The following is a 56,390-nucleotide window of genomic DNA, read 5'->3' on the forward strand; positions in this document are numbered from 1 at the left end:
ATTTTATCAGTGATTCCATAATAATATAAAGCATCCCCCCTAGTTCCGCTTTCTGCTGCGCCGCCCGATGTTCGTGACGGTCTTGCCCGCCTTTTTGCTGCGCGGCTTCGACTTCGTGCGCTTGGGCAGCGCTCGGCGTTTTGCATCGCGCGGCGGATGTGCTTTTTTCTGTGCGTCCCCCTCCCCTGCGGGCGGTGCGGGACGCTTTTTTTTCTTGACTACGTCACGGCGCAGGCATGCCTTCAGCGCTGCCTCCATCTTGCGGAGTTTTTCGTGCTGATGCGGCGCAACGAGTGTGATCGCCTTGCCCTGTGTCCCTGCGCGCCCCGTGCGGCCGATGCGGTGGATGTAGTCGGTCACCGTCGGCGGCAGGTCGTAGTTATAGACGTGGGTCACGCCCTCGATGTCGAGTCCGCGCGCCGCAATGTCCGTCGCGCAGAGGATCTGCAGTTTTGCACTGCGGAACTGGCGCAGGACGAAACTGCGCTGCGTCTGCGTGAGGTCGCCGCTGAGCGCATCGACGAGATAGCCACGCTGTGCGAGCTCCATCATGAGCGCACGGGTGCGCTCCTTCGTGGCGCAGAACACCATGGCAAGATACGGTGCCTCCTCGTTGATGGAGGCACAGAGGCGGTCGAGCTTGTCCCCTGCACTGACGGGTATGACGACCTGTTCGATGGCGGCGAGTGTCACGGTCTCGCCCGCGAGACGAATGTGCGCGGGGTTAGTCATGAACCGCTTGGTCAGGCGCACAATGCGCTCGGGCATCGTTGCCGAGAAGAGTGCGAGCTGATAGTCCTGTGCCGCAGCACCGAGCAGGGTCTCCACATCCTCGATGAAGCCCATCTTCAGCATCTCGTCCGCCTCGTCGAGGACGACCTTGTTCACACTGCCGAGCGCAAGCGTTCCGCGCCGTACGTGATCGAGCAGACGTCCCGGCGTACCGATGACGAGCTGCGGACTGCGGCGCAGCTTTTCCTTCTGCCGCTCGATATCCGCCCCGCCATAGATCACGACGGTGCCAATACCAAGGGGCTGGGCGAGCGGTTCGGCGACGCGCTCGATCTGGATGGCGAGCTCACGCGTCGGTGCGATGACGAGTGCCTGTGCCGCCGCGCCCTGCGGCTTGATGCGCGCAAGGAGCGGCAGGAGATAGGCGAGTGTCTTGCCCGTCCCCGTCTGCGCCTGTGCGATCACGTCACGCCCCGCGCGCATGGGCGGGATCGCCTGCTCCTGCACGGGGGTCGGCTGCGTGATGCCCTGTTTTTGGAGGAGTGCGGTCAGCGTCTCCGAGATGCCGAGCTGATCGAAATGCGTCATGATGAAAGTACCTCTGCGCCTGTCTCTGTGATGAGAATGGTCTTTTCCCACTGCGCAGAGAGCGTCCCGTCCTTCGTCCGCACCGTCCATCCGTCCGTGCGGTCAACGGTGACATCGTAGTCGCCCGCATTGATCATCGGCTCGACCGTGAACACCATGCCCGGCACCATGAGCATCCCCGTGCCCGGCTCGCCCTCATGTGGGACGTACGGCTCCATGTGAAAGTCCTTGCCGACGCCATGACCGCCGAGTGCCGTGACGACCGAGTACCCGTTGGCATGCGCCCAGTCGCCGCACGCCGCACTCACGTCGCCGAGAAAATGCCACGGGCGCGCCGCCGCAATGCCGCGCTCCATGCACTCCTTCGTCACCTTGACGAGCCGCTCCGCTGCCGCCGGTACCTTGCCGATGAGATACATCCGCGAGGCATCCGCATAGTAGCCGTCAACGATGACGGTCGAGTCAACGTTGATGATGTCGCCCTCTTTGAGCACATCCTTGGTCGACGGAATTCCGTGGCAGACCACGTTGTTAATCGACGTGCAGATGCTCTTGGGGAAGCCCTCAAAACCGAGGCAGGCGGGAATGCCGCCGTGTGAGACAATGTACTCATGCGCCGCACGATCCAGCGTCTCCGTGTCAACGCCCGGTGCGACGAGCGTCCCCATGAGGTCGAGCACCGCATCGTTGATGACGGCGGCACGGCGGATGCCCGTGATGTCCGCCTCGTTATTGATGATCTTGCGCGGCGGGCGCACCTGCCCCTTGATCACATCGTAGCGAATGGAGGCGATGCGCTCGTCAAAGTCCTCATGACATTTTTTATATTTCTTGCCGCTGCCGCACCAGCATAGGTCGTTTCGATTCATTCCTGTACTCCTTATCATCTTGGGGAATCCCAGCTATTTCTCTCCCTGCATTATAGCCCGCCCCATTGGTGGATGTAAAGGGACGATCGCCAATAGATTTTTTGACAAATCTCTGTTGCCCCTGTATAATCAATTTATTAAAATTTTATGATTCTTTTGTGGATAGGAAAGCATCCAGTATGAAACAGCGGCTGTCGAAAAAGGAATATCTCTTTGTCGCATCTCTCCTTTTCGGTCTGGTCTTCGGTGCGGGCAATCTGATCTTTCCCGCGTCGATGGGACAGCGGGCGGGGATGGAGATGCTGCCCGCCCTTGTCGGGTTCTGTATCACAGGCGTGGGGCTGCCCCTGCTCGGCATTGCGGCGATCAGCATCACGGCGAGCGACAGTCTCTCCGCGATCGGGAACAGGGTGGGGCGGCATTTTTCCCTGCTCTTTACCTGCGCGCTCTATCTCTGCATCGGGCCGCTCTTCGCCATCCCGCGCACGGCGACCGTCTCCTTTCAGGTTGGCGTTCTGCCATTTGTCGCCCCTCCCCTGCACGATGTTCTGCTCCTCGTCTTTACCGCGCTCTTTTTCGCCGTGGTGCTCTTTTTCTCCCTGCGCCCGTCGGGGATTCTGATCTGGATCGGCAAGGTGCTGAATCCGCTCTTTCTCTTTTTCCTCGCTGTCATGATCGTCGCTGCACTAAGAGAGCCAATGGCCAGCGTGTGGACGATGCCGGCCACAGGAGCGTACGCGGAGAATGCTTTTTTCACAGGGCTGCTCGAGGGCTATAATACGATGGATGTGCTCGCTGCTCTCGCCTATGGCAGCATCCTCGTCGACTCCATCCGTCGCCTTGGCCTCTCCTCGCCTGCTGATCTCTCCTACAGCACGATCATCTCGGGCAGTCTCAGCACGCTGCTCATGGCGCTCATCTATCTCGCGCTCACCTACGTCGGTGCACAGAGCCGCGCCGTCTACGGCATCGATGCCAACGGCGGCGATGTGCTCGCCCATATTGCAGCGTATTACTTTGGCGCGTACGGCGGCATTCTGGTTGGCATCACGATCACCTGTGCATGTCTCAAGACCGCCATCGGACTCGTCACAGCGTGTGCGTCCACGTTTGCCGCGCTCTTTCCGCGCAGCTTTTCCTATGCAAAATACACGGTGATCTTCGCCGCGTTCTCATTCGCCATATCGAATGTCGGCCTCAGCCGCATCATCGCGTATTCCCTCCCCGTGCTCTACTTTCTTTATCCCGTCGCTATCGTCCTCATCGCTCTCTGTCTCATCGAGGGGCTGATCGGCTACCGCCGCCCACTCTATGTGTGGAGCATTGTCGGCACGAGTGCGGCCGCCTTCTTCGACTTTCTCCGTGCACTGCCGTCCGCTCTGTGTACGGCAGGAGAGGCGCTTCCCCTCGCGTCCCTCGGGATGGGGTGGGTTGTGCCCGCGCTGATTGGTTTTTGTGTCGGTGCGCTCATCTGTGCATGGCAAAAAACGCGCAGCTATTGACGCGGCGACGCCTTTTTGATAGAATGCAAAAGTATTGTATTCCATACAGTGTATGGAGAGGTGTCCGAGTGGTTTAAGGAGCCGGTCTTGAAAACCGGTGATGCGGCAACGCACCGTGGGTTCGAATCCCACCCTCTCCGCCATAATGAAATGGTAAAGGGTTGTTATTACGAGGTCTCTGTCTTCGTAATAACAACCCTTTTTTGTCAAATGGGAAGGCGGTCTATCCGCCGCGTTCAGACGCGCTCGCGTATGACGACCCTTTCCTCCGTATCGGTGTCGTGAAGCTGCACCGATACGTCCTCGGCAGATGCCGTCGGTACGTTCTTGCCAACATAGTCGGCGCGGATCGGGAGCTCGCGATGTCCGCGGTCGATGAGGACGGCGAGCTGGATCATGCGCGGCCGCCCAAGGTCGAGCAGGGCGTTCATCGCCGCCCGTATCGTGCGCCCTGTGTAGAGCACATCATCGACGAGGATGACGGTCTTGTCCGTGATGTCAAGGGGAATCTCCGTCGTGTGCACGATGGGCTGATAGGCGAGCTCGTTGAGGTCGTCGCGATAGAGCGTGATGTCGAGCACGCCGCGCGGCAGTTCCCGGCCCTCGATCTGCGCGATCTCTGCGCCGAGCCGCGCCGCAATCGGTACGCCGCGCTTGCGGATGCCGACGAGCACCAGATGCTCTGTCCCATGATTTTTCTCTACAATCTCGTGCGCGATGCGCATGAGGGCGCGGCGGATGCCGTCCTCATCCATCAGCACGGCCTTTTCTCTAAACTCAGTCATGCGATCAGCTCCTTCGGAGTGTGTGCAGTATCTCATCCATGTCCGCCGACAGGGGCGCGGTGAACGTCATTTCTGCCTGCGTACGCGGATGTGTCAGCGTGAGTGTCAGCGAGTGTAGTGCCTGCCCCGCAATGGCAAAGGGGTTCTTCTTCGCCGTATACTTCGTATCGCCGACCAGCGGATGTCCGATGCTCGTCATGTGAACGCGAATCTGATGTGTCCGCCCCGTCTCCAGACGACAGGCGACAAAGGTGTAGTCACCGAACCGCTCAAGCACCTCAAAATGGGTCGTCGCGGGCTTGCCGTTCTCACGGACGATCGCCATTTTCTTGCGATCCGTCGGATGCCGTCCGATGTCCCCCGTAATGACGCCCGCGCGCTCGACGATGTTCCCGTATACGATGGCGCGGTACTCACGCCGTGCCTCCTTGTCCCGAATCTGGCGGGCGAGGAAATGATGTGCCATGTCGTTTTTCGCGGCAACCATCACGCCCGAGGTATCCTTATCGAGGCGATGAACGATGCCGGGACGCAGGTCTCCGTTGATCCCCGAGAGATCGCTGCAGTGATGGAGCAGTGCGTTGACGAGCGTCCCCGTATATACGCCCGCGGCAGGGTGCACGACCATGCCGCGCGGCTTGTTGATGACGATAATGTCCGCATCCTCATAGAGGACATTCAGCGGGATGTTCTCTGCACGGATCTCAACCGCCTCTGCAGGCGGGATGGTACACGCTACGCTCTCGCCGCCACTCAGCTTAAAATTCGCCTTGCGCCGCTCTCCGTCCACCGTTACGTGTCCCTCTGCGACGAGGCGCTGTGCGTAGCTGCGCGAGAGGGTCGGCAGCTGCCGCACGAGGAATACATCCAGCCGTTCCCCTGCCTGATCGGAAATAAATGTGCTCACGGAAGAAACTCCTTCTTCTGCACGAAGAGCGCCCAGAGAACGCAGATCGTTCCCACCACGATGGTGATGTCCGCGATATTAAATACCGGCCATATGCGGAAATCGATGAAGTCGATGACGTGTGCGAAGCGAATCCGATCCGCCATGTTGCTGAGCGCTCCTGCCGCAAAGGCAACGCTGCCGTAGTGAATGAGTACGCTGCCGCGCGCAAGACGCGGATAGAGAAAGAGGAATACGAGGAAGAACAGCACGGCAGTGAGCAAAAAGAGCCACTGCTGACGCTCGAAGATCCCGAACGCAGCCCCCGCGTTCAGCACGTAGGTCAGATGGAGGTATGACGGAATGACGGGGATGCTCTCCCCCGGCAGCATGGTCGAGGCCACGTACGCTTTCACCGCTTGATCCAAAATTACTGTCCCGCCAAAGAGCAGTGCGGCCTTTCCGCACCTGATCATCGTCTTCAATCGTCCTCCTGTTCCTTCACGGCATCGTCCTTCGGTTTTATCGGCGGTGCAGGAGGTGCGGACGGTACCTTCTTCTCATGTACCATATCCGGCATCTCTGCAATGGCATCCTCGATGAGGGCCAGCTCTGCCTGCACATTGGATTTCATGCGGCGCAGGAACTGATGCTTTTCGCGGACGAGCCGCTCGTACTCCGCCACGATGGCGCGTACCTTGTCCGCAGCCTCGTCCAGCTGTGCCTTTGCCTGCAGTGTCGCCTCGCGGCGCATGTTCTGCGCCTCTTTCGCCGTCGTCTCAAGCAGGCGGTCGGCGCCCTGCTTGGCGTTCGTGCTCATCTCCTCCGCCGTTTTCTGCGCGACGACGAGCGTCTCGCGCATGCTCTGCTCGATGCGGCGGAACTCTCCGTTCGCCGAGCGTTCGCGCTCCAGCTCGCCCCGCAGGCGCTCATTTTCATCCAGTACCGCCGTGTACGCCTTCATGATCTCATTGAGAAAATCGTTGACCTCGTCCTCGTTAAATCCGCGAAAACTCCGACCAAACTCCTTGGCATGAATATCCATCGGTGTCAGCATCGCGCTCCCGCCTTTCTTCAAAAGAATCGATGCAGTACAACAACCGTGCGGCCCTTCTTCGTCTGACCGCGCACCTCAGTCACCTCGACGCGGCCGCGCCCACGCATGGAGAGGACATCTCCCTCCTTGACCGTCTTGGAGGCACTCGCCGCACTCTGCCAGTTATGCTTCACCTTATCGGCGGTGATATCGTCCGCCGCACGGCTGCGCGAGATGCCAAACCCTGCCGCGACGATGGAGTCGAGCCGCAGCGACGCCACCGTCGCGCGGATCTCCTTCGTCCGCTCCTCGCGCGGTGCAATCTCCGTCAGCTCCGCAGGCACGGTCTTCACGCCGACCGCGCCGATCATCGTCAGGTTCTCAATCAGGAACGGGGCGATCTTGGCATCACAGAGGATTTTCGCCGCATCGGAGGCAGGCAGGATGTCGCCGATCATCTCGCGCTCAATCCCCAGTCCCATCACTGCGCCGAGGACATCACGATGCGTGAGCCGGGCAAACTGCCCGTTCCACGTGGCCTCTACGCAGACGATACCGAAATCCTCCGTCCGCCCCGCAAAGTCCCGATGGCGCAGCATCGCACGCGCACGCTCCGCCCCCTGATAGCCGCCGTCAAAGTCCAGCTGCAGATCATCATAGCTCGCGCGGATCGTCTCGGCGATTTCCTGCCCGTAAGGGTCGAGAAAGGGACTGATGCGAAATTTACGCGTCTTGACGACGGTCTCTGCGAGGTCGAGCAGGCGCACTGCCGTCTCCTCCCCTTCGCTGCCGCGATAAAAGCGGAGAATCCGCTCCTTCTGTTCTGATGCCATAGTCCCCTCCTTTGGGAAATCGTCCTGCGAACTGTTACTCTTTGCCGAGTTCTTTCGACCGCTCCGCCGCGGCAAGAACCGCCTCGATGAGCGCGGAGCGTACGCCGGCGCGCTCCATTACGCGCAGCCCCGCCGCTGTCGTCCCTGCAGGGCTGGTCACGGCAGCGCGCAGTGCGGCGGGCGCAGTCCCATCGAGCACCATCTGTGCCGCGCCAAGCAGCGTCTGTGCAGCAAGCAAAGACGCCGTCTCGTGGCGCAGCCCGGCCGCAACGCCGCCGTCGGTCAACGCCTCGATCATGAGGAACGCATAGGCGGGACCACTGCCCGAGAGTCCCGTCACCGCATCAAGGTCATGCTCCTTTACCTCGACGACGCGTCCCGCCGTGCCGAGCACGACATTCACAGCCTCGCGTGCGGACGCATCTGCATCGTCGCTGCACGCATAAGCGGACATCCCCGCGCCGACGGCCAGCGGAGTGTTCGGCATCGCGCGGACAATCGGATGCCCCGGATATTCTGCCGCAATCTGCGCCATCGTCAGCCCGGCCACAATGGAGATCACGAGCGCATCGCTGCGCAGCAGCGGCGCCGTCTCCCGCATTGCCGCGCGCGCAGCAGAGGGCTTTACCGCCAGAACAAGAACGTCAATACGGGGCAGAAAATCATCTGCCCCGACCTGTGCATTTACGTGATACTGCTCATGCAGTGTACAGCACCGTGCTGCCTTGTGATCTGATACATAGATCTGCGGCGATGGCACGTCCCTCTCCGCCGTCATGCCCGCAATCATCGCCTCTGCCATTGCGCCGCCGCCGATGATGCCGATCTTCCATGCGCCTTTCATGTGCGCCTACCGATCCATGAAGGGCATATTGTCCCCCAGTCGGTGTTCATCCTCGGAGTAGCTGACGTTGACGTTGCTCGGCGCACAGAGGATGACATTGTTGCTGATCTTCTTGATGTCGCCGTTGAGTGCGTATGTCGTTCCGCTGATGAAGTCGATGATGCGGTTCGCGACGCTCTTTTCCGTCTTTTCAAAATTCAGTACGACGGGTTTTTTCTTCTGGAGATTGACCGCCACCTGCTGCGCATCGTCGAACGACTGCGGCTCGATCACCACGACGTTCATGCGGTAGGTCGCGACGACATTGTCGATCGGCGTAGCCCCTGCCGCTGCGCCTGCCGGCGGGGTAAAATCGGGAAAGCCCGAGAGATTTGCCCCTGTCTCAACGCGCTGCCGTCCCGTGCGCGAGCCGATCTCGGTCACGGGCGCAGGCTTTTTTTCTTCCCGCTCTTCGAGCTCCTCATCCTCCTCGGACGAGATGCCGAACAAATTCTTGAAAATCTTCACAATCCCTCACACTCCTAGGGTATAATTGCGTGCACCAAAAATCGCCGTGCCGACACGCACGAGATTCGCGCCCTCCTCGACGGCAATGCGATAGTCGTGTGTCATGCCCATCGAAAGGTAGCGGATGTCTGCCTTGTGCGGCTCTGCCGCCTTGATCGTGCCGTACAGCTCGTACATCGCACGAAAGAGCGGACGGCACTGCTCTACATCCTCATAATTCGGCGCAATACACATAAAACCCTGCAAGCGAACCGAATCCATTCCATCAATTGCCGCGAGGAGCTCGTCGAGATCCTCACGGTAGACGCCGGACTTGCTCTCCTCACGCGCCAGATTAACCTGCACAAGGATATTCTGCACCTTGCCGAACTTCTCCGCCGCGCGGTTCACCGCCTGTGCAAGATGCACGGAATCAACCGAATGAATGAGGTCGAACTGGCGCACGGCGTATTTCGCCTTATTGGTCTGCAGGTGCCCAATCAGATGCCATTTTACCTCGCGCTCAAGCGTCTCCGCTTTGTCCAGCGCCTCTTGGATGCGGTTCTCTCCGATGTTCATGATGCCCGCATCAATGGCCTCCTGCATCGCCGCGACGGGATGGTTTTTCGTCACGGCAATCAGCTCCACAGGCGCGTCCTTCGAGACGTGCGTCCGCCGCGCCCGCGCGGCCATGATCTCGGCACGTACCTTTTGAATCTGCTCCCCGATCATCGTTCCTTCACTCATTTCAACTCCATTACTGCCGCCAGACGTCCCGTCCTGCCGCCTGCGGCACGATAGGAGTAAAACCATGTATGATCGCACGACGTGCATGTCTGTGCGCTGTCGATCTGCCGCGGTGGGACGCCCGTCTCCTCCAGTGCAAGGCGGTTCGCCGCCCATAGGTCCAGATGGTATTTCCCATCCCGCTCCGCGACGATCCGCTCCGCATCATGCGAAAATGCGCGACGGAACTGCGCGGCGACCTCCTCACCGACCGCATAACAGTCGGCGCAGATGGAGGGCCCGATCCCCGCAATGGCATCCGTGGGTCTTGTCCCGAACTCCTCCGCCATACGCGCGAGCGTCTTTGCCCCGATCCGCTCCACCGTCCCACGCCAACCGGCGTGAACGAGCGCGATGGCATGATGCACAGGATCGTAGAGGAGGACGGGCACGCAGTCCGCATAGCAGAGGAGGAGCGTGACATCGTTGTCATTCGTGATCAGTGCATCCGCATCAGCGATACAGTCCGCATAGTCCCGCGCACCGCGGCCCGCATCGCGGCGAAAAACGCGTACGATCTCCGTCCCATGCACCTGTCGCGGCGTGCAGATCCGCTCTGCCGAGAGCCCCAGCGCCGCGCAGTACCGCCTGCGGTTCTCCCACACAGCCGCGGGATCATCCTCCACGTGCAGTGCCATGTTCAGCGTATCATACGGGGGAGCACTGACGCCGCCCTGCCGTGCCGAGAACCCATGCACGAGTGCATCGCCCGGAAAGAGATCGAGCCGCCCGCTCCACAGATTGTTGCCGAGATGCCGCAGTACAAAGCTCATACCGTCATCCTTTCCGCAGGCTTACAGACGCCGCACCGCAGACAGCCGTCGAAACAGCTCGGTGTCGGCAGGAGCGCCTTTGCCCGCTCATATTCCTGCCACAGATAGTGTTTGGAAAAGCCCATGTCGAGATGATCCCAAGGCAGATATGTCTTTTCCGTCCACGCAGGAGCCAGATAGTCCTCCGCGGAGAGGCCCTCCGCACGCATCTCTGTCGCTAGATCCTTTGCCCCGCGCCCCATCGCCGCACGCATGAGAGGTGCGCCAAGGCGGCGGTCACCGCGCGCGAGAATGGACTGGACACGCGCCTCCTTCGGCGACTCAAAGTGCACGACAATCTTTTTGTGTCGGCTGAGGGCCTGCGTCAGCTGCTTCATCACCGCATCCATGCGCTTTTTCTCCGCTGCCGCCATCCACTGAAACGGCGTAAACGGCTTGGGAACGAAGGGATTCACGCTGAGTGTCAGTGTGCCGTGGCAGCCCTTCTCGTCCATGTAGGAACGCAGGCGCTGCGTGAGGTCGATGATCGCGTCGATGTCCTCATCCATCTCGAAGGGCAGGCCAACCATAATATATAGCTTAAAATTCAGGATATGAGCTGCCGCGCCGAGATCAACTGATGTGAAGAGATGATGTTCCTCGATGCCCTTGTTGATGACCGCGCGCATCCGCGCACTGCCCGCCTCGGGGGCGATGGTTAGTGTCTTCAGGCCGCTCGCCGCGAGCGACTCCACGAGTTCCTTCGTCACGGAGTCCGCGCGGAAGGACGCGACCGACATCGAGAGCCCCTCCCCGAGGATGGAGCGGCAGAGGGCATCGATCTCGGGGTAGTCCGAGATCGCCGCGCCCATGAGTCCAATCTTTTTGCCGTAGGCGAGTGCGTCGCGCACCTCACCCTCGATGACGGAGAGAGAGCGGTTGCGTGGCCGGCGGAAGCAGTACCCCGCCATGCAGAAGCGACAGTGACGCCCACACCCGCGCGCCGTCTCGATGAGGTAAAAGCTGAACTCCGTATCGTCCGTAATGACAACCGTATGGGCGGGATGCGCGTCGAGATCCTCCACCCACTGCCGCGCCACATGGGACGGCGCCCCCGCGCGTGGCAGGAGTGCCGTCAGATGCCCCTCCGCATCGTATGTGGGCGTATAGAGTGCCGGGACATAGACCCCGGGGACATGGGAAAGCCGCTGCAGAAGTGCCGTGCGGTCGTCGCCCGCACGCAGCCCTGCATGATAGGCGTCCATCATCGCCGGAAGGATCGCCTCTCCCTCACCGATGACAAAGGCATCGATCAGCGCAGCGAGTGGCTCAGGGTTGAACGTGGCACACGGCCCCCCCGCGATCACGAGAGGGTCATGTGCCGTGCGGTCCGCGGCAAGCGCCGTGATGTGACTGCGTGCGAGCATCTCCGCAACATGAAAATAATCCATCTCAAACGAAATGGCAAAGCCGACGATGGCGAAGTCCGCGAGCGGGGTCTGCGTCTCCACGCTCATCATCGGCGTATTCGTGCGCACATAGCGCGGCATCTCATCGCGATCGGGCAGAAAGACGCGCTCACACGCCGTGTCACTGCGCTCATTCAGCAACGCATAGACAATGTGCAGCCCGAGGTTCGACATGCCGACAAAGTAAGTATTGGGATAGACGAGAGCAAATCGCGTGCGCGCGCCCGCAGGATAGCGATAATATCCGCGCTCCTGCGCCAGACGTGCCCGCAGGCGTTCCCGCAGCCGATGATCCAATCCCCACTCTACCTTTCATTCTTTCTCACGATGTGCACGCAGCGTCTCCAGCTCCTCGATAAAATTCGTAATATCATCGAACTTCCGATAGACCGAGGCGAAGCGGATGTAAGCGACCTCGTCAAAGTCCTTCAAATGCTCCATGACGATCTCACCGACCTTCTCGGAGGGCACCTCGGGCTCCGTGCGGTTGCGGATCTCATGCTCGATCTCCGCGACGAAATTTGTGATCTGCTCCATCGAGATGTCGCGCTTATCACAGGAGCGTATGATCCCCGTCAGCAGCTTGTCGCGGCTGAACGGCTCACGGCGGCCATCACGCTTGACGACCATGAGTGGCAGGCGCTCCACCACCTCGTACGTCGTAAACCGTCGCCCGCACTTTCCGCACTCGCGGCGGCGGCGGATGGTCATCCCCTCCTCTGCCGCACGGGAATCAATGACACGGCTGTCCGGTTCTTTGCAAAAAGGGCATCGCATTGCCCTCACCCTCTCTCACGCATCACGTTACTGACTGCGGCTCTGTGTACGCTTCGCCGTGCTCTTTTTCGGCTGCTCGCCGTCCGCATCACCGCTGGGGGCAGCGGCATCCTCCAGTGACTTCGTCGTCCGCGTAAAGGTGCGCTCAACGACAGCGCCCTCATCGCCGAACGTGCCGAGCTTCTTCCCGTTCACTGTCACCTCAAGTGCTCCGGCGTTGCCCGCACGCAGAACGATGGACTCCTTGCCCTGCCAGTTCTCGGTCTTGCCCTCTTCGAGCAGCCCCTCAAAGACGGTCTTTCCGTCAACCGTCACCTCCGTCCAGCAGCGTTCGGTGAGGTGCACGCTCACGCGCACATCCTTCGCCGGCGAGGCCGCACGCGCCTCATCCACGGCGTTCGCCTCTGCTGCCGGCGTCTGCGTCGGCTGGCTCTCCGCACGCGCAGGTGCCGCAGGTGCGGTCGTCTCGCGCGCAGGAGAATTGATGAACGAGACGAGTGCCGCACCGCCGCCGACCAGTGCAGTGAGCACCACGATACCAGCAACCAGCTTGCCGAGCATGCCCGCAGAGGAAGATTTCCTGCCGCCGATGGAGATCTCAGAGAGCGACGCATCACCGATGTTGTTGAGTGAGATGCGCCGCGGCTTCTCCTCTGTGGTCGGTGCCGCCGGAGCGGCTGCCGTGCCGTTCTCCGCTGCGAACTGCTGCACCAGTTCCTCTGCATCCAGATGCAGGAAGCCCGCATAATTACGGACGAATCCCTTGGCATAGACCATGCCGGGCAGATTGTCGATATTGCTCTGCTCGATGCTTTCGATGTAGAGAGCACGGATGCTTGTCCCTTTTTCTATATCTGCAATTGTCAGTCCCTGCTTGACACGAGCGCTGCGCAGGATGTCTCCGACCATGAAGTTCCCTCCTGATCTATACCAATCTAGAATATCACGTCTGCAATATCACGCAATGAACCCGTGATTTTCAAAACATTTCTTTTGATTATACACAAAGTGCACGGCAAAGACAAATTTTTTCAGGCTTTTCTACTCTTTTGCGATAGCACGAACCGTATCGGCGAACGCCGTCACATCGTCCTCACGCGTAAAGCGTCCGAGGCTCACACGGATCGCCGTGCGCGCCTCCTCCGGCGGGCAGCCCATCGCACACAGGACGTGGGATGGGTGCGCTGCCCCCGCACTGCACGCACTGCCGCCCGATACGGCAAAGCCCGCGAGATCCAGACGGATGAGCAGCGTATCCTGTGGGATGTCCCGTATGCCAAAGCTCAGGATGCCCGCCAGCCGCTCCTCTCTGTGCCCGTAAAATCGAATGCCGTCGATGTCCGAAAGTGCGGTGCGCAGCGACTCAGCCGCAGCGCGCAGGCGCACATCCTCTGCGCCCATCTCCGCACAAGCAATCGCCGCCGCACAGCCGCAGCCGACGATCCCCGCGACATTCTCCGTGCCCGCGCGCATATCGCGTTCCTGTGCGCCGCCATATAGAAGCGGAGCCATCCGCAATGTGCGGCGCACGTAGAGCACGCCGACACCCTTCGGACCGCAGAATTTATGCGCCGAAAGCGAGAGCGCATCGACGTACAGTTCCTCCACATCGAGTGGAATATGTCCCGCCGCCTGCACGGCATCCGTATGAAACGGAATCCCGCGCGCCCGAAGGAGCGCGCCGATTTCCGCAATCGGCTGAATCGTACCGACCTCGTTGTTCGCCGTCATGATCGTGACCAACGCCGTATCCTCACGCAGGGCCGCCGCCACATCGGACAGAGCAACGCGCCCCGTGGCATCGACGGGCACCTCCGTCAGTGCATACCCGTGTGCCGCCAGATCGCGGCAGGTCTCGCGCACGGCGGGATGCTCAACGGCGGAGGTCACGATATGCCGGCAGCCTGCCTTTCGCCGCTCCTCCGCAATGCCGCGCAGTGCCCAGTTATCGCTCTCCGTCCCGCCGCTGGTAAAGAACACCTCTGATGGAGACGCGCCAATGAGCGCCGCCACCTCCTCCCGCGCGCGCATGACACCGCGCCGCGCCGCCTGTCCAAAGCAGTGCAGGCTCGAAGGATTCCCGCACACCTCCGTCAGATACGGCTGCATCGCCATGAGGACACGCGCATCGAGCGGCGTCGTGGCGGCATAGTCGAGGTAGACCGGCATCACTGATTGCCCCCCGCACGGCGATGTCCGCGCTGTACGAGATCGGAGAGGGCAATGTTGTTCAGCACACTGTTGATGCTGTCACAGACCTCCTCCCAGATCTGCCGCGTCACGCAGTTCCCGGCGCGCTCACAGCTCTGATCGCGCGCCTCCGCATCCGTCAGCAGGCAGTCCACGAGAGCGATCGGGCCCTCCACGGCCGTGATGATCCGCCCGATCGTAATCTTCTCAGGTGGGAGCGCGAGCGTATAGCCCCCCTGCGCCCCGCGTACACTCTCAACCAGTCCCGCGCGGCGCAGCGGCACCATCAGCTGCTCCAAATAGTGCTCGGAGATCCCCTGTGTCGCTGCAATCGCATGCAGCGGAATGACGCCCTTGCCGTAGCGCAGGGCGAGCTCATAGAGCGCCGTGACACTGTAACGCCCCTTCGTTGAAAGTTTCATAAAGATCTCCTGTGTGGGCAAATCCTACCGTTTACCCCAAAGTTATACCGACATCATTATAAATGAGTTTCGTTTTCCTGTCAAAATGCAGACGTACGGATGCTGCTATGCGCCCGTCGAGCCGAAGCCGCCGCTGCGCGCCCGTCCGCATCCCGCCATATCGCCGTCCGCCGTCTGATAACGCGTAAAGATACCCTGCGCGATCCGCTCGCCCGCCGCAATCGACACGGGCTCCCGTCCGTAATTGTATAGAGGTACGATAATATGCCCCTCGTTGTCCGCATTTCCATAGTAGTCTGCATCGATCACGGCGACACCGTTCATCAGCATGAGCTGACGTTTCACCGCCATGCTTGAGCGAATGTAGAGCAGCAGAACCTCATCCGCCTGCATATACGCCTTGACGCCCGTCGGCACCATGGCAAAGCCCTGCGGGACGATCTCCACGGCAGCCGCCGCTGCAAGATCATAGCCCGCACTTGCCCCCGTCTTGCGCTCGGGGAGCAGCACGCCCGCCCCTACGTACGCCGAGACGATCTCGAATCCTCGCTGCTTCATCGCTTCTCCTCCATCAGGGAACAGATAAAAAGGAAAAAGCCGCTGCACCGCAGGCGGTACAGCAGCGTTGTTCGGCGTGATTACGACGCATCGTCGCCCGTCCGCACCGGCTGTGCCGGCGTGATAGTCGAGACCGCATGCTTATAAATCATCTGCTGCTTTCCCATCGCATCCACCATGAGGACGAAATTATCAAACCCGCGCACCGTTCCTTTGATCTGAAAGCCGTTCACGAGATGAATCGTCACGGGAATCCCGTCCTTGCGCACCTGATTGAGGAAGTTATCCTGCAGATTGATGATCTTGGCCGTCATCCTTTGCCTCTCCTTTTGCTCGCCATTCCTTTATATCCATTAAAATGCGCTCCAGCAGCTCCGGCTCCGTCCACGCATCCGCATCGTACCAGCGGATGTAGGGCATCCGTCGATACCACGTCAGCTGCCGCTTTGCAAAATGCCGCGTTGCCGTCTGCACGGCCGTGATGGCCTCCGCGCGCGTGATCTCTCCCGCAAGATACGCCGCCGTCTCCTTATAGCCGATGCCTTTCATCGCCGGAGCATCGCTGCGCACACCGCTGTCCAAAAGATGCTGCACCTCTTCGCAGAGCCCTGCGGCAAACATCGCCTCAACGCGCTCATTGATGCGCGCATAGAGATGTGACCTCTCCCGCATGAGCCCGATCACATGGGCATCATAGGGCATTGTCCCGTGCTCCATCGCGCGCGCACGCGAGATGCTCTCATCACCGTAGCGCGTGACCTCGAGCGCGCGGATCACGCGGCGCAGATTATTCGCGTGGATCCGCTCTGCCGCAGCGGGGTCACGACGCGCGAGGAAGTGATGTACGCGGGCATTTCCGCGGCGTGCGGCAATCCCCGCCATGGCATGACGGAAGCACGTATGCTCCTGCGTCACATTGAAGTCATATCCCTCGACGAGTGCCTTGACATAGAGCCCCGTCCCGCCGACGACGAACGGCAGGCGTCCTGCCGCATCAAAGTCACGTGCGAGCTCCGACACGCGCGCGACAAACTCCGTCACAGAGAACGGCGCATCGGCATCGAGCACATCGACGAGATGATGCGGCACACGGGCGCACTCCTCCGGACTTGGCTTCGCACTGCCGATGTCAAAGCCGCGATAGACGAGCATCGAGTCCCCCGAGATGATCTCCGTGCCGAGCCGCTCCGCGAGCTGCAGCGAGAGCGCCGTCTTACCCACTGCCGTAGGGCCGAGGAGAACGAGCAGAGGCGTCTTCTGCGCCTGCATCAAAGCTCCATCGTATCTCCGGGCGCCATGATATGCACTCTGGCCCGCGTCATGGCTTCCGTCACGTCCTTGTAGTGCCGTGCCTCCTGTTTGATGATCGGCCACGTATTGTAGTGCACGGGGATCACGTGCCCCGCGTTGACCCACTGCGCCGCCATCGCCGCATCCTCAAGTCCCATCGTATAGTTATCGCCGATGGGAAGGACGGCATAGTCGATGCTGTCCTTGCGTCCAATGAGCTGCATATCGCTGAACAGCGCCGTATCGCCCGCATAGTAGAGCGTCCGGCCGCCGATATACACGACAAACCCGCAGGCGATCCCGCCCGCCACGCCCGCGCTGTGCTGGGCGAACGTCATACGCACCTTGCCGAACGGCAGATTGAGCGAGCCGCCGATATTCATCGGGCAGGATGCAATCTCCGCCAGTGACTGACTCTCACAGGCACTGATGACCTCCGGCGTCGAGACGATCTTCGCCCCGGTACGCGCTGCAATCGACGGCGCATCACCCAGATGATCCCCGTGCGCATGAGAAACGAGAATATAGTCACACGCCACATCGTCCGCCTTAACGCTCGCGACGGGATTCCCTGTCAAAAAGGGGTCAACGAGCACCTTATGCGTCCCATCATCCAGCAAAAATGCCGCATGTCCGTAGTAACTGAATTTTACCAATGCGATCACTCCCCTCAATAACACAGTAATTCTTTCTTATTATACGTCCCGCCCCCATATTGTCAATAGAAAAGCCGTCCAACGCAGTATCTGCGTCGAACAGCTTTGAGAAAGGAAACAGAAGCACTATTCCTTATAATGCTTTTGCCACTCATGATGGAAATCACCGCTCCTATCAATGCGGCGATAGGTGTGTGCACCAAAGTAGTCACGCTGCGCCTGAATGAGGTTCGCACCACCGCAGGGACTGCGATAGGCATCCAGATATTGCAGAGCGTTTGCCATAGCCGGAATGGGAATACCACGCTCTGCCGCCAGTGCGACAACACGACGCAAGCTGCTTTGATTCGCATTGATTTTATCCATAAAGAACTCATCAAAAATAAGATTGTCTAATTGCGGATTTCTACGATACGCCTCCGCAATTTTAGTCAGGAATGCCGCCTGAATAATGCAGCCTGCGCGGAAAATGGAAGCAATACGTCCATAATCCAGTGTCCAGTGGTAGATCTCTCTCGCCGACCGGTATAGGGCAAACCCCTGAGCATACGCAATGATCTTAGCTGTATAAAGACTTTGTCGTACCATTTCAACCAAATCTGTCGGCACTTTAGACGTGCCATTTGGAGCAGAAAATTTCTTTGATGCCTCAGCACGGGATACCTGAAGATTTGACATAACGCGTGCATTACATGCTGCTGTGATCATCGACACATTAACACCCTGCTCAAGTGCTGCGATACTCGTCCAACGCCCAGTCCCCTTCTGCCCTGCGCTGTCCAATATCTTATCGATAATCTGCCCGCTGCCCTCATCGCTTTCCTTAAAAATATCTGCCGTAATGCCGATGAGAAAACTTTTTAATTCGCCCTGATTCCATACATGATAAACCTCAGCCATGGCATCATTACTGAGACCCCCGACGTATTTTAAAATCAGATAGCTTTCGGCGATGAGCTGCATATCCGCATACTCGATGCCGTTATGCACCATCTTGACATAGTGCCCCGCGCCATCCTCACCAATGTAGGTACAGCAAGGTGAACCGTCTTCAGCTCGTGCTGCCACAGACTCAAAGATGGGTCTCAGGTTCTCGTAGGCATCTTTTTCACCGCCCGGCATAATACATGGGCCATTGCGAGCACCATCAGCTCCGCCTGAGATACCCGTCCCAAAATAGTGGATTTTATGCTGTTTCGCATAATCACACCGGCGAATGGTATCTTTAAAGAAGGAATTTCCACCATCAATGATGATATCCCCATGCTCCAACATGGGAATAAGCTGGTCAACCACAGCATCGACCGGTGCCCCCGCCATAATGAGCAGCATGATACGACGCGGACGTTTGAGGGACTGAACAAACTCGCTCAAATCATAATAACCAGTCATATTTTCATGCGGATGTTCTCTCAGTACTTGCTCCGTAAGATCGGGAGTATAATTATAGCATGCAACCCGAAATCCATGGTCTGCCATATTGAGCGCCATATTGCTTCCCATAACGGCCATCCCGACCATACCTATATCATTGAACGCCAACATAAACACCTCCCCCAGCCAACATGAATTTCTTACACTTCAGGCACACTGGTTTTTCCATAGATTTTTTGAACGCCGCGATGCGAGAGGAAGCAAAATGTCATGCAGAGCAACGCACCAACCATGATGAGGTAGAACCCGCTGTCCCATCCAAAATGGTCAACCACATAGCCAAATAACGTTGTTCCCATAGAACTTCCGACCAAATAGCTCATCAAACCTCTGAGGCCCACTGCCGACCCCAGTGCAAAGCTCGGAATAACTTCCATTGCCTGAACGGCAACCATGGACTGGGGAATATAAATCAAGCATCCTGTGATCGTAGCAAAAATCGTAATTGCGAACACAGAGTCAGACTGCATATAACCAAACACGCAGAGAAATACGACAATCAGGCAGACGAAGGGGAGCATCATGACGCGTCCCTTGAAGAATTTGTCCACCAAATAGCCTGCAACAAGCGTCGATGGTATCGCAGCCCATTCAAACAGCATAAACGACACACCCATCTCCTGCCGCGTAAGTCCCTTGACGGTGAGCAAATAGAGGGGAATCCACGTAATCATGCCAAACCGAACCATGTAGGTGAAGATGTCAATGCCGACCAAATACCATGAATTCTCATTTTTGAATACGTATTGATAGAAAATCTTCCACGCAGACATATCTTTCGGACGGTCATCGGATTTTTTTAGTACCTTCTCCGTAACGGACTCTTCATGAGAGATCTCATCGACCGTCGGAAGACCTTCCTCTACAGGACGGCGCTTCACCAGGAGTAATACGAGAACAACACAGATCAAGGCGACAATACAGGGAACAATATAAGCAGCAATACGCCAATGTTCTGTTCCAAGGTACGCCATTGCAGCTCCGACAATCGGCGCAACAAGACCGCCGCCAATGTTGTGAGACACGTTCCACGAAGTGCTCGCACGCCCTCTCTCTGAGCGAGAAAACCAGTGCCCTACTGTGATAATTGAAGGGCCTACCCCCATCCCCTGACACAGACCAAGCAAAACAACCAAGCCCACAAAGAGATAGAAGCTCGTGCTGAACCCCATGGCTATATTGATCAGGATGCAAAGAATCAGCCCCGTTGCCATAAAATAACGCGGGTTGGATTTATCCGCAAGAACGCTCATAAATCCTTTGCTCAGTCCATACGTGATCAACATACAGCTGCTCAGCAGACCGATCTCCGTGGCACTAAGGTTCATTTCCTCCTTCAAATACGGCGTCGAGAAAATAAAATTGTTTCGCACGATATAGTACGCCATATAGCCGATAAATACACCTAACAGCGACTGCATTTTAAAGCGATTGAACCTTTTGACCGTTTCTTGGTCATACGTTTTTGTCTGCATAGTGCTCCTCCTAAAAACTACAGCAAATTACGACATATATTCCCCTTCCATTATTTTGTATTCTTTATGAACGTCTATAAAGATGATATTATTATATCAATATCTGCTTTTTATTGCAAGTATATTGTCATTTATTCCATAATTAATGATAATATTATATCAAAAAAAACTACCTTTGAGAATCATCTCAAAGGTAGTTTTTCCTATATCAAGTTCTTTTCTCTGCGATCACCTTGCGCATCTTGCGGATATTCTCCCGATAGACTGTTGGATTCGCCATAGCCACTCCCATGTAAAGGAGATCAACGATCGCCATGTGAATCAACCGTGACGCTACAGACTCTGACTGGTATCGTATCTCGCGCCCCATTCCATGCAGTGTAATATCGGTGCGTTTTGCAAGTGCTGAATGGACATAGCTGGTAATGCCGATGATCCTTGCTCCGCTTGCCTTAGCAACATCAACACTCTGCAGCAGCTCTGCCGTAGTCCCGGTATGTGAAACAGCGATGACAACGTCATATCCAGTAAGAAGAGCCGCTGATGTTATCTGCTGATGTGAGTCGGAATACGCCTGGACAGGAATACCAAATCGCAAAAAACGTGTCTCAATGTCATGGCAAACCGTCGCTGAGTTCCCAAACCCATATACCGCAACACGATGTGCCTGACAGATGAGCTGAACCGCACGATTCACATCTTCATAGTCCAGCAATTTTAACGTATCCTGCAGTCCTTCTGAAATGCTGCGAAACATCTTCTGTGCAATTGTCGCATAGGAATCACCGGATCGAACATCTTGATAGACGACTTCATCCGAAGAATATACGGCAGATGCCAGTGCAATTTTCAATCCCTGCAGCCCACTGAACCCAAGTTTCTTGCAGAATCTGGAAACCGTAATTTCTGCGCTTTTTGTATGCACAGCTAAATCTGAAATCGTCTGTTCAAGGACTTCCCGTGCATGTGCATCAACATAGTCAGCAATGCGCTGCTCCGATTTCGTCAATGATCGATAGGAATTACGCAATAAGGGGAGAGTCAACGCACGATTTTGCGCCATCGTAGGATTCTCCATTCTGCTGTCCATATTTACTGTATAGAAATGGTCAGCTTCTCGCCGTTGATGTTCCACTCCTTGCTCGTGCCCATCGGCGCATCGCAGGAGAAGCTGTCGGCAAGCGTGATCTCGCAGATGAATGCCTCGTTCCTGCGCGCGATCTCGACGAGGCGCGGGTTGCCTGAGAGGTCGAGCGCAATGTGGTCCGTCACCTCAAGGCCACATTCCTTGCGCATCGTCTGCACCTTGCTGATGATCTCGCGGACAAAGCCCTCCTCGATCAGCGCCTCGGTGAGCGTGGTCGACAGGGCGACCGTCACGCCGCCATAACTCTGGCAGTTGTACCCATCGCGCTGGGAGACCGTCACCTCAACATCCTCGACCGTCACCGTGACATCGCCGTCGGGCAGATGAAGCGTATAGCTTCCGTCCCCGGCGAGAGCATCCTTGACGGCTGCGCCGTCGCTCGCCTCGAGTGCCTTCTTGACCGCGCCCATCTGCTTGCCGACCTTCGGCCCGAGGACGTGGAAATTCGGCTTGACATGATAGGCGAGGAAGTCCGACATATCGTCGCGGAAGATGACCTCCTTGATGTTCAGCTCATCTTCGATGATCTTCACGAAGAAGTCCGGCAGTTCATGTGCTGCCTTGACATACATCTGCCCCACCGGCTGGCGGTTCTTGATGTTTGCTGCGTTGCGTGCCGCACGGCCGAGCGTTACGACCTCGAGCACGACCTCCATGTTGTCCTCAAGTGCGGGATCAATCCACGCCTCGTTTGCCGTCGGGAAGTCCGCGAGGTGCACCGAGATCGGCGCATTCTTATCCACGGAGCAGACCAGATTGCGGTAGATGCTCTCCGTGATGAACGGCACCATCGGTGCCGCCGCCTTCGCCGTCGTCACAAGTGCTGTATAGAGCGTCAGATAGGCGTTTACCTTATCCTGCTCCATCCCCTTCGCCCAGAATCGGCTGCGGCAGCGGCGGACATACCAGTTCGACAGCTCTTCGACGAAGGACTGCAATGCCTTGGCCGCCTCTGTGACGCGGTAATGAGCAAGGCAGTCATCCACCGTGCGCACCATCGTGTTCAGGCGCGAGAGCACCCAGCGATCCATCACCGAAAGCTGGTCATAGTCCAGCGTGTACTTGGTCGGATCGAATTCGTCGATATTTGCATAGAGCACATAGAACGCGTAGGTGTTCCACAGCGTCCCCATGAATTTGCGCGCGCCCTCCTGCACGGCATCGTCATGGAAGCGGTTCGGCAGCCACGGCGCGCTGTTCTCGTAGAAGTACCAGCGGATCGCGTCCGCGCCGTGCCGTCCGAGCGCATCCATCGGGTCAACAGCGTTGCCCTTGGACTTGCTCATCTTCTGTCCGTCCTTGTCCTGTACATGACCGAGCACAATGACGTTGCGATAGGGGCTCTTATTAAAGAGCAGCGTGCTGATGGCGATCAGTGAATAGAACCAGCCGCGTGTCTGATCGACGGCCTCGGAGATGAAGTCCGCCGGGAAGTATTTCTCAAAGATTTCCTTGTTTTCAAACGGATAGTGCCACTGGGCAAACGGCATGGAACCCGAGTCAAACCAACAGTCAATGACCTCGGGCACACGGTGCATCATCTCTCCGCACTCCGGGCACGGGAACGTGATCGCATCGATGTACGGGCGATGCAGCTCGATGTCCGCCGGGCAGTTTGGCTGCAGCTCGCGCAGCTCCGCAATCGAGCCGACCGCGTGCTCATGTCCGCAGGAGCATTTCCATATATTGAGAGGCGTTCCCCAGTAGCGGTTGCGGCTGATGCCCCAGTCCTGCACGTGCTCGATCCAGTTGCCGAAACGCCCCTCGCCGATGGACGGCGGGATCCAGTTGACTGTCTTGTTGTTCGCAACGAGCTCGTCGCGCACAGCCGTCATGCGGATGAACCACGAGGCGCGCGCGTAGTAGATGAGCGGCGTGTCGCAGCGCCAGCAGTGTGGATAGCTGTGCGTGAACTCCGGCGCCTTGAAGAGCTTGCCGCTCGTTTCGAGATCGTCGAGAATCAGCGGATCCGCATCCTTCACGAAGACGCCCGGCCAATCCGTCTCCTCGGTCATCTCGCCCTTTTCGTTGACGAACTGGACGAACGGCATATTGTACTTGCGGCAGACGCGGTTATCGTCCTCGCCGAATGCCGGTGCCATGTGGACGATGCCCGTGCCGTCCTCCGTGGTGACGTAATCGTCACAGGTCACGAAGAATGCCTTGTCACGTACATCCTGTGTCACAAAGGGATAGAGCGGTTCGTACTTGCGGTACTCGAGCTCGCTGCCCTTCATCTTGGCAAGCTCCTCACGCTCGCCCCACGAGCCGTCGAACACGCTGTCCACGAGAGCCTCGGCGAGGTAGTAGACCTTGTCGTAGACGCGCAGCTTGACGTAGGTCACGTTCGGGTTCACGCAGAGGGCGAGGTTCGACGGGAGCGTCCACGGGGTCGTCGTCCATGCGAGGAAATAGGCATCCTCGTCCGCCGCCTTGAACTTCACGATGGCAGAGCGCTCGGTGACATCCTTATAGCCCTGCGCCACCTCGTGCGAGGAGAGCGGCGTGCCGCAGCGCGGGCAGTACGGGACAATCTTATGTCCCTGATAGAGCAGTCCCTTCTTCCAGATCTCCTTCAGCGCCCACCACTCGGACTCGATAAAGTCGTTCTCGTACGTAATGTAGGGATGCTCCATATCCGCCCAGAAGCCGACGACATCGGAGAACTGCTCCCACATGCTCTTGTACTTCCAGACGGACTCACGGCATTTCTTGATAAACGGCTCGATGCCGTACTCCTCGATCTGCTCCTTTCCGTTGATGCCGATCGCCTTCTCGACCTCCAGCTCAACGGGCAGCCCATGCGTGTCCCAGCCCGCCTTGCGGAGCACCTTGCGCCCCTTCATCGACTGATAGCGCGGCAGCATATCCTTGATAACACGCGTCAAAACGTGCCCGATATGCGGGCGGCCGTTCGCCGTCGGCGGGCCGTCGTAGAACGTGAACGTATCGCAGCCCTCACGCTGGTCAACGGCACGCTGTGCAATATGATTATCGCGCCAAAAATCCGCAACGGCTTTCTCGCGCGCGGCAAAATCCAGATTTGTATCTACTTTTTCGTACAAAGGAATCCCTCCCGCAGCATACATAGTCATGCTATTCTAGCACGGGAACGGCGATTTTTCAAGGAACAGGCGGCACCTGTGCAAGATTTCCCTTGCACCTTTATGTAAAGAGTGCTATAACCTACGGTGAATCATATAGGAAGCGAAGGGGATCTTATGCACACATTCAAACATTTACTCGCTGCCCTGCTGTTATGCACGCTCTGCATTATCCCGTACACGGTCTCTGCTGCCGATGCGAATGCAGACTACCGCGGCTATGTCTGGCGCATCGATGCGGCGGCGGGGGATGCGGCGGAGCTGCCGCACAATTTCCGCACAGCATCATCACCGTTCCAAACGCGGAAAGACGCCGCAAAGTTCGGCGTTGACCCGAACTACACGCCCTCGCGGGAGGGACTGGACGCCCTGCCGCTCTCGGGGAGTGCGGAGTTCTCCGCCCCTGCCTTTCACGCGCTGCTGAACAATCTGCACGCGCGCACAGAGGGCGCGGTCTGCATCGTCGATCTGCGGCAGGAGTCGCACGGCTTCATGAACGGAAATGCCGTCAGTTGGTACGGTAAGCACGACTGGGGCAACATCGGCAGGACGCAGCACGAGGCACTGCGCGACGAGAACACGCGCATCCACAGTGCACAGGGCAAGGACGTCGTGCTCGCGCATCTCGATAAGAAAAAGCAGCCCAAGAATCCGCAGACCGTTCGCGTCACTGAGGCGATGACGGAGCGCGAGCTGGTCGAGGGTGCGGGCGCGCGCTACGTCCGTCTCGCTGTCACCGATCACAAATGGGCAGAGCCGCAGACCATCGACGCTTTTGTCGATCTCGTGAGGAAAATGCCTGCAGACACATGGATGCACTTTCACTGTCAGGCAGGCAAGGGACGCACGACCAGCTTTATGGCGATGTACGATATGATGAAAAATCCCTCCGTCCCGCTGAAGGATATTCTCTATCGCCAGTACCTGCTCGGCGGGGCATACCTCGCCTATGACCCGGCCACGCAGCACGCGGCGACGGGATGGGAGGATGCAGACTACCACCACAAGACAGAGATGATCGCAAAGTTCTACGACTACGTTCAGCAAAACCACGGGAACGCCTATGCCGTACCGTGGAGTACTTGGCTGAAGAAGAATCCATAAGGACATAAGAAAAGGGAGCTGCTGCACGAAGTTAAAACCTTCGAGCAGCAGCTCCCTCTTTGTGCCCCTTCCACCGCTTGCGCGGTCCCCCTTGCTGACCTGTCCAAGAAGCAAGTCCACAGGACGAAGCTGATTGGGTAACAGGTCGTATGGGAAAACGTCCCAAGAACACGAGCGACAGCGATGTGTGATTGGCTGACGTTGACCGCTCCCCGTGATCACGGGGAAGGCTTTAAGGTATAGTGGCGAGCGCAGCGAGCCGATGAGGGGAGTACAGTAATTCTTTTACTGGGGCTTGATATGCCCCGTCTGATAGGCGCGCAGGAGCGCATGGAGATCGGCGATCTTGCTCTCGATGGCGGCACCGCGATCCGTGTCGCGCACGAGCGAGTGGCGTGCCTGCAGCTCAACCGTCTGGGAGACGGACTCTATATCGCGGTTCTCACGCAGGGCGTCGCGCACACTCGCCACGCGCTGATGCTGCAGGAGGCGCAGCCCGCGTGAGTTGTAGATGAGCGTATAACCCGAGATGCCCGTCTTGGCACGGAACGGCGCGGCAAAGCCGCCGTCGATGATGAGGGCGCGCCCGCTGCCGCGCAGAGGGCTCTCCCCCTTCTGCACCTTGACGGGGACGTGCCCGTTGATGATATGCCCGCGCTTCGGGTCGAGCCCGAACTCCTCCAAAATCTTTTCGCAGACCGCCTCATCGTTCACGAGGCGGAAATACGGATCGGACGGCTCCTTCCACGTACTTTCATCAGAGATGAAGGAACGCTCGAACGTCGTGAAGGAGCGCCCCGACACGGGAGAATTGTAGCCGCACCAGAGGAAGTACATGAAGTCCAGCCCCTCCTGCGTGTGCTCATTCCATCCCTCGCGTGCCTTCTCCTCGCAGAAGTCCATCCACGCGCGCCCGCGATATGCCTGTCCCTTGTACGTGATCGTGCGGAATTCCCCCGACTCCTCCATCGGTACACAGGCGTGAAAGAGCAGATTTCCATTGTAGCACGTATAGATGCTGCCGCGCTCATAGAGATAGTCCACATGGCGCTGGAGAGCCTTGCTCTCGAGGAAATACGAGCGCAGATCGGCGATGATATTCTCCTCATCCTCCGTGAGCGCCCAACAGTCAGCAGGATCGTCAATTGTCGGGAAGTACGCGCTCTCGAGCTCCACACGGCGCCCGCTGCCGAGCGTCACGCAGGAGAGATCGAAGTCGATCTTGTCCAGCAGCAGGCGATCCTCCATCTGAAAGTCGGGATTACGGCGGATCAGCGCCCCCTCGAGCTTGAACATCATCATCGTAACGGCACGCTCTGCCGCCTTGATGGGGTTCTCATCGGGGTAGATGCGCGAGGCAAAGGTCGTGAGCGGACGCAGGCTGATGCCGTAGCCGCGTTCCAATACATCGGTATTGCGATAGCGGAGACTGTTGCGGATGACCGCCGCGATGCAGACTTCGCTGCCGAGTGCCGCGCCCATCCAGAGCACATCGTGGTTGCCCCACTGGATATCGACGGACGGATGCTCCATGAGGAGATCGAGAATGCCGTCAGGACGGTCGCCGCGGTCATAGAAATCACCGACGATGTGGATGCGCTCCACAGAGAGCCGCTTGACCAGTGTGCTGAATGCCTCGATATAGTCTGCCCCGCCGCCGATCTCCACGATGGTCTCAATCAGCTGGCGGTAGTATGAAAGCTGTGCCTCATCGTGCTCGGGACGCGTGCTCAGCAGCTCCACGATGACCGACTCATAGCGTTTCGGGATGTAGTTGCGCATCTTGCTCGCGGGGAATTTCCAGCTCATGAGCTTCGTCAGTTCAAGGAGATTCGCGAGATTCTGCTGATACCAGAGGGCAGAGGTCTTCCCCTCCGCCGTCAGCTGCTCCATCTTCTCGCGCGGGTAGTAGATGAGCGTACAGAACTCCGCGCGCTCCTCCACCGTCATGCGGGTCTCAAAGCAATAGTCCACCTTTTCCTTGATGACGCCCGAGCAGTTGTTGAGAATATGGAAAAAGGAATCGTATGCACCGTGCAGATCGCTCATAAAGTGCTCCGTGCCCTTCGGCAGTATAAGCTGCGACTTCAGGTAGATGATCTTCTCGTAGACAATCTCCTTCGTCGGATATTTCTCCGCCATCAGGCGAAGAACCTTATCCTCCGCTGCTGCCGCTGTCGTCATGCCGGATCCTCCTGTACTCTCATTACGAAATTTATTGTTTCTATACTTTTCTGTTATTTTATCATTAAATTGTATTTACTTCAATTCAATATTCCTTTTTTGCGCAAGAACTCCTCAGCGACCGCACGTGGCTCCCTGCCCTCGCTCTCAACGGCATGGTTCATCGCCGCCATCTCCTCATCCGAAATGCTGCCCTCAAGGGAGAGAAGTACGGTACTCAGCTCGGGATGACGCGTCAGCACATCCTCGCGTACGACGTTGCCGCAGCGATAGGATGGAAAGAAGTGCTGATCGTCCGTGAGGACGATGGCATCTGCCGCAGAGAGCTGTCCGTCGGTCGTAAACACGGTCATCACATCTACCTGCCCATCCGCGAGTGCCGCATATTTCAGCCCGATGTCGAGGTCAACTGTCCGTGCGAAGGAAAGTCCGTATGCCGCACAGAGCGCAGGATAGCCGTCCTCCCGCTCATAGAAATCGTACTCCGCACCAAAGGTCAGGCGCGGTGCCGCACGGTGCAGATCGGAGTAGGTGTGCAGATCGTACTGCTCCGCGACGGCACGGCGCACGACGAGGCCAAAGGTATCATTGAATCCGTACATGCCAACCCAGCGCATACGAAAGGCTTTCTCATAGTCCGCTGTCAGCTGTGAAAATTTCTCCTCGCTGTACTTCGTGTCCTCTTTCAGCACCATATTCCAGCCCGTCCCCGTGTACTCGGGATAAATGTCGAACGCGCCGCTCTCCATCCCCGGCTGGATGTTTGATGTTCCGCCGCCAACGCCCGCCGTAATGCGCGCCTCCAGTCCCGTATCCTGCTCAATGACCATTTTCAGCATCTCCCCCATGATGAGCTGCTCCGTCATGGGCTTCGTCGCGATATGAATGACATCCGCTCTGCCGAAAAATCCATACGTCACACCGCTCGCGGCGATGAGGACAGCTGCCGCCGTGCCCGCATAGGCAATGCGCCTCTTTCCCGTCATCCGCGCGGGACGCTTCAGCCATGCCTCCGCACGTCCCAAGACGGCATCTGCTGAGAGCGCGAGGACGGCGATGAGCAGGCTGCCCGCGATGGTGAGCGCGGGATTGTTCGTCGTAATGCCGCGATAGATCGCAACACCGAGTCCGCCCGCGCCGATGAACGAGGCGATGCCCGCGAGGGCGATCGTCATCGTCGCCATATTGCGGATGCCCGCCATGATGATGGGCATGGCGAGCGGCAGCTGAACGCGCGTCAGCACATAGAAATCCGACCCGCCGAGACTCGCTCCTGCCTCGGAGAGGGACGCGGGGATCTGCGCCAGCCCCGTATGCGTCGCACGTACCATCGGCAGGAGCGCATAGACGGTGAGCGCAATGATCGCCGCCGTATTGCCGATGCCGAAAAACGGGATGAGAAAGCCGAGCATCGAGATCGACGGGATGGTATAGAGGAAGTTGACCACGCCAAGCGTCGGTGCCGCCGCACGCTCATAGCAATAAATGAGAATACCCGCCGTGCCTCCGACGATGATGGCAATGCCGATCGCCGCACCCGAAATCCAAAGGTGCTCGATCATCAGCTGGAAAAAGAACGCACTGCGCTCCGTCATCATCAAAACTACTGCATGTAGCAACGTCATGGTATCCCCCTCCCGTATCGTATTGGAATCACAAATCAAAAAATGTTGATCTTCTCAGCCAAAACGCGGACAAAATAGATGCGCCGCGACAGCATAATGTGTTTTCTTTATACCATATCATTATAGAGAGGACAATGTCCCCTATCTATGATAAATGTTACGGTATGGAATGTCTGTATATCTTCTCCAAACGAACGCATCGTGTTTGTCTCTTCTCCCGTCCTATGATATAATGCCCGTGTAACAATCGTATGGCAGGAGCTGAGTATCCTTGAAAAAATTTCTTTCTTCCACGGTTCATTTTGTCCTCAGCGTTATTGTCGCAGCGGCGGCTGCGGGCTTCTGGTACACGACGGAAAACGTGAGTATCGAGGCGGCATCCGAGATCTTTCTCGGCGTTTTCCTCGCTGCATCGCCGATCCCATGGCTCGTGTCACGCTTGCTGATCGCCCTGCGGATCAAGCGACATCTGCGTGCGGACGGCATTGCATGCAGCCGCATGAGCGCACTCACCGAACTCATGCACGTGGATACCATCGCCTTCAACCGCAACGGAACGCTGACGGAGGGGGATATCTTCATCTCGGCGCTCGTGCCCGAGGGCATGACGCAGAGCTCGCTGCTCGCACTTGCCGCAAGTGCCGAACGCGACGCTCTCCATCCCTATGCTCAGGCACTCTACCACACTGCCGTCGAGCGCGGGCTGCACCTCACGCGGCACTCCGCCGCCCGCGAGGAGGAGAGCTTCGGCGTAGAGGCACTGATCGTGCGTACACCCGTGCGCGTCGGCAAGAAAGAGTGGCTGCAGGAGGAAAACATCGAGATCAGCGCGGCACTCCTGACGCGCGCCGATCAGCTCGCAACGAGCGGACAGTCGCCGCTCTTCGTCAGCTCAAGCAAGTACGCGCGCGGCATCATCGCCGTCCGCGACGATCTGCGCATGGAGGCAAAACGTGCACTGAACGCCCTGCGTCAGCGCGGACTCTCCCTCGTCCTCCTCACGGGCGAGACGAAGCGTCTTGCCAACGCGACGGGCAAGGAACTGCACATCGCCGACGTGCGCTCCGATCTCACGGAGATGGACAAGGCACGCGAGATCCGTCTGCTGCAGTCGCGCGGTGCCATCGTCGCCATGGTGGGCGACCCGATCGCCGATCAGGCCGCTCTGCGCACGGCGGACATCGGCATCGGATGCCCGTCCACCCTCGTAAAGCCGCCCGCCGAAGCAGCGGCGGAGGAAACGGAGACAGATCCTCTGCGTGCCGAGCTGCTAAAGGGGCCGGACGGCACAGCGGCCGCCGCCGAGGTGGTCGAGCCGCTCATCCCCCCCGAGGACGCTGCCTACTTTGAGGCACAGACACGGCGCAATCAGGGCAAGATCGAGAACTATGTCCCCGACATCGCACTGGACAGCGTCGGACTGCCGCGTCTCGTCACCCTGCTCGACGCAGGCGAAGCGGCACGCGTACGCGCTCGCCAGAATACGTGGCTCACCGCACTTTTCATCGCGCTCTGCACACCGACGGCGGCAGGAGTCCTGCCGCTGTTCGATGGCCCGCTTCCCTATCCGTGGGTTGCCGGTGCACTCGCGGCGGTGGTCGGCGTACAGGCAGTCAATGCCCTACGAAAATAATTACGACTAATTCCTAGATAGTTTATTTTATCAATCTAACTTGTATTTCATATAAGCCTATGATATAATGCAGGGAATCGAGGGGCTTTTGTCACACGCCGTGGACAAAAGCCGTTGCTGTTATTATCATAGGTATTATTTTTAGGAGGGATTTGGACATGGAAGCAGTGATGCTGTCGCGATGGCAGTTTGCAATCACTACCATCTATCACTTTCTCTTCGTCCCTGTCACACTCGGTATGGCGATCTTTGTCGCCCTGCTTGAGACGTGCTACGTCAGGACGAAACGGCCGGAGTGGAAGAAGACCTGCCGAAAACTGCTGAACTTCTTCGGTACGCTCTTTCTCATCAACTTCGCGATGGGTGTCGTCACAGGTCTGGTGCAGGAGTTCCAGTTCGGCATGAACTGGTCGGAGTATTCGCGCTTCATGGGCGACATCTTCGGCGCACCGCTCGCACTCGAGGCTCTCACGGCGTTCTTCCTCGAGTCCACCTTCCTCGGCATCTGGATGTTCGGCTGGGACAAGCTCTCGGAGAAGGCACACTGCGCCTGCATCTGGCTGGTCGCACTCGGCAGTAACCTGTCTGCCTTCTGGATTCTCGTCGCGAACTCCTTCATGCAGCATCCCGTCGGCTACGTGCTCGCCAACGGGCGCGCCGAGATGGCGAGCTTCGCGGAGCTCGTAACGAACCATTACATCCTCGGCGAGCAGTCCCACACGCTCTTTGCGGGCATCACGACCGCCGGCTTTGTCGTCATGGCGGTCTCCGCATGGAAGCTGATGCACGACACGGAGTCGCGCTACGCGTTCACGCAGGCGATCAAGGCGGGTGCCATCTACACGCTCGTCGGCGTAGTCGGCGTCATTGCGAGCGGACATTTCCACACGCAGTACCTCGCACAGGCAAACCCGATGAAACTCGCCTCCATGGAGGCCCTCTGGGAGACGGAGGATCCTGCACCGTTTGCCGTTCTCGCCTACCCCAATATGGAAAAGGGGCAGAACGACTTCGAGATCACTATCCCCTATATGTTCACGATCATGGTGCATGATGGCCCCTCGGGTGAGGTGCGCGGCATCAACGATCTCCAGAAAGAGGCTGTGCAGAAGTACGGCGAGGGCGACTACCGTCCGCACGTCACGATGCTCTTCTACTCGTTCCGCGCAATGGTCGGCTCCGGCTTCTTCATGGTGCTCGTCTCGCTCGTCGTGCTCTACCTAACGAAGAAGGAACAGATTCTTTCGGCAAAGAAACTGCTCTACGCCCTGCCGTGGCTGGTCGTCATTCCGTTTATCGCCAATTCCTGCGGCTGGATCGTCGCAGAGATGGGGCGTCAGCCGTGGATCGTGGTTGGACTGCAGAAGACGGCTGATGCGGTCTCACCGAATCTGACCGCTGGGGAGATCTGGTTCACGATGATCGGCTTCACGGTGCTCTACCTGCTGCTGCTCATCACTGCGCTCTATCTCGCCTTCCGCTTCATCCGCCGCACGAAGATCACTCCTGCCATCGAAGGAGGGAAGTAAGAATGGACTACAATATTCTTTGGTTCGTGCTGATCGTCGTCCTCTTCACGGGATTCTTCTTCCTCGAGGGTTTTGACTATGGCGTCGGCACGCTCCTCACACTCATCTCCGACAAGGAGAGCGACCGCTCTCAGCTCATCCGCAGCATCGGCCCTGTCTGGGACGGCAACGAGGTCTGGATGATTACGGCGGGCGGTGCCACGTTTGCGGCTTTCCCGCATGTCTATGCGACGATGTTCAGCACCTTCTACATTGCGCTCTTCCTCATGCTCGCCGCCCTCATCCTGCGCGGCGTTGCCTTTGAGTTTCGCCATCATCGCGAGGATGAAGTATGGCAGCGCCGCTGGTCGTACGCACTTGCCTTCGGCAGCATCGTCCCCGCATTCCTCTGGGGCGTTGCGGTCACGAATCTGATCGCAGGGCTTCCCATCGGTGCGGACAAGGTCTATCAGGGCGGATTCTTTGATCTCCTGACGCCCTACACGATCGTCGGCGGCATCACGTTCGTTCTCGTCTTCGCGTTCCACGGCGCAGCATTCTTGCAGCTGCGCCTGACCAGCACCTATCTGCTCGACCGCGCTCGCACGCTCGGTCTGAAGTTTGGCGTCGCTGCGGCGGTCTTCTATGTGATCTGCATGATCCTCACCTACGTTGAGACCGACCTCTACCAGAGCACCGTCGCCACGGCGGCTCTCTTCCTCTCGGCGCTCTCTTTCGTGCTCGGCATCGGGGCTCTCTACAAGCGCGCCCATAAGGGTGCGTTCATCCTCGGCGCCCTCGCCATCGTCGGCACGACGATCGGCTTCTTCGCCGGACTGTTCCCGCGTCTCATGGTCTCGAGCCTGAACTCCGGCTACAGTCTGACGATCTACAATGCGTCCTCGACGGAGTACACACTCTCCATCATGACCATTGCTGCCGGCATTCTTGTCCCCGTTGTCCTCTGCTATCAGATCTGGACGTACTACATCTTCCGCAAGCGCGTTTCTCCGAACGATTCGGGACATCAGGCATATTAAAGGAAACAATGAAAAAAAGAAAGTCCATCCTGTTTCAAATGCTGCATTCGCAGCGGCGCAGCCTCTCCATCCGCGTTGCGGTCGAACTCCTGCATGGAGGGCTGACCATCCTCGCGGCATGGAATACGGCCGCCATTGTGAACACTGTATTTCTTGGGCACGGCGGACTTGCCGAAACAGCATCAGAGCTTCTGATGCTGTTTTTGTGCATTTTCGCCATGGCGCTCCTGCTCCTGCCAAAGAGCCGCATCGAGGCACAACTCTCCGATGATCTGCGGCTCTACTGCCGGCGTGCCCTCCACAGAGAGCTGCTTGCACATGGACAGAACGGTGCGGGTGTACTGACGCTTACGCTTGAGCGCGTCGATGCGCTCGACCCTTGGTTTCGCACTCTCCTGCCCACCATGATCGCAGGTGTCGTCATCATCCCGCTCGTCCTGCTCGTGACGGCTGTCGTCGATCCGCTGTCGGCGCTGCTCTTTCTGGTCACCCTGCCGATCGCGCCATTTCTCCTCTACCTCATCGGCAAGGCGACGCGCCGTGCCAGTGAGCGTCAATGGGATGAGATGCGTACGCTGACGGACGGATTCGGTGATCTGGTGCGCGCGGCGGCGACGCTTAAAATCTTTCGCCGCGTCGATGCGGAGGGACATCATCTCGCGCAGATGAGCTATGCGTTCTCCGAGGCCTCGCTTGCCGTACTGCGGCTCGCCTTTGTCTCCTCCTTTGCACTGGAACTGATTACCACCCTGTCGATTGCCCTCATCGCGGTCTCCATCGGCCTGCGTCTCATGGACGGCGGCATGACCTTTCACGCGGCATTCTTCGTGCTCATCCTTGCGCCGCAGTTCTATCAGCCGCTGCGTGAGGGCGGCATTGCCTTCCATGCAGCGATGGATGCCGCGACGGCAGAGAAGGCACTTGCCCCCTACCTCGATGCACCGCCCTCTATCACGGGAACGCACGATCAGATTCTCGCCCCTCCCTCCGTACGCACGGAGGCGCTCACCTACCGCTATCCGCTGACCGACGAGGCCGTTCTGACGGATCTCACGCTCTCCTTTCCCGCAGGAAAGTCCACCGTGATCGCAGGCGACAGCGGCAGCGGAAAATCGACGCTGCTCCTCCTCCTAGCGGGGCAGCGCCCTCCTTCGGATGGGATGATTATGCTCGCGGACGGTGCAGGAACAGCACACAGCTATGATCTCGCGCGTCTCACGGAGGAGACACGCACTGCGCTCATCACCTACGTCCCGCAGGAGCCGCATATCTTCGGTGCGAGCCTTGCGGAAAACGTGACGCTGTGGACGCGGGACGCGGCGGATGCCGAAATCACGGCGGCACTGGAGGCGGCGGCACTCGGCGACTTTTTGCGCGCGCTGCCCGATGGACTGCATACGCGCCTCGGCATGGGCGGCCATCCGCTTTCGGCAGGAGAACGTCACCGCCTCGGTCTGGCACGCGCCCTCTTTCAGGATCGCCCCATCGTCCTTCTGGACGAGGTGACGGCGGGGTTGGATGAGGAGACCGAGCGGTGCGTGATCGATGCCCTGACAGTGTTTTCACATCACCGCACGATGATTCTGACGGCGCACCGTCCTGCGCTCATCGCATGGGCAGACCAGGTCGTGACACTGGGAGGTGAGGCATGATGACCACAATGCTCTTTCGGCTGCTCTCCATCGCCGCACCTGCGGCGGCACTCCCCGCCCTCCTCGCGGGATTCCTCGCGGCCGCGGCGGGCATTTCCCTCATTGCCTCTGCGGCGTGGATCATCGCCAGTGCGGCACTCGCGCCGCCTCTCTCAGCACTCGCCCTCGCCATTACCTGCGTGCGGGCGTGCGGCATCGGGCGCGCCGTCTTTCGCTACCTGGAGCGCCTGCTCTCTCACCGTCTCGCCTTCGGCTGCTACGAGACGCTGCAGCAGGCGACCTACCGCCGCTCTGCCGCCGTCATTCCCATGCGAGAGGGCAACGTACGCGAGGGCGAGTTCCTCCACGATCTGCTGACGGGCTGTGAGACCCTGCGCGACTTCTACCTGCGCGCCGTCCCGCCGCCACTGATCGCCCTTGCCTTGGTGCTGCTCGCCTGTGCGGCTCTCCTGCCGCTCAGCATCCCTGCGGCCACAGTCGTATTCCTGCTCTTTCTACTCCACATTGCGCTCCCGCTCCTCCTCCGCGAAACGGAACTGCGCGCGCAAAGTGCCGACTATCGCAGCAGCCTCCTCGATCAGATCGACGGGCGCACCGAGCTGCGCGCCGCCGGCAGTACACAGCATGCTCAGGCAGTGCTGGATGAGGCGGCGGCGACATTTCAGCGCGAGCGAACGGCACGAGGGCGGAAACGCGAGCAGCTCTTCACCCTGCTCGACGTCCTGCGGATCATCGTCTGGATCGCAGCCATCATCCTCCTCATCCCCCGCGTGATCGAAGGGATCCTCACGGGTATCCAGTACGCGGTCTGGGTTCTCGCCCTCGAGGCGGTACTCGCCGAGCTCCGCCCGATCCCCCCCGCCGTTCTCGGCGCACAGGAATCGGCGCGTGCCGCACGACACATTCTCCCATCAGACGGCGAGCACACACAGCCCGCCTCCATCGCACCCCCTTCCGAAAAATCAGCAACCCCACCTCTGATTGAGGCGAAACACCTCGTCTTCGGCTATCATACAGGCATCCCCATTGTGCAGAACCTCAGCCTTACGATCCACCGCGGCGAGCACACGGCCATCATCGGTGAGAGCGGCGCAGGCAAGACGACGCTGGCGAGCCTTCTGCTCCGCCTCTGGGAGCCCGATGCGGGCACGATCTCCTACGATGGTATTCCCCATACGAAGCTCCCTCTCGAAGCGTCGCGCACCTATTTTGGTGCTGCCCTACAGGGCAGCTGGCTCTTCTCTGCCTCCATACGGGACAACTTTCTGCGCCTGCGCGGTGATATCTCTGAGGCAGCAATATGGCACGCACTCGAAACGGCGCAGCTCGCGGACGTCGTTCGGGCTCTGCCCGCAGGGCTCGACGAGCCGCTCGGAATGAACGCCTCCCGTCTTTCGGGGGGACAGCGCAGCCGCCTGCTCACCGCACTTGCACTCGCGGGCGATGCGCCGATCCTGCTCCTCGATGAGCCGACAGCAGGGCTCGATGCTGCCTGCGGTACACGCCTCATCACATCCGTCTTGGCAGATGCCGATGCACGCGGCGCAACGCTCATCGTCATCACACACGATCTGCCCCTTTTGAATCAAATGAAACAGGTGATAAAACTATGACGCCGGAAACATTTCATGAACGCATCCATCTCGTTATCGACCGTCTCGGAAAAAACGCCCCGCCCCACGAGCTCTTTGCCGGCGGTGTGGAGGACTGGCACGCACGGGCGCGGCTCGCCCATTTTCTCGCACAGATGCCGGAGCATCGCGCAGAGGCCATCGAATTCTTTCAAAGTGTTATGGATGCCGAGGTGAACGAGGAACTCGCGCAGGACGTAGAGGAGAAAGTCTACGCCATGCAGGGGCTCTCGGCACTTGAGGCGGAGGAAAAGGAAACACAGGAAGCGGCACTCGAGCACATCAATCTTGCGATTGAATGTGCCGAGGGAACGGATTTTCTCTACAAGTACATCCTGCGCGGTGAACTGTGGGCGGATCGGTGGAACCTCATGCACAAACTCGGCATGACCGAGGACGCCGAGGCGGAGGCCGATGAGCGCATTTCCGCCTTTGAGGGACTGGAGGATGCCGTCCCGCACAACAGCTACCTGTACTACGGCTACCGATTCAAGGCACATCTCGCCGCCGAGCGCGGTGTCGTCCTCATCGCAAAGGACTACATGCACATGGCGATTCACGCGATGGAGATCCCGCCTGCCTACGAGCAGCCACTTGCTGAGGCGTTTGCACAGACACACGAAAACGCCTCATGGATTCTGCGCGAGATCGACCGCACCACTCCCGATCCTGCACAGCTTCACTGGGATATTTAAGGAAGCACTGATAAATTCAGCACCGCTATCTTAGATTGACTGCATCACGCACAGGATCAAATGCCGAACTATTCTAAAGCAGAACACAAGGGGCTATTGCACAAAGATAAATTTACCTTCGTACAATAGCTCCTTCTGTGTTTTTTCACAAAATTAAGGCTGCTGCACATTTGCTTCGTGCAACAACTCCCATCTAATTCAAAGGTTTTATCACTTTTTCTTCCTACAGAGCTTTCCCGTCTGGCAAATGCTGTCAATCAGGGAGCGGCGTCTCGCAATTACGTTCTCTTTGACTTTCAGCAAGGAGTTCAGTGCCTTGACGAAAATCTGTTTGATCTCCTCTTCCGTTAGATGTTTTGTGCTGCATGGCTTGGAGATTATTGCGACTCTCTGCTTTGGTAAAAAAGAAAGCTTTGACCTCCTCTCCTTAGTTATACTCAAACGTTTCGCTTTACATCGTAAACCAAACAAGCTATACTGGTTCCAAAAGAAAGGAGTGTGGTCATCATGTCAACCGTCCCTACTCAAATAAGAATTGACCGGAACATAAAAGAACAGGCTAGCGCATTGTTCTCTGGGCTGGGCCTAGATATGTCCGGTGCCGTTAATATGTTTCTCCATCAGTGTGTCCTTCGTGGAGGCATCCCATTTTCTATCGAAATGCCCCATTATAAACAAAGCACCTTGGCGGCTATGGAAGAAGCAAGAAAAATCTCCCGCAACCCGGATGTTCCTAGCTATGACAACATGGACGACTTGAAGAAGGCATTGGAAGAATGACCTATCACATCAAGTTCACCAACGCTTATAAGAAAAGTTACAAGCGTGCCAAGAAACGCGGCTTGAATCTCAAGCTACTGGATAATGTTGTTGAAGCATTGGGACAGGGGCACAAGCTAGATGCCAAATACCGTGACCATGCACTTCATGGCAATTGGGAGAGATTTCGCGAGTGCCATATTCAACCGGATTGGTTGTTGATATACCTCGTTGAAAACGACGTCCTAACCTTGACCCTAGTCGAAACTGGAACCCATTCAGACATATTCGATGAATAAGTTGTTTGGTCTGCTCCCCAGAGAACAGACAGTAAATCAAAGGGGCTGCTGCACGTTTGTTTCGTGCAACAGCCCCTTTCTTATCACAAAATTTCTAACGCATAAAGGTATAGACGGCGATATTGCTGAAGATCGAGAGTGGCTCTGCCCAGACGCCGATGACGAGGGTAAAGGCGACAGCAATGATGCCCATGGCTCCTGCCGAGAACGGGAGACACAGCGGCGTGTCGATCATCGGCTCATCTGCCTCGACATCGCGGAACATCTCCTTGATGACAAGGAGGTAGTAGTAGACGGACATCATCGACACGACAAAGCCCAGCCCCGCGAGCCAGAGGTAGCCCGCATCAATCGCTGCGGAGAAGATGTAAATCTTGCCGACAAAGCCTGCCGTCGGCGGGATGCCCGCCATCGTCAGGAGCGCAACCATCAGGATGCCCGCCGGAAGCAGAGAGTCATGCGCCAGGCCGCGCACGCTGCGGAAGTCTGCACCGCCGCGCTCCGTCTCCAGATAGGAGACGGTCACGAACGCCCCGACGTTCGCCAAGACGTAGACCATCGCGTAGAAGAGTACTGCCTTGATGCCCGCCGCGTTCGTCGCAACCATCGCCGTCATCATGTATCCCGCCTGCGCAATCGAGGAGTAGGCGAGCATCCGCTTGATGTTCGTCTGACGGAACGCCATGATGTTGCCCCCGACCATGGAGACACACGCAAGCGCCGCCATCAGATGCGTCCAGTACGCCGAGAGTGCAGGGAACGCGACGAAAAGCACGCGCAGGAGGATCGCCACACCCGCCGCCTTGGAGCACATGGCGAGGAGTGCCGTTACAGGCGCAGGTGCGCCCTCATACACATCGGGTGCCCAGAGATGGAATGGAATGATCGAGAGCTTGAAGAAGAAACCCGCGAGGATAAAGACCACTCCGATGAGCCCAAGGGAAAGCACGAGGCCAAGGCCCTGAGCGATGCCCTGGAACACCATCGTCCCCGTCATCCCGTAGACGAGGCTCATGCCGTAGAGGAGCACTGCCGTCGAGCCCGACCCGAACACCAGATACTTGATGCCCGCCTCTGCCGAGAGCGGCGCATCCGTACGGACCGCAACGAGTGTATAGAACGAGATTGTCATGAGCTCCAGCCCGACAAACGCCGTCATGAGATCGTTCGCCGAGGCGAGAGCACACATGCCAAGCAGGGCGGACAGGAGGAGCAGATAGAACTCGCCCCTGTGGCGGATCATCTTCTCCACATAGTCCTCTGCAAAAAGCACGGTGCCGAGAACGCCGACGATAAAGAGAATCTTGAAGAACACGGCATAGCCGTCAACGATGTAGAGCCCCGCAAAGAACGCCATCGCTCCCCCATCCGGCGGATACATCCGCACGGCGAGAACGAGGACGCCGAGGAGTCCGAGCGCGGTCACGCGGGCGAGGGCGCGGCGCGATGTCCCACGTGCCATACAGAGGTCGATCAGGAGCACGGCCGCCATGAGTACGGCGATGCCCAGCTCGATGGAGATCGCGGCAAGATTCATTTCCTGCATCATCACTGCCCACCTCCCAGAATCGTCGGTGCATCCTGAATCATCTCAAGAAGCGGTGCCAACGGCGCAGTCCCCACATCCACCATGCCCATGAGGAGTCCCGGGAATACGCCGAATCCGACGAGGAAAACGCCGAGCACGACGAGCGGAACAACGTCGATCTTCCGCTCATCGGGGTACTTCGCGAAGCGTTCCACCTTTGGGCCGAAGAGCACGCGCGCGAGCATGCGCAGGACGTAGAACGCGGTGAAGATGATGCCGGAGACTGCAATTACCGTAAGGGCCGGATATGCCTCCACCGTCCCCACAAAGATGGTAAACTCCGGCACGAAGCCGATCAGGCCGGGCAGACCGAGCGAGCACAGCCCCGCGAGCATGAAGCCGACCGTGACATGCGGCATATAGTGCGCCAAGCCCCAGAGATCGCCCACACGGCGCAGCTCCGTCTTTTCGTAGACGTAGCCGACCTGCGAGAAGAAGAGTGCGAGCATGATGCCGTGCGCCACCATATAGGCGACGGCGCCGCCGACGCTCACGACATTGAGTGCCGCGAAGCCGAGGAGAACGTAACCCATGTGAGAGATGGAGGAGTAGGCGATCATGTACTTGATGTCGCGCTGCGCGAGTGCGATATAGGACGCGTATATCACATTGATCGTGGCGAGGATCGCAATCAGCGGCGCCCAGAACTTTGCCCCGAGCGGCAGGATAAAGAGTCCGACGCGGATGAGCGCGTAGCCGCCGATCTTTTTCAGCACGCCCGCATTGATCATCGAGATTGCCGTCGGTGCGCCTGCATAGCCGTCGGGCGACCATATATGCATTGGGAACATCGAGAGATGCGAGCCGAAACCGACGAGCAGGAGGAGGAATGCCGTCACCTGCACCTCCCACGAGATATGTCCCGCGAGGGCAGCGGCGGCGAGTGCCTCAAAGTCGAACGTCCGCATCCCGGACTCGTACGCACTCACGTAGAGAAGGAGCACGCCGACGAGCATGAACGCCGAGCCGACGAGGAGGAAAATGGTCATCTTCATCGCCGCGTGTTCCTTCGTCACGCGCTCGGACGAGCCCCAGATCATCACCATCAGATACGCGGGGATGACGACCATCTCACAGAGAACGAGGAAGAAGAAAAGGTCGCGCACGAGGAATGCCCCCGAGACACCCGCGATCACGATAAGCAGAAGGACGAAGTACTCCTTGACCCGCTTCTCCACATGCCATGAGCTGTAAACGGCCGCGAGCCCCACGACGCTCGACAGGAGGAGCATCGGCAGGGAGATCCCATCTACGCCGAGCGAGTAGGCAACGCCGAGATCCGTGATCCACGGCATGTACTCCGTGTACTGCATCCCGCCGAGCACCATATCGTAGTCCGCGTAAACAAAGAGCGTCAGCAGCGTCACAATGATCATCGCCAGTGCCGAAAGCTGACGTATCGTATCGTGCAGACGTCCCGGCAGCAGGGCGAGGATGAGCGCGGCCACGAGCGGTGTGAGGAGAATGACCGAGAGAATCGGAAATGTCATCGCAGAAGACCTCCTCCCAGATACATCAGAACCTGTACCGCCCAGTACAGCGCATAGCACAGGAGAATCACGACGCCCGTGTAGAACACGACGACATACCGCTGTGCCTGCCCGTTGACGTTCTCCGTCAGCACCTCGCTCATCGCCAGACCATAGGCACCGAGCCCATTCATGATGCCGTCGAAAATCTTTTCATCCACCCACTTGAGGATCACCGCCGTGCCGTAGACGAAGCGCTCACGGAAGTAACCATACAGCTCATCCACATAGAACTTGTTGTAGACGACGCGATAGAGGAAGCCGAAGCTCCGCTGCTGCATCGCCGCGCGCAGACGATGGCGTCCATAGATCTGATACGCCGCCGCAAAGGCGAGGAGGGCGAGCACGGTACTCGTCCCCGCCACCGTCCAGTCAATCGCCTCATGATGCGGTGCATCCGCGTAGATCCACATAGAAAACCCGCCGAAGTAGCCCCATAGGCCGCTCACAATGGTAAGCAGCGCGAGCATAATCATCGGCCAGCGCATGAAGGCATCGACCTCATGCGCCTCGTGTTCACTGCGGCTCTCACCGAGGAAGGCGACAATGAGGAGACGCGCCATGTAGAATGCTGTGAGGAAGGAGGTGAACATCGCAATGAGATAGAGCGGCGTACTCGCGTGCATCGCCACGGCGAGGATCTCATCCTTTGAGAAGAAGCCCGAGAACGGTGGGATACCGGAGATCGCAAGGACACCGATCAGCATCGTCACGAAGGTGAGCGGCATCTTTTTCCAGAGCCCGCCCATCTTGGTGATGTCCGTCTCATCGTGGAGTGCATGCATCACCGCGCCCGCGCAGAGGAAGAGCATCGCCTTGAAGAAGGCGTGCGTCATGAGATGGAACATCGAGGCGGAGAACGCGCCAATCCCGACCGCGAGCATCATGTAGCCGAGCTGACTGATGGTCGAGTAGGCAAGCACCGCCTTGAACCGCCGCTGCGTCACGGCGATAACCGCCGCAAAGAGCGCCGTAAACGCTCCGAGCCCTGCGATGAAGTCCATCACGAGCGGACACTCACTGAAGATGAAAAAGGCACGCGCAACGAGGAAGACACCTGCCGCGACCATCGTCGCCGCATGGATGAGCGCCGAGGTCGGCGTCGGGCCTTCCATCGCATCGAGCAGCCAGACGTGGAGCGGGAACTGTCCGGACTTTCCGATCGGCCCCATGAAGAGCAGCAGACCGATCACCGTCAAGTAGCCCGTCCCCGCGACGAGGACATACGCGGGCATCATGAGCCGCAGCTCGATGAAGTCCATCGTCCCGAACGCAACCTGCACGAGCAGGATGCCGACCAGCATTCCAAAGTCGCCGATGCGCGTCGTGATAAACGCCTTCTTCGCCGCCTCGCGCGCCGAGACCTTATCGTAGTAGAATCCGATCAGGAGGTAGGAGCAGAGCCCGACGCCCTCCCAGAACACATAGAGCTGGAGAAAGTTGACCGAGACGACCAGCCCGAGCATCGCGGCCGAAAACAGCGAGATGAACGCAAAGAAGCGCCCCATCCCCTCATCGTGCTCCATATAGCTGACAGAGTAGATGTAGACGAGCAGCGAGACCAGCGTCACGATGACGAGCATGAGTGCCGTCAGCGGGTCGATCAGGACGCCCATCGACAGCTCCACCGCACCGATGTGCGCCCAGACCGTCTTCATCACGTAGGGATCGCCCATCGTGATCTGATAGTTTACCGCGGCGAGTGCAACAAAGACGGAGAACGCAAAGGCCAGAGCCATCATCACAATCGCAATCGTCGCCGAGAGGTTCTTCTCCCGCCGCGTAAAGGGTGCAATAATGAGGAACGCAAGCGCAGGGAACAGGGGAATCAGATAGGCATGCGTCAGAGCAAAGGTAAACATAGCACTCCCCTCCCCTAGTCTTTCAGCGTATCCAGCTCATCGACATTCGTCGTGAACCGAATCTGATACAGGCGGAATGCGAGAGCCAGCCCGACGGCGATCTCGGATGCAGCGACCGCAATCGAGAAGAGTGCCATCAGCTGCCCCTCCGCGTTGTGCGCGTAAAAGCGGTCAAAGGCAACGAGATTGATGTTGACCGCATTGAGCATCAGCTCCACGCACATGAGAATCGGGATGATGCCGCGCCGCGTGAGGAGCCCATAGAGCCCAATGCAGAACAGCAGTGCAGACAAAAAGAGCAGATCAGGAATACCGATCATGCCGCATCCCCTCCTCTCGCCAAGAGCAGTGCGCCGACCATCGCCGCGAGGAGCAGTACCGCCGTCACTTCAAACGGCACGAGATACGTGCCGAGCATCAGCTGGGCGATCTCGTCTGCCCCCGTCGATGCAGCAAATTCGCCCGCAGGAAGCGGAGCAAGGACAATGCCGCATCCGATGAGGAAGAAGATACTGCCTGCCAGCAGCCCCGTTACGACGCGGCGAAAGAGCTTCTGCGAGGGATTGGACTGCGCCATCGAGTCCCGCCGCGTCAGCATGATCGCCATGACGATGAGGACAGCGACTGCGCCGCTGTAGACCATGAGCTGCACCGCACCGAGGAACTCCGCACCGATGTAGAAATAGATCGCCGCCACACCGATGAATGAGAGCACGAGAAAGAGTGCACTGTGCACGACATTCGGCGAGAGAACGACGCCGAGCGCGCCGATGATCGTCACGGCAGCGAGAAAGTAAAAGATAAAGCTCATGTCGCCCCTCCTTCCGTCGTCTGCGCATCCTTTGCGGCAGCGTTTTCCGTGGCGGACGTGTCCACCGCAGCTTTTTCTCCGTCGGGTTTTTCCTCAGCGGCTTTTTCCTTTGCGGCAGCCTCCGCTTCGGCTTTCGCCTTTGCCTCTGCCTCCGCCTTTGCCTTGGCAGCGGCTTCTTTCTTCGCCTTTTCCTCTGCCGCCTCGACCTCTGCCTGTGCGAGGAACTCCGCGAGATCAGCACGGTCCTCGTCCGTCATGGCATCGTGCGTCATCGTCTCCTTGCTCCACGAGGCGATGGCGTAGTCCTTATCCCAGACAAGCGTATTGACCGGACACGCCTCCACACAGAGATTGCAGTAAAGACAGCGCCCCGAGTGATGAATGTAGGACTTCATGTGGCGCTTCTTCTTCGCATCGGGGACAATTGTCAGATCAAGCGCCTTGTTCGGGCACGCATTTGCGCACATCGAGCAGCCGATGCAGACGCGCCAGTCCATCGCGAGATTGCCGCCGCGAAAATTATCCGTCATGGGCAGCTTCTCCTCAGGGTAGCAGACCGTCTCCTTCTTGCCCCAGAGATGCTTCCATGTGACACTCATGCCGGTCAAAAGGCCTTTTCCAAACATGTGCGTCCCCCCTTAAACGATACCGAACCAGAACATCAGTGCCCCCGTCAGAACAACGTTCAGAATCGAGAGCGGGACGAGCACCTTCCAGCCGAACGTCAGGATCTGATCTACGCGCGTGCGCGGGAACGTCCAGCGGAACCACATGATGAGCAGCACCATGAGCACCGCCTTGAAGCCGAACCAGACGAATCCCGGCAGGAACGACGGCCCGCTGTAGCCGCCGAGGAAAAACGTCGTCGCGAGGATCGCCGCCGTCAGGAGGTTCGCGTACTCTGCGAGGAAGAACAGCGCCCAGCGCATTCCCGAGTACTCCGTAAACGGTCCTGCGATAATCTCTGACTCGCCCTCCACGAGGTCAAACGGCGTACGGTTCGTCTCGGCGACCGCTGCGATCAGGAAGATGATAAACGCGAGCGGCTGCATGAAGATAAACCAGTAGTTCTGCGCCTGCATCTGGACGATATCGTCGAGGCGCAGTGAGCCCGTCAGCATGATGATGCCAAGCAGGGAGAAGAGGAGCGGCGCCTCATAGCTGAGCATCTGCCCGACGGTGCGCATGCCGCCGATAAACGAATACTTATTGTTCGATGCATAGCCGCCCATGAGGAATGGCAGCACTGCCTGCCCCGAGATGGCAAAGAGGAGGAACACACCGACGTTGACATCGGCGAGTACCGCCCCCGCATCGAACGGGAAAAGCGCGTAGACGAGCGCTGCGGGGACAAAGAGCAGCGCGGGCGAGAGTGCCCAGACCACCTTGTCCGCACCGGCGGGCATAATGTCCTCCTTGCTCATCAGCTTCAGCATATCCGCAACGGGCTGCAGCAGACCGAATCTTCCGCCCACGCGGTTCGGCCCGATGCGCACTTGGATGAACGCGCAGATCTTGCGCTCCGTGTAGGTAAAGACAATCGCCGCCATCGAGATGATACCGAGCAGGATGGCAATACCGACGAAGGTCATCACAAGATCCACTACGAACGGAATCGGGATCAGGCGGTAGATGAGTCCGTCCAGCCCCACCGCAGTCGCAGAAAGAAAAGAGCTCTCCATCATTCGTCTCCTTTCTCAGCAGTCCACTTCGCCCATGATCGGGTCAATGGACGAGTAGGCGGCGACCGAGTCGCCGATGAGCATGCCGCGGCACATTGGATTGAGCCCCTGCATATTTACGAACGAGGGACGGCGGATGTGAATGCGGTACGGTTTCGTCGTACCATCGCTGACGATGTAGAAGCCGAGCTCCCCGCGCGTTCCCTCCGTCCGGCTGAACACCTCGCCCTTGGGCGGCTTGATGACCTTGGGCACCTTCTTTGCCATGAAGTCGCCCTCGGGCAGTCCGTCGATTGCCTGCCGCACGATCTTCGCGCTCTCCGCGATCTCGGCGAGCTTGACCATGTAGCGGTCCCAGTTGTCGCCGTGCTCACCCACGGGGATCTCGAAGTCAAAATCATCATAGACGCTGTAGCCGTCCACCTTGCGCAGATCAAAGGCGAGCCCCGTCGCGCGCAGGTTTGGCCCAGTCATACTGCACGCGAGTGCCTCCTCCGTCGTCATGGGCGACGTGCCGCGGATGCGGCGGACAAAAATCTCGTTGCCCGTGAGGAGACGGTTGTACTCCGCGAGGAAGTCAGGCACGCTGTCGACAAAGGCGCGGATCATCTCCGCCGCCTCGGGCGAGAGATCCTCCTTTACCCCGCCGATGCGGATATAGTGAAAGGTCTGACGTGCCCCGCAGACGAGATTGAAAATATCGAGGATCTTCTCACGGTCGCGGAAACAATAGAGCATTCCCGTCGACGCGCCGAGATCATTTGCAAGCGTCCCGATGAAGATCAGGTGACTGTTGATGCGGTTCAGCTCCGCCATGATGACGCGGATGTACTCTGCGCGCGGCGTCGTCTCGATCCCCGCCAGCTCCTCCACCGCACGCGCATAGCCGAAGTTGTTGTTCATGGCAGAGATGTAGTCGAGGCGGTCGGTATAGGGAAGCCCCTGCGCATACGTCCGCGCCTCAAGCAGCTTCTCAATTCCGCGATGGAGATAGCCCATGATCGGCGTCGCCTTCACGATGCGCTCGCCGTCCAGCTCGAGCTGCACCTGCAGCACGCCGTGCGTCGACGGATGCTGGGGACCCATGTTGAGCGTATAGGTCTCGGTACGCAGCATCAGGACTCCTCCTTCCGAAAGGATGGGACAGCGGGCGGCGGCGGCGGGACAAAGTCCTTGCGCAGCGGATACCCGACAAAATCGTCCGCATGGAAGACACGCCGCAGATTGGGGTGACCCGTGAACACAATGCCCATGAGATCATACACCTCGCGCTCCTCGAACTCTGCGCCGGGGAACACGGGTGTCACCGAGGGGAGCACGGGCACATCATGTGGCAGTGTCACCTTCAGCGTCAGCCAGTGCAGCTCCGTCGGTGAAAAGAGATGGTAGACCATCTCGAAGCGGTCTTTCCAGTCCACCGCCGTCACATTTTCCAGCCGCGTCAGCTGCAGTGTCCCGTCGTCACGCAGGACGCGCAGCAGGCCGAGGAGCTCCTCGGCAGCAATATAGAGTGCGGGACGCTCTGCCTCCACATCGTACTCCGCCGACGAAAAGGCGACCTTGAGTGCCTCCAGCATTGCAGGCGTCACATACTTGTTCCTCATGCGTTCACCGCCCTCTCTGCCGCCCGCTCTGCCCAGTAGGCACGCTCCGCGCGGACGCGCTCGGGATGGAGGATCTTCTCGCGCAGCTTCAGCATGCCGTCGATCAGTGCCTCGGGGCGCGGCGGACAGCCCGGGATGTAGACATCCACGGGCAGGAGCTCATCGACCCCCGAGACAACCGAGTACGAATCCGCAAAGGGGCCGCCCGCAATCGCGCACGCCCCCATCGCAATCACATACTTCGGCTCGGGCATCTCCTCATAGAGACGCACGACTGCCGGCGCCATCTTCCACGTCAGCGTCCCCGCGACGATGAAGAGATCCGCCTGACGCGGGCAGGGACGGAACACCTCGTAGCCGAATCGTGCGAGGTCGAACCGTGCCGTCGCTGTGGTCATCATCTCAATGGCGCAGCAGGCCAGCCCCGAGGACAGCGGCCAGACCGAATTGGCGTGTGCCCAGCGCAGCAGTTCATCCAACTTGACGACAAAGACATTTTCCCGCAGACACTCCGGGACGCGCTCTGCTATTTCCATGTGAGATCCCCCTTTCGCCACGCATAGGCAAGGCCGAGCACCAGAATCCCAACGAAGATGAACATCTCGATGAGCGCAAATGCGCCGAGCATGCGGAACTCCACCGCCCACGGGTAGAGGAACACCGTCTCTATGTCAAAGACGATGAACAGCAGCGCGTAGAGGAAATACCCCGCACGAAACTGGACGTAGGGCGACCCGATCGAATCGACACCGCACTCGTAGGGAATGTACTTCTGCGGCGACGGCTTCTTCGGCTGCAGCAGGAATGCCGGTCCCAGTGCCATGACGGGGAAAAACAACGCTACGAGAAGAAAAATGCCCAAGCTCCCATATTCTCCCATACATAAGCCCTCCTTATAGAAGAATTAATAAATACATAGGAAAAGTAAATAATTTAAAACAATAATTCAAGGGCAAAAAAATATAATCACGGCTTAACAGACGTTGTATTTATAATTGTCAGTATAAACGATAAAATCTATATATCATCATACCTGAAAAGTGCCTTTTTTACAAGATACAGCGCGAAAAACTTTCTATTGATAAACTCCATCAAACGATAGGGAAAAGAAGGCCATGCTTATTTGAAAGAAATGGTATTTCCTGCTATAATCAGAAACAATGATGGAGGAGTGTCCCTGTCTGTCAGCGGCACCTCCGGCAACAAAGGAGACTTTACACAATGCTGTTACACCGTAAATCCGTCGAACTGCTTGCACCTGCCGGCACATGGGATGCCATGACGGCAGCGATTGATGCCGGCGCGGACGCCGTCTATCTGGGCGGCAAACATTTCAATATGCGCCTGCACGAGGGCGATTTTAACTTCGACGACGCGCGGCTCAAGGAGGCAATTGACTACGCCCACGCCCATGACGTCCACCTCTACATAACCCTCAACAACCTCATCAGCAACGAGGAGCTGCCGGCTCTGCGCGACTATCTCGCCTATCTGGAGGAGATCCGCCCCGATGCGATTCTCGTACAGGACTTTGCCGTGCTCGAGCTCGTGCACGAGATGGGCATCACCGTACCCCTGCACACCTCGGTCATGATGAATACGCACAACGAATACGCCATCGAAAAGCTCAAGGAGTACGGCATCACGCGCATCGTGGTCGGCCGTGAGATGACGCTCTCCGAGCTCGCCCTCTTCCGTGCGCGCACGGGCATCGAGGTGGAGTACTTCATGCACGGCGATATGTGCATCTCCGAGAGTGGGCAGTGCATCCACTCGGGCGTTCTCTTTGGGCAGAGCGGCAACCGCGGGCGCTGCATGAAGATCTGCCGCTGGCCGTTTGCCTTCATCAACGAGGAGACGGGAGAGGTGCTCGACGCGTCCAGCCCCGGACCGTACAAGCTCGCGCTCAAGGACATGTGCATGTATCGTGCCATCCCCGCTCTCATACAGGCGGGTGTCTTTTCGTTCAAAATCGAGGGGCGGATGCGTGCGCCGGAGTTCATCCGCCGCCTCGTCTCTACCTATCGTGCCGCCATCGACGCCTACATCGCCGATCCGAACGGCTATACGACGGATGAGGAGGGCTGGCGCAGCCTCTACGAAAACCGTGTGCGCGACTACACGACCACATTCGCATTTGGACAGCCGACAGCAATCGACATCGGCATGACGGGCGAGCGCGAGCCGCGCTTCTTCAGTCAGGCGATCGAGGAGGCGGGCTTTGCCGACGAGGTGCTGCGCGAGGAGCCGCCGATCGCAAAGGAAAACGAACCCAGTCGTCGCCTGAGTGTCCGCGTCGGCACTCCCGCGGCGGCACGCGCCGCCATCGACGCAGGCGCTGATACCGTCTACGTCGGCGGTGAGGCATTCCGTCCGCAGTGTCCGTGGACGCTGCGCGACTATGAGGCACTCGTGCGCGACGCGGCAGGACGCGCTCACGTCATCGTGAATACACCGCGCACAACCATGCGCCGTGAATGCGGAGAGCTCGAGCAGTTCTTCACTGCCCTGAACGACATCAGAGTAGACGGCATCATGGTCGGCAACCTCGGCACGCTGAAGCTCGCGCGCACGCTCACGAAGCTTCCCATTCAGGCAGATCACTCCTTCAACCTCTTTAACCATCTCGCCGCGACCTTCCTCAAGGAAAACGGGCTCACCATGGCGACGGCCTCCTATGAGCTGTCCTTCCGTCAGCTGCGCGAGATCGTCGAGAACTCCGTCCTGCCGATCGAGGCGGTCGTCCACGGCGCGTACGAGTCCATGATCTGCGACTACAACTTCCCCGCGATGTCGCTGCCCGCATACAACGACCTCGATTCGCCCGAGCTGCTCGACACGCACTATGCGTTCCGTGACGAGGCAGGCGGCGTCCATTCGATCCGCATCGACCAGTACGGGCGCAGTCACATCTACTTTGCCAAGGATCTGTGCCTCTACCCCTACCTCGAAAAGTTCAATGGGCTCGGCTCGTACCGCATCGAGGCGCAGGACTACACGGCGGACGTGACGGCGGAGATCGTCCGCATCTACCGTGCGGCACTCGACCGTCTCGCCGCGGGCGGCGACGGCTATCGTGCGGCGGAGTTTGACCGCCTCACAGAGATTGCTCCGCGCCCCTTGGGCATCGGAACTTACCGCTTCCGTCAGAGCCGCAATTCGATTTAATCAAGAAAGTATATTTCATGGCAACAGATTCTATCAGCGAACACTCCTACATCGGCGCAGCTGCCATACTGGAAAAGAAAAAGAAGTACATCATGCCCTGTCTGGGGCATTTCTACAGCGACCCGCGCCAGATCGTACGCGGCTCCATGCAGTACCTCTACGACAGCGAGGGGAGAGCGTATCTCGACTGCTTCGCGGGCGTCTCGGTCATCAACTGCGGGCACTGCAACCCCGAGATCAACGCCGCCGTCACGGAGCAGGTCAATACCCTCCAGCACGTCTGCAACATCTACCTTACGGAGAACTTCGTCAATCTCGCCGAGCAGCTCGCCCGCATCACCCCGGGCGCACTGCAGAAAAGCTTCTTCTGCTCCACAGGCACGGAGGCAAATGAGGGCGCGGCACTGCTTGCCGAGATCGCTACGGGCAGCAGCGAGTTCATCGCCCTGCGCAGCGGACTCCACGGGCGCACGAAACTGACGATGAGCCTGACGGGCATTGCCATGTGGCGCACCGACCCGAACCCCGTCGGAGGCATCAGCTTTGCACCGAATCCTTACTGCTACCGCTGTCCCATGGGGAAGGAATACCCCGCCTGTGACCTTGCCTGTGCCAATATGGTCGAGGACATCATCCGAACAGTTACATCGGGGCGCCCCGCCGCCTTTATCGCCGAGACCATCCAGGGCAACGCGGGCATCGTCGTCCCGCCGCCCGGCTACTTCAAGCGCATCAAGGAGATCCTCACGCATTTCGGCACGCTCTTCATCGCGGACGAGGTGCAGACGGGCTTTGCGCGCACGGGCAGGATGTTCGGCATCGAGCACTACGATGTGCAGCCCGACATCATGACCATGGCAAAGGCACTCGGCAACGGTGCGCCCATCAGTGCATTTATCGCGACGCCGACAGTCGCCGACAAATACAAGAAGCCCGGCGCATCGACCCTCGGCGGCAATCCCGTCTCCTCCACGGCAGGACTCGGCGTCATCCGCTATATCGAGTCGCATGATCTCATGGGGAACGCCGAGCGGCGCGGCGCACAGCTGCGTGCAGGGCTGCAGGAGATTGCAGCGCGGCATCCCATCATCGGCGACATTCGCGGCCTTGGGCTGATGGTCGGCGCAGAATTTGTCCACGCGGACAAATCCCCCGCCCCTGCCGAGCTGGATGCCGTGCTCGAGGAGCTCAAGAACCGCGGCTTCATCGTCGGCAAAAACGGCATCGCTCGCAACGTCATGGCATTTCAGCCGCCGCTCATCATCACGGAACAGAACATCAGCGACGTGCTGAATGCGGTGGAGATCATCTTGACGGAGAAAGGACTCTAACGCTATGGCAAAACGCTACCATGAACTCACCGTCGCAGGCTGCCGCCGCAGTCTCCCCATCCTGAACCTCAACGAACACCTGGCGATCGCAGGTTTCGTCATGCTGGGCGATGTGGAGCTGTGCACGGCGTGTGCACGCGAGCTGGCAAAGGTGATTCCGACGGACACGGAGATCCTCATGACCGCCGAGACGAAGGGCATCCCCCTGGCGGCGGAACTCGCACGGCAGCTTGGCATGCCCTACTACATCACGGCACGCAAATCCATCAAGGCGTACATGGAAGATCCCATCTGGGTCGAGGACGAGTCCATCACGACGCTTGGCAAACAGCGGCTCTACCTCACGGCGGATGATATCGCACGCATCAAGGGACGCCGCGTCCTCCTGCTCGACGACGTGATCAGCACGGGCGGCTCGATGAAGGCGCTCGCCCATCTCGCCGAAAAGACGGGAGCACACGTCATCGGACAGGCGGCCGTTCTCGCCGAGGGCGACGCGGCACAGCGGAAAGACATCATCTTCCTTGAGACACTGCCGCTCTTTGCGCCCGCATAGGAAGGGGCATTTCGTGCATCAATATCTCTTCTACATCGGAGATTTTCCCATCCGTGCCTACGGCGTCGTGATCTCCCTCTCGATCTTCCTTGCCACAGGGGTCGCCTACTACCTCGCAAAGGCGGACGGGCGCGGCTACGAGAAGTACATCACCGACATCGGCATCTACTGCGGCATCGCTGGACTCCTCGGTGCGCGGCTCTGGGATGTGTTCTTCTTTGACTGGGACTACTATCAGCACCATCTGACCGAACTGCTGAACGTCTGGCAGGGCGGCATGGCCATCCAGGGCGGCGTCTTTCTCGGCGTACTCGTCGGCATTCTCTACAGCCGAAAGCAGAGGCTCGACACCATCCATTTCCTCGACGTTGTCGCGCCCGCCATCGTCCTCGGTCAGGCACTCGGGCGCTGCGCGAACCTCCTCAACGGCGACGCCTTCGGCGCACCGACCGGCGGAGACTTCGGCATCCTCTATCCCGCGGCGACTCTCGCCTACCACACGTACGGTGCACAGCCGCTCTGGCCGGCAGAGGTCTGGGAGGGGCAGCTCGACATCGTCATCTTCGCACTCCTCCTCCTCTTCCGCGCGCGCAGTCATGCGCGCGGGCAATGCTTCGCCCTCTATATCATGCTCTACAGTCTCGCGCGCTTCGCGCTCGAGTATCTGCGCGGTGACTATACAGAGAAATACTTCGGACTCTTCACGAGCGCGCAGATGGGAAGCCTTGTCTTTGGGTTCATCGCCCTCGGCTTCTTCCTCTGGCTCGGCTGGCGCGATACGCCCTCGCCTGCGCCGATCAAGGATCACGTCGCAAAGAAATCGCATCGAAAGAAATAACATACGAAAAAAGCTGCCATTTTTTGGCAGCTTTTTTCGTTGTAGAATACAACGTCTTAACGAGATACTGGTAAATCAGCTTTCCCGTACCTTCCCCAATGCACCGCATACAAGTTCCGCCAGATAGTCCGCTGTCGGCGTAAGGGCACGCGGGTCAACGCGGAAGGTCGGATTGTGGATGGCAGCAGAAAGCCCTGTCCCGACGAGGACGAACATGCCCGGCACCTTTTCCTGATAGAAGGCAAAATCCTCACCGCCGAGCGATTTCGGTGCGGGTACGACATTCAGCCCGCGCTCCTTCGCCTTCTCCGCGGCGTACGATGCCCAAAAGCCATCGTTGCACGTTGCGGGAGGTCCTTCGTACCAATCCGTCTCCACCGCGGCACCGTAGGATGCTGCCAGCTGCTCTGCGAGAGTACAGACACGCGCGCGGATGTGCGTACGCTCCTCTGCATTCATGCTGCGCGTCGTCCCCTCGACGAGTGCCTCCTCGGGAATCACGTTCCACGTATTCCCCGCCGCAATATGCGTGACGCTCACAAGCCCTGCGGAGAACGGATTGAGATTACGTGCGACAACCGTCTGCACGGACTGGATGAACGCCGCCGCAAGGACAATCGGATCGACGCCGGACTCGGGATATGCGGCATGCGTCCCCGTGCCATGAAAGCGGAAAACAAAGCGATCCACCGCTGCCATCACCGCTCCCGCCGAGATGCCAACCGTGCCGACCTCCATGAGGGGCGAGGCGTGCAGGCCGAAAATCGCTGCAACGTCCTTCAACGCGCCTGCCTCGATGAGTACCTTCGCACCGCCCGGTGCCTCCTCTGCCGGCTGGAAGAAGATGCGCACGCGCCCCGTGAGCTCCGCCTCATGCTGCTTGAGCAGGAGCGCCGCGCCGAGCACCGACGAGATATGGAAGTCGTGCCCGCAGGCGTGCATCCGTCCTCTATGTTCCGAGCGGTATGGCAGATCCGTCTGCTCCTCGATCGGCAGGGCGTCGATATCGGTGCGCAGCGCAACGAGCGGCTCCCCCTCCCCGACCTCCGCGACCAGTCCTGTCTTGAGCGGCAGATCCAGAATGTGGATCCCCGCCCGCTCCAAGGCGGCGCGAATGCGCTTCGTCGTCTCGACCTCCTCGTAGGAGAGCTCGGGGTGACGATGGAACCACTCAAATTCCTCTACGATGAATGCCTCTATATCCTCAATTGCAGCCATGATATTCTCCCTTTTAATTCATATATATTCGATATGTTATAACCGAATTATATATTGCGCTGTCTGTCTTGTCAACCGCACTTTGATCCTGAACCGATAAATGGAGGATTCTCCCGCCGCCAAGTTTTTGAAAATTTCGGGTTGACAAGGCTGTATTTCATCTGTTATAATTCGCTCTGTCGTTTGGAAATGAGCGACAAACAAATGGGGTTATAGCTCAGTTGGTTAGAGTGTCTCGTTGACATCGAGGAGGTCACAAGTTCGAATCTTGTTAACCCCACCATTTGATTTTTCATCCGCAGTTGTGCGGATTTTTTCTTAGGCTCACTTAGCTCAGTTGGTAGAGCATCTCCGTCACATGGAGGGGGTCGGGGGTTCGAATCCCTCAGTGAGCACCATAAAGATATCTGATGCCGTCCCACGGGGACGGTTTTTTTGTGCGTTCTCCTATGCTATAATGAGAGCCAACACAGAATATTCTAGGAGGTATATATGATGGCAATTAAGGAAATTCGCCCCATGGATCTAACGGAGAACGTATTCAAGCTAATCAGTCAGGACTGGATGCTTGTCAGCGCTGTACACGACGGAAAGGTCAACGGCATGACGGCGTCGTGGGGCGGTCTTGGCTTTCTCTGGGCACGCCCGGTCGCCTATGTTTTCATTCGTCCGACGCGCTATACGAAAGAGTTTGTCGACGCATCCGACGGCATCACCCTTTCGATCTTTGAGAAGAAATACAAGCCCATGATGCAGTATTTTGGAACGGTGTCCGGGCGCGACGAGGATAAGATCGCAAAATACGCGCTGACGAAGAAGGAGCACGGTGCCTATACCTACTTTGAGGAGGCACGCCTCACCATGCTCACGAAAAAGCTCTATGCGCAGAAATTGGATCCCTCCTGCTTTACGAACGCTGCGGTAAATGGGCAGGAGGATTTTCCCCAAACCTACTATCCGGAGCATGACTACCACACGATGTATATCGCAGAGATCGAGAACATCTTACTGAGGGAGTAACTATGCCAGCGAACGACAAGGAAACTGCCGCGCGCATCCTCGCCGCCTCCTCTCTTGCCCGCGACATGAACGAGGAGGATGTCGAGGAGCTCCTCGCCTCAAGCGACGTGCGCCTGTACACCTATCCAAAGGATACGATCATCTTCCACGACGGCGATATGCCCCACTCCCTCTACATCCTGATTGCGGGGGAGGTGCACATCCTCAAGGATACGCGCTCGGGGCGCCAGATCTTCATCTCCGAGATCAATCAGCCGGGCGATATGTTCGGCGAGGTCTACGAGGTGCTGCAGCGTCCCTACGATATGTATGTCACCGCCGTCACCAGAACGACCCTGCTCGAGGTATCGAGCCGCCTCTTCACACTGGACATCGGCAAGACGCCGCACCGCTCCGCCCTGCTCGTCCAGCGCAACCTCATGCGCATCTTTG

Annotated in this window: 54 protein-coding genes, 3 tRNA genes and 1 pseudogene (1 of these 58 only partly in view); 19 read left to right on the top strand and 39 right to left on the bottom strand. The window is 58.5% G+C overall.

Annotated elements, in window-relative coordinates; translation table 11 throughout:
• Positions 1-39 precede the first annotated feature (39 nt).
• Complete coding sequence (locus tag HMPREF9166_RS04480) at positions 40-1,320, bottom strand: DEAD/DEAH box helicase (RefSeq protein WP_009442871.1); 1,281 nt, start codon at positions 1,318-1,320, stop codon at positions 40-42.
• Positions 1,317-2,189, bottom strand: a complete 873-nt coding sequence (gene map, locus HMPREF9166_RS04485) for a type I methionyl aminopeptidase (RefSeq protein WP_009442872.1) — start codon at positions 2,187-2,189, stop codon at positions 1,317-1,319. Before map ends, HMPREF9166_RS04480 begins: the two co-directional genes overlap by 4 nt.
• A 179-nt stretch (positions 2,190-2,368) precedes the next feature.
• On the opposite strand from map, the gene brnQ reads away from it, so the two are divergent.
• Together brnQ and HMPREF9166_RS04495 are read left to right on the top strand one after the other, a co-directional pair.
• Positions 2,369-3,691, top strand: a complete 1,323-nt coding sequence (gene brnQ, locus HMPREF9166_RS04490; RefSeq protein ID WP_009442873.1) for a branched-chain amino acid transport system II carrier protein — start codon at positions 2,369-2,371, stop codon at positions 3,689-3,691.
• A gap of 54 nt (positions 3,692-3,745) precedes the next feature.
• Positions 3,746-3,834 (top strand) — tRNA-Ser (locus HMPREF9166_RS04495).
• Positions 3,835-3,927: 93 nt separating this feature from the next.
• On the opposite strand, the gene pyrR is transcribed toward HMPREF9166_RS04495, so the two are convergent.
• From pyrR to ileS, 22 genes are all read right to left on the bottom strand, one after another.
• Positions 3,928-4,476: a bifunctional pyr operon transcriptional regulator/uracil phosphoribosyltransferase PyrR gene (gene pyrR, locus HMPREF9166_RS04500; RefSeq protein WP_009442874.1), complete on the bottom strand. Its 549-nt coding sequence runs from the start codon at positions 4,474-4,476 to the stop codon at positions 3,928-3,930.
• Between the two features lie 4 nt (positions 4,477-4,480).
• Entirely contained in the window at positions 4,481-5,383 is a 903-nt protein-coding gene (locus HMPREF9166_RS04505; protein ID WP_009442875.1) for an RluA family pseudouridine synthase, read from the bottom strand.
• Positions 5,380-5,838: a signal peptidase II gene (lspA, locus tag HMPREF9166_RS04510; RefSeq protein ID WP_039981613.1), complete on the bottom strand. Its 459-nt coding sequence runs from the start codon at positions 5,836-5,838 to the stop codon at positions 5,380-5,382. Before lspA ends, HMPREF9166_RS04505 begins: the two co-directional genes overlap by 4 nt.
• Positions 5,839-5,843: 5 nt before the next feature.
• Positions 5,844-6,419, bottom strand: coding sequence for a DivIVA domain-containing protein (locus HMPREF9166_RS04515; RefSeq protein ID WP_175279227.1), 576 nt, complete (start codon positions 6,417-6,419; stop codon positions 5,844-5,846).
• Positions 6,420-6,436: 17 nt separating this feature from the next.
• Positions 6,437-7,231, bottom strand: coding sequence for an RNA-binding protein (locus HMPREF9166_RS04520; RefSeq protein ID WP_009442878.1), 795 nt, complete (start codon positions 7,229-7,231; stop codon positions 6,437-6,439).
• A gap of 34 nt (positions 7,232-7,265) precedes the next feature.
• Positions 7,266-8,075 carry a pyrroline-5-carboxylate reductase gene (gene proC / locus HMPREF9166_RS04525; RefSeq protein ID WP_009442879.1) on the bottom strand — a complete coding sequence of 270 codons (810 nt, stop codon included), beginning with the start codon at positions 8,073-8,075 and terminating at the stop codon, positions 7,266-7,268.
• A gap of 6 nt (positions 8,076-8,081) precedes the next feature.
• Positions 8,082-8,582 carry a cell division protein SepF gene (locus HMPREF9166_RS04530; protein WP_009442880.1) on the bottom strand — a complete coding sequence of 167 codons (501 nt, stop codon included), beginning with the start codon at positions 8,580-8,582 and terminating at the stop codon, positions 8,082-8,084.
• Positions 8,583-8,588: 6 nt separating this feature from the next.
• The gene (locus HMPREF9166_RS04535) at positions 8,589-9,308 is read right to left on the bottom strand and encodes a YggS family pyridoxal phosphate-dependent enzyme (RefSeq protein WP_009442881.1); all 720 of its coding nucleotides are present in this window, start codon (positions 9,306-9,308) and stop codon (positions 8,589-8,591) included.
• Entirely contained in the window at positions 9,305-10,120 is an 816-nt protein-coding gene (pgeF, locus tag HMPREF9166_RS04540; protein WP_009442882.1) for a peptidoglycan editing factor PgeF, read from the bottom strand. The genes HMPREF9166_RS04535 and pgeF overlap by 4 nt, the downstream gene beginning before the upstream one ends.
• Complete coding sequence (locus tag HMPREF9166_RS04545; protein WP_009442883.1) at positions 10,117-11,865, bottom strand: radical SAM protein; 1,749 nt, start codon at positions 11,863-11,865, stop codon at positions 10,117-10,119. Before HMPREF9166_RS04545 ends, pgeF begins: the two co-directional genes overlap by 4 nt.
• 15 nt (positions 11,866-11,880) lie before the next feature.
• Positions 11,881-12,345, bottom strand: a complete 465-nt coding sequence (nrdR, locus tag HMPREF9166_RS04550; protein ID WP_009442884.1) for a transcriptional regulator NrdR — start codon at positions 12,343-12,345, stop codon at positions 11,881-11,883.
• 27 nt (positions 12,346-12,372) lie between these two features.
• Positions 12,373-13,254, bottom strand: a complete 882-nt coding sequence (locus tag HMPREF9166_RS04555) for a RodZ domain-containing protein (protein WP_009442885.1) — start codon at positions 13,252-13,254, stop codon at positions 12,373-12,375.
• Positions 13,255-13,386: 132 nt separating this feature from the next.
• Positions 13,387-14,514, bottom strand: a complete 1,128-nt coding sequence (locus HMPREF9166_RS04560) for a cysteine desulfurase family protein (RefSeq protein ID WP_009442886.1) — start codon at positions 14,512-14,514, stop codon at positions 13,387-13,389.
• The gene (locus HMPREF9166_RS04565; RefSeq protein ID WP_009442887.1) at positions 14,514-14,957 is read right to left on the bottom strand and encodes an Rrf2 family transcriptional regulator; all 444 of its coding nucleotides are present in this window, start codon (positions 14,955-14,957) and stop codon (positions 14,514-14,516) included. Before HMPREF9166_RS04565 ends, HMPREF9166_RS04560 begins: the two co-directional genes overlap by 1 nt.
• Before the next feature lie 105 nt (positions 14,958-15,062).
• Entirely contained in the window at positions 15,063-15,515 is a 453-nt protein-coding gene (locus HMPREF9166_RS04570; RefSeq protein WP_009442888.1) for a deoxyuridine 5'-triphosphate nucleotidohydrolase, read from the bottom strand.
• 80 nt (positions 15,516-15,595) lie between these two features.
• Complete coding sequence (gene hfq / locus HMPREF9166_RS04575) at positions 15,596-15,829, bottom strand: RNA chaperone Hfq (protein WP_009442889.1); 234 nt, start codon at positions 15,827-15,829, stop codon at positions 15,596-15,598.
• Positions 15,798-16,784 carry a tRNA (adenosine(37)-N6)-dimethylallyltransferase MiaA gene (gene miaA, locus HMPREF9166_RS04580; RefSeq protein ID WP_009442890.1) on the bottom strand — a complete coding sequence of 329 codons (987 nt, stop codon included), beginning with the start codon at positions 16,782-16,784 and terminating at the stop codon, positions 15,798-15,800. Before miaA ends, hfq begins: the two co-directional genes overlap by 32 nt.
• Entirely contained in the window at positions 16,784-17,461 is a 678-nt protein-coding gene (locus tag HMPREF9166_RS04585) for a metal-dependent hydrolase (protein ID WP_039981028.1), read from the bottom strand. The genes miaA and HMPREF9166_RS04585 overlap by 1 nt, the downstream gene beginning before the upstream one ends.
• Positions 17,462-17,587: 126 nt before the next feature.
• The gene (gnd, locus tag HMPREF9166_RS04590; RefSeq protein ID WP_009442892.1) at positions 17,588-19,006 is read right to left on the bottom strand and encodes a decarboxylating NADP(+)-dependent phosphogluconate dehydrogenase; all 1,419 of its coding nucleotides are present in this window, start codon (positions 19,004-19,006) and stop codon (positions 17,588-17,590) included.
• A 29-nt stretch (positions 19,007-19,035) separates the two neighbouring features.
• A complete protein-coding gene (locus tag HMPREF9166_RS04595) occupies positions 19,036-20,370 on the bottom strand; it encodes an MFS transporter (protein ID WP_009442893.1) in 1,335 nt (444 codons plus the stop codon).
• Between the two features lie 208 nt (positions 20,371-20,578).
• Positions 20,579-21,433: a MurR/RpiR family transcriptional regulator gene (locus HMPREF9166_RS04600; protein WP_039981029.1), complete on the bottom strand. Its 855-nt coding sequence runs from the start codon at positions 21,431-21,433 to the stop codon at positions 20,579-20,581.
• Positions 21,434-21,462: 29 nt separating this feature from the next.
• Positions 21,463-24,582 carry an isoleucine--tRNA ligase gene (ileS, locus tag HMPREF9166_RS04605; RefSeq protein ID WP_039981031.1) on the bottom strand — a complete coding sequence of 1,040 codons (3,120 nt, stop codon included), beginning with the start codon at positions 24,580-24,582 and terminating at the stop codon, positions 21,463-21,465.
• A gap of 156 nt (positions 24,583-24,738) precedes the next feature.
• Here ileS and HMPREF9166_RS04610 point away from each other — a divergent pair, with 156 nt between their 5' ends.
• The gene (locus tag HMPREF9166_RS04610; protein ID WP_009442896.1) at positions 24,739-25,725 is read left to right on the top strand and encodes a protein-tyrosine-phosphatase; all 987 of its coding nucleotides are present in this window, start codon (positions 24,739-24,741) and stop codon (positions 25,723-25,725) included.
• A 285-nt stretch (positions 25,726-26,010) separates the two neighbouring features.
• On the opposite strand, the gene HMPREF9166_RS04615 is transcribed toward HMPREF9166_RS04610, so the two are convergent.
• Together HMPREF9166_RS04615 and HMPREF9166_RS04620 are read right to left on the bottom strand one after the other, a co-directional pair.
• Positions 26,011-27,909: a fructose-1,6-bisphosphatase gene (locus tag HMPREF9166_RS04615; RefSeq protein WP_009442897.1), complete on the bottom strand. Its 1,899-nt coding sequence runs from the start codon at positions 27,907-27,909 to the stop codon at positions 26,011-26,013.
• A gap of 80 nt (positions 27,910-27,989) precedes the next feature.
• The gene (locus HMPREF9166_RS04620; RefSeq protein ID WP_009442898.1) at positions 27,990-29,534 is read right to left on the bottom strand and encodes a glycine betaine ABC transporter substrate-binding protein; all 1,545 of its coding nucleotides are present in this window, start codon (positions 29,532-29,534) and stop codon (positions 27,990-27,992) included.
• 271 nt (positions 29,535-29,805) lie between these two features.
• On the opposite strand from HMPREF9166_RS04620, the gene HMPREF9166_RS04625 reads away from it, so the two are divergent.
• The 6 genes from HMPREF9166_RS04625 to HMPREF9166_RS04650 all read left to right on the top strand — a co-directional run bounded on the left by HMPREF9166_RS04625 (position 29,806) and on the right by HMPREF9166_RS04650 (position 37,693).
• Positions 29,806-31,167 (top strand): HAD-IC family P-type ATPase, encoded by a 1,362-nt coding sequence (locus HMPREF9166_RS04625; RefSeq protein ID WP_009442899.1) that lies wholly within the window; start codon positions 29,806-29,808, stop codon positions 31,165-31,167.
• Between the two features lie 158 nt (positions 31,168-31,325).
• Positions 31,326-32,696: a cytochrome ubiquinol oxidase subunit I gene (locus tag HMPREF9166_RS04630; RefSeq protein ID WP_009442900.1), complete on the top strand. Its 1,371-nt coding sequence runs from the start codon at positions 31,326-31,328 to the stop codon at positions 32,694-32,696.
• Positions 32,697-32,698: 2 nt separating this feature from the next.
• Positions 32,699-33,715, top strand: a complete 1,017-nt coding sequence (gene cydB, locus HMPREF9166_RS04635) for a cytochrome d ubiquinol oxidase subunit II (RefSeq protein ID WP_009442901.1) — start codon at positions 32,699-32,701, stop codon at positions 33,713-33,715.
• An 8-nt stretch (positions 33,716-33,723) separates the two neighbouring features.
• Complete coding sequence (cydD, locus tag HMPREF9166_RS04640) at positions 33,724-35,367, top strand: thiol reductant ABC exporter subunit CydD (RefSeq protein ID WP_009442902.1); 1,644 nt, start codon at positions 33,724-33,726, stop codon at positions 35,365-35,367.
• A complete protein-coding gene (locus HMPREF9166_RS04645; RefSeq protein WP_371137027.1) occupies positions 35,367-36,980 on the top strand; it encodes an amino acid ABC transporter ATP-binding/permease protein in 1,614 nt (537 codons plus the stop codon). Before cydD ends, HMPREF9166_RS04645 begins: the two co-directional genes overlap by 1 nt.
• On the top strand, positions 36,977-37,693 hold the full coding sequence (locus HMPREF9166_RS04650; RefSeq protein WP_009442904.1) for a hypothetical protein: 717 nt from the start codon (positions 36,977-36,979) through the stop codon (positions 37,691-37,693). Before HMPREF9166_RS04645 ends, HMPREF9166_RS04650 begins: the two co-directional genes overlap by 4 nt.
• Positions 37,694-37,921: 228 nt before the next feature.
• Here HMPREF9166_RS04650 and HMPREF9166_RS12895 read toward each other — a convergent pair.
• Positions 37,922-38,065, bottom strand: a pseudogene (locus HMPREF9166_RS12895) (recombinase); the annotation flags it as partial.
• Positions 38,066-38,200: 135 nt separating this feature from the next.
• Here HMPREF9166_RS12895 and HMPREF9166_RS04655 point away from each other — a divergent pair.
• On the top strand, positions 38,201-38,473 hold the full coding sequence (locus HMPREF9166_RS04655; protein ID WP_009442906.1) for a type II toxin-antitoxin system RelB/DinJ family antitoxin: 273 nt from the start codon (positions 38,201-38,203) through the stop codon (positions 38,471-38,473).
• The gene (locus HMPREF9166_RS04660) at positions 38,470-38,751 is read left to right on the top strand and encodes a type II toxin-antitoxin system mRNA interferase toxin, RelE/StbE family (protein ID WP_009442907.1); all 282 of its coding nucleotides are present in this window, start codon (positions 38,470-38,472) and stop codon (positions 38,749-38,751) included. The genes HMPREF9166_RS04655 and HMPREF9166_RS04660 overlap by 4 nt, the downstream gene beginning before the upstream one ends.
• A 94-nt stretch (positions 38,752-38,845) precedes the next feature.
• Here HMPREF9166_RS04660 and HMPREF9166_RS04665 read toward each other — a convergent pair whose 3' ends face one another.
• The 11 genes from HMPREF9166_RS04665 to HMPREF9166_RS04715 are packed head-to-tail and all read right to left on the bottom strand — an operon-like array spanning position 38,846 to position 48,707.
• On the bottom strand, positions 38,846-40,300 hold the full coding sequence (locus HMPREF9166_RS04665) for an NADH-quinone oxidoreductase subunit N (protein ID WP_009442908.1): 1,455 nt from the start codon (positions 40,298-40,300) through the stop codon (positions 38,846-38,848).
• Positions 40,300-41,829: a NuoM family protein gene (locus HMPREF9166_RS04670; RefSeq protein WP_009442909.1), complete on the bottom strand. Its 1,530-nt coding sequence runs from the start codon at positions 41,827-41,829 to the stop codon at positions 40,300-40,302. The genes HMPREF9166_RS04665 and HMPREF9166_RS04670 overlap by 1 nt, the downstream gene beginning before the upstream one ends.
• The gene (nuoL, locus tag HMPREF9166_RS04675; RefSeq protein ID WP_009442910.1) at positions 41,826-43,730 is read right to left on the bottom strand and encodes an NADH-quinone oxidoreductase subunit L; all 1,905 of its coding nucleotides are present in this window, start codon (positions 43,728-43,730) and stop codon (positions 41,826-41,828) included. The genes HMPREF9166_RS04670 and nuoL overlap by 4 nt, the downstream gene beginning before the upstream one ends.
• A gap of 14 nt (positions 43,731-43,744) precedes the next feature.
• Positions 43,745-44,050 carry an NADH-quinone oxidoreductase subunit NuoK gene (gene nuoK / locus HMPREF9166_RS04680; protein ID WP_009442911.1) on the bottom strand — a complete coding sequence of 102 codons (306 nt, stop codon included), beginning with the start codon at positions 44,048-44,050 and terminating at the stop codon, positions 43,745-43,747.
• On the bottom strand, positions 44,047-44,541 hold the full coding sequence (locus tag HMPREF9166_RS04685; protein ID WP_006689897.1) for an NADH-quinone oxidoreductase subunit J: 495 nt from the start codon (positions 44,539-44,541) through the stop codon (positions 44,047-44,049). Before HMPREF9166_RS04685 ends, nuoK begins: the two co-directional genes overlap by 4 nt.
• Positions 44,538-45,167, bottom strand: coding sequence for a 4Fe-4S dicluster domain-containing protein (locus HMPREF9166_RS04690; RefSeq protein WP_009442912.1), 630 nt, complete (start codon positions 45,165-45,167; stop codon positions 44,538-44,540). The genes HMPREF9166_RS04685 and HMPREF9166_RS04690 overlap by 4 nt, the downstream gene beginning before the upstream one ends.
• A gap of 12 nt (positions 45,168-45,179) precedes the next feature.
• Positions 45,180-46,226 carry an NADH-quinone oxidoreductase subunit NuoH gene (gene nuoH, locus HMPREF9166_RS04695; RefSeq protein ID WP_009442913.1) on the bottom strand — a complete coding sequence of 349 codons (1,047 nt, stop codon included), beginning with the start codon at positions 46,224-46,226 and terminating at the stop codon, positions 45,180-45,182.
• A gap of 12 nt (positions 46,227-46,238) precedes the next feature.
• Positions 46,239-47,339 (bottom strand): NADH-quinone oxidoreductase subunit D, encoded by a 1,101-nt coding sequence (locus HMPREF9166_RS04700; RefSeq protein WP_009442914.1) that lies wholly within the window; start codon positions 47,337-47,339, stop codon positions 46,239-46,241.
• Positions 47,339-47,827 carry an NADH-quinone oxidoreductase subunit C gene (locus tag HMPREF9166_RS04705; protein WP_039981035.1) on the bottom strand — a complete coding sequence of 163 codons (489 nt, stop codon included), beginning with the start codon at positions 47,825-47,827 and terminating at the stop codon, positions 47,339-47,341. Before HMPREF9166_RS04705 ends, HMPREF9166_RS04700 begins: the two co-directional genes overlap by 1 nt.
• Positions 47,824-48,363, bottom strand: coding sequence for an NADH-quinone oxidoreductase subunit B (locus HMPREF9166_RS04710; protein WP_009442916.1), 540 nt, complete (start codon positions 48,361-48,363; stop codon positions 47,824-47,826). The genes HMPREF9166_RS04705 and HMPREF9166_RS04710 overlap by 4 nt, the downstream gene beginning before the upstream one ends.
• Positions 48,354-48,707, bottom strand: a complete 354-nt coding sequence (locus HMPREF9166_RS04715; RefSeq protein WP_009442917.1) for an NADH-quinone oxidoreductase subunit A — start codon at positions 48,705-48,707, stop codon at positions 48,354-48,356. Before HMPREF9166_RS04715 ends, HMPREF9166_RS04710 begins: the two co-directional genes overlap by 10 nt.
• 341 nt (positions 48,708-49,048) lie before the next feature.
• On the opposite strand from HMPREF9166_RS04715, the gene HMPREF9166_RS04720 reads away from it, so the two are divergent.
• The 4 genes from HMPREF9166_RS04720 to lgt are packed head-to-tail and all read left to right on the top strand — an operon-like array spanning position 49,049 to position 53,720.
• Positions 49,049-50,995 (top strand): peptidase U32 family protein, encoded by a 1,947-nt coding sequence (locus tag HMPREF9166_RS04720; RefSeq protein WP_009442918.1) that lies wholly within the window; start codon positions 49,049-49,051, stop codon positions 50,993-50,995.
• Positions 50,996-51,012: 17 nt separating this feature from the next.
• Complete coding sequence (locus HMPREF9166_RS04725) at positions 51,013-52,326, top strand: aspartate aminotransferase family protein (protein ID WP_009442919.1); 1,314 nt, start codon at positions 51,013-51,015, stop codon at positions 52,324-52,326.
• Between the two features lie 4 nt (positions 52,327-52,330).
• Positions 52,331-52,882 (top strand): phosphoribosyltransferase family protein, encoded by a 552-nt coding sequence (locus HMPREF9166_RS04730; protein WP_006689906.1) that lies wholly within the window; start codon positions 52,331-52,333, stop codon positions 52,880-52,882.
• Positions 52,883-52,895: 13 nt separating this feature from the next.
• The gene (gene lgt, locus HMPREF9166_RS04735) at positions 52,896-53,720 is read left to right on the top strand and encodes a prolipoprotein diacylglyceryl transferase (RefSeq protein ID WP_039981036.1); all 825 of its coding nucleotides are present in this window, start codon (positions 52,896-52,898) and stop codon (positions 53,718-53,720) included.
• A gap of 75 nt (positions 53,721-53,795) precedes the next feature.
• On the opposite strand, the gene HMPREF9166_RS04740 is transcribed toward lgt, so the two are convergent.
• Entirely contained in the window at positions 53,796-54,938 is a 1,143-nt protein-coding gene (locus HMPREF9166_RS04740) for an amidohydrolase (RefSeq protein ID WP_009442921.1), read from the bottom strand.
• A 206-nt stretch (positions 54,939-55,144) separates the two neighbouring features.
• Between HMPREF9166_RS04740 and HMPREF9166_RS04745 the strand changes: the two genes are divergently transcribed.
• The 4 genes from HMPREF9166_RS04745 to HMPREF9166_RS04760 all read left to right on the top strand — a co-directional run.
• Positions 55,145-55,221, top strand: a tRNA-Val gene (locus HMPREF9166_RS04745).
• Between the two features lie 39 nt (positions 55,222-55,260).
• Positions 55,261-55,336, top strand: a tRNA-Val gene (locus HMPREF9166_RS04750).
• Between the two features lie 97 nt (positions 55,337-55,433).
• The gene (locus HMPREF9166_RS04755) at positions 55,434-55,958 is read left to right on the top strand and encodes a flavin reductase (RefSeq protein ID WP_039981038.1); all 525 of its coding nucleotides are present in this window, start codon (positions 55,434-55,436) and stop codon (positions 55,956-55,958) included.
• Between the two features lie 2 nt (positions 55,959-55,960).
• On the top strand, positions 55,961-56,390 hold the 5' portion of the coding sequence (locus HMPREF9166_RS04760; protein ID WP_009442923.1) for a Crp/Fnr family transcriptional regulator. 269 nt of this gene lie beyond the right edge of the window; only the first 430 of its 699 coding nucleotides appear in the window; it begins with the start codon at positions 55,961-55,963; its stop codon lies beyond the right edge, outside the window.

This window comes from Selenomonas sp. oral taxon 149 str. 67H29BP (genome assembly GCF_000146365.1).
In the GTDB taxonomy this organism is placed as follows: domain Bacteria; phylum Bacillota; class Negativicutes; order Selenomonadales; family Selenomonadaceae; genus Centipeda; species Centipeda felix.

Excerpts from the sequence above, each read along its gene's own strand:
- HMPREF9166_RS04480 (WP_009442871.1), bottom strand. The coding sequence starts at position 1,320 with ATGACGCATTTCGATCAGCTCGGCATCTCGGAGACGCTGACCGCACTC.
- map (WP_009442872.1), bottom strand. The coding sequence starts at position 2,189 with ATGAATCGAAACGACCTATGCTGGTGCGGCAGCGGCAAGAAATATAAA.
- brnQ (WP_009442873.1), top strand. The coding sequence starts at position 2,369 with ATGAAACAGCGGCTGTCGAAAAAGGAATATCTCTTTGTCGCATCTCTC.
- pyrR (WP_009442874.1), bottom strand. The coding sequence starts at position 4,476 with ATGACTGAGTTTAGAGAAAAGGCCGTGCTGATGGATGAGGACGGCATC.
- lspA (WP_039981613.1), bottom strand. The coding sequence starts at position 5,838 with ATGATCAGGTGCGGAAAGGCCGCACTGCTCTTTGGCGGGACAGTAATT.
- HMPREF9166_RS04515 (WP_175279227.1), bottom strand. The coding sequence starts at position 6,419 with ATGCTGACACCGATGGATATTCATGCCAAGGAGTTTGGTCGGAGTTTT.
- HMPREF9166_RS04520 (WP_009442878.1), bottom strand. The coding sequence starts at position 7,231 with ATGGCATCAGAACAGAAGGAGCGGATTCTCCGCTTTTATCGCGGCAGC.
- proC (WP_009442879.1), bottom strand. The coding sequence starts at position 8,075 with ATGAAAGGCGCATGGAAGATCGGCATCATCGGCGGCGGCGCAATGGCA.
- HMPREF9166_RS04535 (WP_009442881.1), bottom strand. The coding sequence starts at position 9,308 with ATGAGTGAAGGAACGATGATCGGGGAGCAGATTCAAAAGGTACGTGCC.
- pgeF (WP_009442882.1), bottom strand. The coding sequence starts at position 10,120 with ATGAGCTTTGTACTGCGGCATCTCGGCAACAATCTGTGGAGCGGGCGG.
- nrdR (WP_009442884.1), bottom strand. The coding sequence starts at position 12,345 with ATGCGATGCCCTTTTTGCAAAGAACCGGACAGCCGTGTCATTGATTCC.
- HMPREF9166_RS04555 (WP_009442885.1), bottom strand. The coding sequence starts at position 13,254 with ATGGTCGGAGACATCCTGCGCAGCGCTCGTGTCAAGCAGGGACTGACA.
- HMPREF9166_RS04560 (WP_009442886.1), bottom strand. The coding sequence starts at position 14,514 with ATGCCGGTCTACCTCGACTATGCCGCCACGACGCCGCTCGATGCGCGT.
- HMPREF9166_RS04565 (WP_009442887.1), bottom strand. The coding sequence starts at position 14,957 with ATGAAACTTTCAACGAAGGGGCGTTACAGTGTCACGGCGCTCTATGAG.
- HMPREF9166_RS04570 (WP_009442888.1), bottom strand. The coding sequence starts at position 15,515 with ATGAAGCAGCGAGGATTCGAGATCGTCTCGGCGTACGTAGGGGCGGGC.
- hfq (WP_009442889.1), bottom strand. The coding sequence starts at position 15,829 with ATGACGGCCAAGATCATCAATCTGCAGGATAACTTCCTCAATCAGGTG.
- miaA (WP_009442890.1), bottom strand. The coding sequence starts at position 16,784 with ATGCAGGCGCAGAAGACGCCTCTGCTCGTTCTCCTCGGCCCTACGGCA.
- gnd (WP_009442892.1), bottom strand. The coding sequence starts at position 19,006 with ATGTTGGCGTTCAATGATATAGGTATGGTCGGGATGGCCGTTATGGGA.
- HMPREF9166_RS04595 (WP_009442893.1), bottom strand. The coding sequence starts at position 20,370 with ATGCAGACAAAAACGTATGACCAAGAAACGGTCAAAAGGTTCAATCGC.
- HMPREF9166_RS04600 (WP_039981029.1), bottom strand. The coding sequence starts at position 21,433 with ATGGCGCAAAATCGTGCGTTGACTCTCCCCTTATTGCGTAATTCCTAT.
- HMPREF9166_RS04610 (WP_009442896.1), top strand. The coding sequence starts at position 24,739 with ATGCACACATTCAAACATTTACTCGCTGCCCTGCTGTTATGCACGCTC.
- HMPREF9166_RS04615 (WP_009442897.1), bottom strand. The coding sequence starts at position 27,909 with ATGACGACAGCGGCAGCAGCGGAGGATAAGGTTCTTCGCCTGATGGCG.
- HMPREF9166_RS04620 (WP_009442898.1), bottom strand. The coding sequence starts at position 29,534 with ATGACGTTGCTACATGCAGTAGTTTTGATGATGACGGAGCGCAGTGCG.
- HMPREF9166_RS04630 (WP_009442900.1), top strand. The coding sequence starts at position 31,326 with ATGGAAGCAGTGATGCTGTCGCGATGGCAGTTTGCAATCACTACCATC.
- cydB (WP_009442901.1), top strand. The coding sequence starts at position 32,699 with ATGGACTACAATATTCTTTGGTTCGTGCTGATCGTCGTCCTCTTCACG.
- cydD (WP_009442902.1), top strand. The coding sequence starts at position 33,724 with ATGAAAAAAAGAAAGTCCATCCTGTTTCAAATGCTGCATTCGCAGCGG.
- HMPREF9166_RS04645 (WP_371137027.1), top strand. The coding sequence starts at position 35,367 with ATGACCACAATGCTCTTTCGGCTGCTCTCCATCGCCGCACCTGCGGCG.
- HMPREF9166_RS04650 (WP_009442904.1), top strand. The coding sequence starts at position 36,977 with ATGACGCCGGAAACATTTCATGAACGCATCCATCTCGTTATCGACCGT.
- HMPREF9166_RS04655 (WP_009442906.1), top strand. The coding sequence starts at position 38,201 with ATGTCAACCGTCCCTACTCAAATAAGAATTGACCGGAACATAAAAGAA.
- HMPREF9166_RS04660 (WP_009442907.1), top strand. The coding sequence starts at position 38,470 with ATGACCTATCACATCAAGTTCACCAACGCTTATAAGAAAAGTTACAAG.
- HMPREF9166_RS04665 (WP_009442908.1), bottom strand. The coding sequence starts at position 40,300 with ATGATGCAGGAAATGAATCTTGCCGCGATCTCCATCGAGCTGGGCATC.
- HMPREF9166_RS04670 (WP_009442909.1), bottom strand. The coding sequence starts at position 41,829 with ATGACATTTCCGATTCTCTCGGTCATTCTCCTCACACCGCTCGTGGCC.
- nuoL (WP_009442910.1), bottom strand. The coding sequence starts at position 43,730 with ATGTTTACCTTTGCTCTGACGCATGCCTATCTGATTCCCCTGTTCCCT.
- nuoK (WP_009442911.1), bottom strand. The coding sequence starts at position 44,050 with ATGATCGGTATTCCTGATCTGCTCTTTTTGTCTGCACTGCTGTTCTGC.
- HMPREF9166_RS04685 (WP_006689897.1), bottom strand. The coding sequence starts at position 44,541 with ATGAGCTTTATCTTTTACTTTCTCGCTGCCGTGACGATCATCGGCGCG.
- HMPREF9166_RS04690 (WP_009442912.1), bottom strand. The coding sequence starts at position 45,167 with ATGTTTGGAAAAGGCCTTTTGACCGGCATGAGTGTCACATGGAAGCAT.
- nuoH (WP_009442913.1), bottom strand. The coding sequence starts at position 46,226 with ATGATGGAGAGCTCTTTTCTTTCTGCGACTGCGGTGGGGCTGGACGGA.
- HMPREF9166_RS04700 (WP_009442914.1), bottom strand. The coding sequence starts at position 47,339 with ATGCTGCGTACCGAGACCTATACGCTCAACATGGGTCCCCAGCATCCG.
- HMPREF9166_RS04705 (WP_039981035.1), bottom strand. The coding sequence starts at position 47,827 with ATGAGGAACAAGTATGTGACGCCTGCAATGCTGGAGGCACTCAAGGTC.
- HMPREF9166_RS04710 (WP_009442916.1), bottom strand. The coding sequence starts at position 48,363 with ATGGAAATAGCAGAGCGCGTCCCGGAGTGTCTGCGGGAAAATGTCTTT.
- HMPREF9166_RS04715 (WP_009442917.1), bottom strand. The coding sequence starts at position 48,707 with ATGGGAGAATATGGGAGCTTGGGCATTTTTCTTCTCGTAGCGTTGTTT.
- HMPREF9166_RS04720 (WP_009442918.1), top strand. The coding sequence starts at position 49,049 with ATGCTGTTACACCGTAAATCCGTCGAACTGCTTGCACCTGCCGGCACA.
- HMPREF9166_RS04725 (WP_009442919.1), top strand. The coding sequence starts at position 51,013 with ATGGCAACAGATTCTATCAGCGAACACTCCTACATCGGCGCAGCTGCC.
- HMPREF9166_RS04730 (WP_006689906.1), top strand. The coding sequence starts at position 52,331 with ATGGCAAAACGCTACCATGAACTCACCGTCGCAGGCTGCCGCCGCAGT.
- HMPREF9166_RS04740 (WP_009442921.1), bottom strand. The coding sequence starts at position 54,938 with ATGGCTGCAATTGAGGATATAGAGGCATTCATCGTAGAGGAATTTGAG.
- HMPREF9166_RS04755 (WP_039981038.1), top strand. The coding sequence starts at position 55,434 with ATGGCAATTAAGGAAATTCGCCCCATGGATCTAACGGAGAACGTATTC.